This window comes from Aeromicrobium senzhongii (assembly GCF_014334735.1).
Taxonomy (GTDB): domain Bacteria; phylum Actinomycetota; class Actinomycetes; order Propionibacteriales; family Nocardioidaceae; genus Aeromicrobium; species Aeromicrobium senzhongii.
On the sequence record NZ_CP060587.1, the window covers coordinates 1182545 to 1240215 of the forward strand.

The window sequence follows — 57671 nt, forward strand, 5'->3', positions numbered from 1 at the left end:
TACCTGGCCAAGGACCTGCCGGCCTACGAGGCGCGCAAGGCGGTCCAGGCCGTGGCCGAGGCCGGGTACCCCGGCGTCTTCACGCAGACCAAGAGCCTGCGCAGCTACCCGGGCGGGTCGCTGGCGGCCAACGTCCTGGGCATCACCGAGGAGAACGGCAAGGGCATCGCCGGTCTCGAGGCGCAGTACGACGGCGAGCTGACCGGCACGGACGGGTCGTCGACCTACGAGGTCTCCTCGACCGGCCAGCGCATCCCGATGGCCGACTCGACGGTCAAGGAGATGATCCCGGGCAGCGACGTCAACACGACGCTCGACCGCGACCTGCAGTGGTACGCCGACCAGCGCCTGCGCGACGTCGTGAGCTCCGCGGGGGCCGACTACGGTCTCGCGGTCACGATGGACGTCCGCACGTGCCAGATCGTGCAGCTGTCGCAGGCGCCCACCTACAACCCGGACACGCGCGTCGGCGTCAACGACGCGACGCTGGTCAACCGCGCCGTCTCCAACGTCTTCGAGCCCGGCTCGGTCATGAAGACGATCACGATGGCGGCGTTGGCCGACCAGGGCAAGGTCGCGGCGGACACCAAGATCAAGGTCCCCTCGGGCATGGTCGTCGACGGCTTCCCGATCGGCGACTACTGGCAGCACGGCACCCTGCGGCTGACGGCGGCCGGCGTCATCGCCAAGTCGTCCAACCTGGGCACGATCGTGGCGGCCGAGCAGATGTCGGACTCGACCTTCTACTCCTACCTGCGCAAGTTCGGCTTCGGCTCCCGGAGCGGGATCGACCTGCCGGAGGAGTCGGTCGGCATCGTCTCGCCCGTGCGCGAGTGGACCAAGGCGAAGAAGGCGACGACCTCGTTCGGCCAGGGCGTCTCGGTCAACGCGATCCAGATGGTGCGCGCCGTGGGCGCGATCGCCAACGGCGGCGTCATGTGCACCCCGCGGGTGGTCGACTCGGTGACGAAGGCCGACGGCTCCGTCGAGAAGACCCCGGCCGGAGAGTCCCAGCGGGTCGTCTCGCGCGGGGCGGCCGCCGAGGTCACGCGGATGATGGAAGCGGTCACGGCCGACGACGGCACCGCCCCGGCGGCGCAGATCGAGGGCTACCGCGTGGCGGGCAAGACCGGCACGGCGTGGCGCGTCAACCCGACCACCGGCCGGTACGTGCGCGGACAGAACACGATCTCGTTCATGGGCTTCGCGCCCGCGGACAACCCGCGCTTCATCACCTACGTCGTGATCGACAAGCCGCCGGCCAACGCCGGTGGTGGCTCGATGGCCGGCCCGGTCTTCCAGGACATCATGTCCATGGCGCTGGAGCGTTTCGGCGTGGCGCCCACCGGCGCGAAGCCGCCGAAGATCAAGCAGGACTGGTAGCCCGCGTGGCGCCCGGTAGGTTGGGGCGAGTGGATGAGATGAGGGTCAGGCCGCTGAACGTCCCCGTGTGGACCCTCGCGAGGGTCGGCGATGCGCTCCCGGGATCGGCCGTCTCCGGGGACGCCACGGTCACCGGGATCAGCCTCTCGACTCGCGACGTGGTCGCGGGCGACCTGTTCGCCGCACTGCCCGGCGCCACGACCCACGGCGTTCGGTTCGCCGCCCAGGCCCTCGAGGCCGGCGCGGTGGCGGTGCTGACCGATCCGGAGGGTGCGGCGGCGCTGCCGGCCGATGTGCCCCGGGTCGTCGTGGACCGGCCACGAGCCCGCCTGGCCGCCTTCGCGGCGGACTTCTACGGTCACCCGAGCACGCGCTTCACGACGATCGGCGTCACGGGGACCCAGGGCAAGACGACCACCACCTACCTGGCCGAGGCGGTGCTGGGGGAGTCCGACGCGGCGGTGATCGGCACGATCGGCACCCGGATCGCAGGCCGTCCCGCCGCGAGCAGCCTCACCACGCCGGAGGCGCCCGCCCTCCAGGCGCTCTTCGCCGTCATGGCCGAGGAGCAGGTCGCGGCCTGCGCGATGGAGGTCTCGAGCCACGCGATCGTCCAGGGTCGCGTCGACGGCTTCGTGCTGGACGCGGCGGTCTTCCTGAACCTCGGGCGCGACCACCTGGACTTCCACCACGACGTGGAGTCGTACTTCCAGGCCAAGGCCGCACTCTTCACCCCCGAGCACGCCCGTCGCGCCGTCATCAACCTCGACGACGCCCACGGTCGCCGGCTGACCGAGCTCACGACCCTGCCCGTGACGACCTTCTCCACCGAGGGCGCGGCGGCCGACTGGCGCGCCGTCAACATCCGGGCGCACCGGCTGGGCAGCGACGTCACGCTGCTCGCTCCCGACGGCCGCGAGACGGAGCTGTCCGTCCCGCTGCCGGGCGCCTTCAACGTCTCGAACGCGGTCGCGGCGGTCGTGGCGCTCGCCGGGGAGGGGCACGACCTGCAGCGCCTCGCGGATGGCATCGCCACGGCGCGCGGCGTCCCGGGCCGGATGGAGCGGGTCGAGGAGGGCCAGTCCTTCACGGCGATCGTCGACTACGCCCACAAGCCGGAGGCGGTCGAGGCCGTGCTGCACGCACTGCGCCCCGTCACGGCCGGTCGGCTCATCCTCGTGCTCGGCGCCGGCGGCGACCGCGACCGCGGCAAGCGCCCCCTCATGGGCGAGGTGGCCGCCCGGCTGGCCGACGTGCTCGTCGTCACCGACGACAACCCCCGCAGCGAGAACCCCGCGAGCATCCGGGCCGAGGTCCTGGCCGGTGCCGAGTCGGGTGCCGCCCAGGTGCTGGAGATCGGCGACCGCCGCGAGGCGATCGCCGCGGCGGTCGATCTCGCGCGCACCGGCGACACCGTCGTCGTCGCGGGCAAGGGTCACGAGCGCGGCCAGCAGGTGGGCGACGTCGTCCACCCGTTCGACGACCGCGAGGTGCTCGCCGAGCTGATCGGGGACGTCCGGTGATCCGCACGACACTGGCCCAGATCGCCGAGGCGACGCGCGGACGCGTGGAGGGCGACGACACCCTCGCCGTCCACGGTCCCGCCGTCGTCGACTCCCGCCGGGTCGTGCCCGGATCGCTGTTCGTCGCGATCCCCGGTGAGCGGGTCGACGGAAACGACTTCGTCGGGACGGCCCTGGACGCCGGCGCCGTCGCGAGCCTGGCCACCCGCGAGGTGCCCGGACCGCACGTGCTGGTGGACGAGCCCGTCCACGCCCTCGGCCTGTTGGCGACCGATCGGCTGGCGGCGCTGCGCCGCGGGGCCGACGTCACCGTGGTGGCCGTGACGGGGTCGCAGGGCAAGACCAGCGTCAAGGACCTGATGGCGCACGTCCTCTCGACGCGCGGCGCCACCGTCGCGCCCGAGGGCTCCTTCAACAACGAGCTCGGCGTGCCGCTGACGGTGCTGCGTGCCGACGAGGGCACCCGGAACCTGGTCCTCGAGATGGGGGCGCGTGGCATCGGCCACATCGCCACGCTCTGCGCGATCGCCCCGCCCGACGTGGCGGTCGTCCTGAACGTCGGCAGCGCCCATGCGGGGGAGTTCGGCGGTCTCGACCGCACGGCGCAGGCCAAGGGCGAGCTGGTCGAGGCCCTCGGTCCCGACGGCATCGCGGTCCTCAACGCCGATGACCCGCGCGTGGCCGCGATGGCCTCGCGCACGCGCGGCCGCGTCGTGACCTTCGGCCGGGCCGGCGACGTCCGCCTCGTGGGGGACGTCACCCTCGACGAGGACGGGTACCCGCACTTCGTCCTCGAGGTCGACGGTGAGCGGTACGAGGCCACCGTGCCCCAGCTGGGCGACCACCAGGCCATGAACGCCGCCGCCGCGGTGGCCGCCACGACGGCGGCGGGCGTGCCCGTCGCGGACGCCGTGGCCGCTCTGGCCGGGGCCCACGCGGCGTCGCCCATGCGGATGGAGCGCCACCGGACCAGCACGGGTGCGGTGGTCATCAACGACGCCTACAACGCGAACCCCGAGTCCATGTCCGCGGCCCTGCGCACCCTGGCCGAGCTGGCCCCGGGACGCGGCGTCGCCGTCCTCGGTGAGATGCTGGAACTGGGCGAGGAATCGCCGGATCAGCACCGCCGCATCGGTCGGCTCGCAGCCGACCTCGGAATCGCGCGGGTCGTCGCCGTGGGCGCGGCCGCCGCGGACATCGCGGAGGGCGCCGGTCCGGTCGGGGAGTCGGTCCCGGACGTCGAGACGGCCGTGACCGTCGTCTCCGCGAGCCTGGACCCCGATGCTGTGGTGCTTGTGAAAGCATCGAGAGGCGCCCGCCTCGAGCGGGTCGCCGAAGCGCTGTTGCGCGACTGAATCACGTCACGGAAGGAACGAACGGAAGCGATGCTGGCCGTATTGATCGCGGGGGTCGTCGGGCTCGTGGGAACGCTCGTCGGTACCCGATTCGCGATCTCCGTGCTCGTGAAGAAGGGCTACGGGCAGCTCATCCGCGATGACGGCCCCACGTCGCACCACGTCAAGCGCGGCACCCCGACCATGGGTGGACTCGTCATCATCGTGTCCACCGTCCTGGGCTACGCCATCGCCAAGCTCATCACCGGGCACGAGACGAGCGCCTCGGCGCTGCTGTTGCTGTTCCTGTTCGTGGGGCTGGGCGCCATCGGCTTCCTCGACGACTGGATCAAGGTCAGCAAGCAGCGCAGCCTCGGCCTGCGCAGCAAGGCCAAGATGATCGGCCAGATCCTCGTCGGCCTGGTGTTCGCCGTGCTGGCGATCGGCTGGGAGGACGGCGACGGCCAGACCCCGATCACGCACGCGATCTCGTTCACCCGGGATCTGCCCTGGACCCTGCCCACCGTCCTGCTGGTCCTGTGGGTGCTGCTGATGATCGCCGGCGCCAGCAACGGCGTGAACCTCACCGACGGACTCGACGGCCTGGCCACGGGCGCCTCGGTGATGGTCTTCGGCGCGTACGTCCTGATCAACGTCTGGCAGTCCAACCAGAGCTGCTTCATGCCCGACGCCGGCCCCAAGTGCTACGAGGTGCGCGACCCGCTCGACCTGGCCGTCGTCGCCTCGGCCGTCACCGGTGCGTGCTTCGGCTTCCTGTGGTGGAACGCCTCGCCGGCCAAGATCTTCATGGGCGACACCGGCTCGCTCTCCCTGGGCGGCCTGATGGCCGGCTTCGCCCTGATGACCCGCACCGAGCTGTTGCTCGCGGTCATCGGCGGCCTGTTCGTCATCATCACGTTCTCGGTGATCCTGCAGGTGGGCTACTTCAAGCTCAGCGGCGGCAAACGGATCTTCCGCATGGCCCCGCTGCAACACCATTTCGAGCTCAAGGGCTGGGCCGAGATCACGATCGTGGTCCGGTTCTGGATCATCAGCGGCATCTGCGTCGTCTCCGGAATCGGCCTCTTCTACTGGGAGTGGGTCGCCGGTGCCTTCTGACCGCGACGTGTCGTCGCTCGGGCGCGAGGACGCCTGGGAGGGAGTGCGCGCCGTCGTCACCGGCTTCGGCGTCAGCGGCTTCGCGGCCGCCGACACGCTGAACCACCTGGGCGCCGACGTCATCGTCCTGGACGAGTCCGAGGGCGACGGGCACCGTGCCGAGCAGGCACAGCTGCTGGAGGTGCTGGGCGCGGACGTGCGGCTCGGCCCCGGCTCCACGGCCACGCTGCCGCAGGACGTCGACCTCGTCGTCACCTCGCCGGGGTGGCGCCCGACCGCTCCGCTGCTGGTCGAGGCCGCCGGGCGTGGGGTGCCCGTCTGGGGCGAGGTCGAGCTGGCCTGGCGCCTCCGCGGACCGGATCCAGCTCCGTGGCTGGCCGTCACCGGCACGAACGGCAAGACCACGACCGTGCAGATGCTGGAGTCGATCCTGCAGGCCGCCGGGCTGCGCGCCCAGGCGGTCGGCAACGTCGGCACCCCCGTCGTCGAGGCGGTCATGGACCCGGCAGGCCGTGACGTGCTGGCCGTCGAGCTCTCGAGCTTCCAGCTGCACTGGACCCGGTCGATGTCCGCCCAGGCGGCCGCCGTGCTCAACCTCGCGCCGGACCACTACGACTGGCACGGCGGGGCCGAGGCCTATGCCGCCGCCAAGGGCAAGGTCTACGAGCGGGCCCAGATCGCCTGCGTCTACAACGTCGCCGACGAGGCCACGATGCGACTGGTCGAGCAGGCCGACGTCGTCGAGGGCGCCCGCGCGATCGGCTTCACCCGGGCGATCCCCGAGGTCGGCATGGTCGGCATCGTCGACGACCTGCTGGTCGACCGGGCGTTCGTCGAGGAGCGCGTCACCAGCGCCGCCGAGCTCGCCTCGCTGGCCGACCTGGACGACGCCTCACCGCACAATGTCGAGAACGCCCTCGCGGCCGCGGCCCTGGCCCGCGCGCACGGAGTGCCGGCGGTCGCCGTCCGCGACGGCCTGCGTGCCTTCCGCCTCGGACCCCACCGGATCAGCACGGTCGCCGAGAGTGGCGGCGTGCGCTGGGTCGACGACTCCAAGGCCACCAACCCGCACGCCGCCCGGGCGTCCCTGCTCGCCTTCGACCACGTGGTCTGGGTGGCCGGGGGACTGGCCAAGGGCGCGACGTACGCCGATCTGGCGCGCGACGTCCGCGACCGGTTGCGGGGAGCGGTCCTGATCGGCGCCGACCGTGACCTGATCGCGGCCGCCCTGGCCGAGCACGCGCCGGACGTCCCGGTCGAGATCGTCGACGCCGCCGACGCCGAGGCGCTCATGGACGCCGTCGTGGCCGCCGCCGGGCGCCTGGCCCGGCCCGGCGACACGGTCCTCCTGGCCCCCGCCGCCGCGTCGATGGACCAGTTCCGCGACTACGCCCACCGCGGCGACGCGTTCGCGCAGGCCGTTCGCCGCGTCACCGGCTGAGCCGGGACGGGGACGCGACACGCGTCCCAGATGCGGGTCCGTCGACGCCCCACGGGCCACACTGATGAGAGTTTCTCTTCTTCTTCCCCGAAGGAACGCCATGAGTACCACCGCTTCTCGGCGGTCGTCGAGCAAGCTCGAGGCCGTGCGGACCCTGCTCGAGCGTCCGCTCGCGTCGTACCAGCTCGTGCTGGGCACGACCGGGCTGTTGCTCGGCCTGGGGCTGATCATGGTGCTCAGTGCCAGCTCGGTGCTCGCCCTGCGGGTCTACGGCAACTCCTTCGAGATCTTCCTGCGTCAGGCGATCTTCGCCGTCGTCGGCGTCACCGCGATGGTGATCGCGATGCGCATCCCGCTCGACCGCGTCCGCCAGCTCGCCCGACCGGCCCTGTTCGGCGTCGTGCTGCTGATCGGTCTGACCTTCACGCCGCTGGGCATGGAGATCAACGGCAACCGCAACTGGATCCCGCTGTTCGCCGGCTTCAACCTGCAGCCCTCGGAGTTCGCCAAGCTCGCGATCGTGCTGTGGATCGCCGACGTCTACACGCGCCGCCACAAGTACCTGGGCACGGCGCGCTACGTCATCACCCCGGTCGTCCCCATCGCGGGCGCGGTCTCGGCCCTGGTGGTGTTCCAGAAGGACCTGGGCACCGCCGTCATCTTGTTCGCGATCATCGCCGGACTGCTGTGGATCGCGGGCCTTCCGCTCAAGCCCATGCTGGCCTTCGGTGCCGGCCTCGTGGTCATCCTGCTGTTCTTCGTCGCCACCGCCCAGCACCGTGTCGACCGCTTCATGTCGTTCCTCAACCCGATGGCCGATCCGGAGAAGTCCGGCTACCAGGCCATCAAGGCGATGATGGGGTTCGCTCGCGGCGGGTTCTGGGGTCTGGGCCTGGGCAGCAGCCGCCAGAAGTGGGGCGCCCTGCCCGAGGCGCACACCGACTTCATCCTCGCCGTGATCGGCGAGGAGCTCGGCCTGGCGGGCAGCCTCGTCGTCCTGGCGCTGTTCGGTCTGCTGGCGTACACCGGCTTCCGGATCGCGCACCGCAGCCGCGACCGCTTCGCCCGCTACCTGGCGGCCGGCATCACCATCTGGATCACCACGCAGGCCGTCATCAACATCGGCATGGTGCTGGGTCTGCTGCCGGTCATCGGCGTGCCGTTGCCGCTCATCTCGTACGGTGGATCCAGCATGCTCGCCACTCTCGCCGCGCTCGGCCTGCTCGCCAACTGCGCCACCACCGAACCCGGGGCCGCCCGTGCCCTGTCGACCTCCCGTCGGGCCAAGGCCCGCAAGAAGCAGCGCAAGGTGGGTCGTTGACCATGCGGGTCCTGCTCGCCGGCGGAGGCACCGCCGGCCACACCTCTCCGTTGCTCGCGACCGCGGCCGTCCTGGCCGAGGCGGGCGACGACGTCCTGTGCCTGGGCACGCCGCGCGGTCTCGAGGTCACCCTCATCCCGCAGGCCGGCTACGCCCTCGAGCTCGTCCCGCCCGTGCCGCTGCCGCGCCGCCCCAACGGCGACCTGGTGCGACTGCCGCGCAACCTGCGCCGGTCGGTCTCGGCCACGCTGAAGGTGATCGACACGTTCCGCCCCGATGTCGTCGTCGGCTTCGGCGGGTACGTCTCGGTGCCGGCCTACCTGGCCGCTCGCAAGCGCAAGCTGCCCCTGGTCGTGCACGAGGGCAACGCGCTGCCCGGGATCGCGAACAAGCTCGGGGCGCGGCTGACCCGCCACGTCGCCACGAGCTTCCCCGACACGCCTCTGCGGCACGCCACCTACGTGGGGCTGCCCATCCGTCGCCAGATCGCCCACCTCGACCGCGAGGCGTCCCGGGCGCAGGGCCGGGAGCACTTCGGCCTCGACGCCGATCGCCCCACGATCCTGGTCACGGGCGGCTCCCAGGGGGCCCGCCGCATCAACACCACGATGGCGGCCGCCTCGCGCGACCTCGCCGACGCCGGCATCCAGGTGCTGCACGCGGCCGGGCGCCCCGAGGAGGTCGAGCTGTCGCGCCGTCCCGGCGACCCGCCCTACGTCGTCGAGCAGTACATCGACCGGATCGATCTGGCCTACGCCGCCGCCGACCTCGTCGTGTGCCGCTCCGGCGCCAACACGGTCACCGAGGTCTCCTCGGTCGGACTGCCCGCCGTCTTCGTCCCGCTGCCGATCGGCAACGGCGAGCAGGCCCTCAACGCCCACCCCGTGGTGGGTGCCGGGGGAGCGCTGCTGATCGACGACGCGGCGTTCACCCCCGCCTGGGTCGACAGTGCCGTGGTGCCGCTGGTGACCTCGCCCGAACGTCTCGCGAGCATGTCCCGGGCCGCGTCCGGCATCGTGCGCGGTGACGCCGCCGAGCAGTTGGCGGCCATGGTGCACCGAGCCGGCGAGGCCGGCCGGTGAGGATCGACCTGCCCGACGAGGTCCTGCCCGCCGACCGGCTCGGCCGCGTGCACCTGATCGGCATCGGCGGCGCCGGCCTGTCCGCGATCGCCCTGCTCATGCACGAGTCCGGGGTCGACGTGACGGGCAGCGACGCCCGCGACTCCGCCGTCTTGGAGCGGCTGCGGGCCGCGGGGATCGTCTGCCACGTCGGCCACGCCGCCGAGCACCTCGCCGATCGCGACACCGTCGTCGCCTCGACCGCCGTCCCGGAGGACAACCCCGAGGTCGTCGAGGCGCGCCGACGGGGGTTGCGGCTGTGGCCCCGCTCGGCCGGGCTCATGTCGACGATGCTGTCCGACCGCCGGATCGCGGTGGCCGGCACGCACGGCAAGACGACCACGACCGCCATGCTGACGTTCGCCCTGCGCGGCGCCGGAGCCGATCCGTCCTTCGCGATCGGTGCCGAGGTCGCGGGTCTGGGCACCAATGCGCGTCGCGGCGCCGGGCCCGAGTTCGTCGTCGAGGCCGACGAGAGCGACGGCGCGTTCCTGCACTACCGCCCGTACGCCGCGGTCGTCACCAACATCGACGCCGACCACCTCGACACGTGGGGCACCGTCGACGCCTACGAGCAGGCGTTCGCCGACTTCGCGTCGACGGTCGAGGAGGTCGTGGCGGTCTCGGCCGATGACCCCGGCTGCCGCCGGCTGGTCGAGGCGGGCACGTCCGCGCGACTCGTGACGGCCGGCTTCGCCGCGGACGCCGACGTCCGGGGCACCGACGTCGTGGTCGAGGGCTCGACCACGCGCTTCACGGTCTCCGGCGCCGGGCTCGGCCCGACCGAGGTCGTGCTCGCCGTCCCCGGTCGGCACTACGCCGCCGACGCGTTGCTCGCGCTGGCGATCGGGATCGAGCTGGGCCACGACGCGGCCGGCCTGATCGACGGCCTGGCCGCGTACACCGGGGCCGCGCGCCGGATGGAGCCCAAGGGCGAGGCCGGTGGCGTGCGCGTCGTCGACTCCTACGCCCACCACCCGACCGAGATCGCCGCGGATCTGGCCGCCGCCCGCGCCCTGGCCGGCGACGACCGTCTCGTGGTGGTGTTCCAGCCGCACCTGGTCAGCCGCACCCGGCTCTTCGGTGAGCGGATGGGCCAGGAGCTCGCCGCCGCCGACGTCGTCGTGGTCGCGGACCTCTACCTGGCCCGTGAGGCCGCCGACCCCGACGTGACGTCGGACCTGGTCGTGCGGGCCGCGGGTCCCGGTGCGCTCGCCGGGGGTTCGGTGCAGGACGTGCCTCGTATGCTGGCCTCGCTCGTGCGACCCGGGGACCTCGTGCTGACCCTGGGCGCCGGCGACGTGACGACGGTGGGGCCGGCGCTGCTGGACCTGCTGCGGGACTCCGCCGATGAGTGATCGCTTCACCGAGAAGCTGCGACAACGGCGCCGCCGGTCGCGATGGCGGATCGCCGGTGTCGTGGCTGCCGTGCTGGCCCTCGTCGCCGCCGGCTGGGCGGTGTGGTTCTCCAGCCTGCTCGAGGCCCGGACGGTCGAGGTCACGGGAGTGGAGCACCTTCCCGCCGAGTGGGTGGTCCGGTCGGCCCAGGTGCCGCTGGGCACCCCGGTGCCGCGCATCGACACCGACGCGGTCGCCGAGCGGGTCGCCACCTTGAAGCCCGTCGAGTCGGTCCGGATCGAGCGCGACCTGCCGCACACCATCCGGATCGTCGTCACCGAGCGCTCGGCCGTCGCCTGGGTCGATCGGTCGGGCACGCCCTGGGCCGTGGACGAGTCGGGGATCGCCTACCGTCCCCTGAACTCGCGACCGACGCACCTGCCGCGCCTCGACGTGGACGTCGACGACCGTGAGGTCGTGGCGGCCGTCGCCCGCGTCGCGGCCGACATCGCGGACGGCGACCGTGAGCTGCTCGGTGACACCGATGTCATCCGGGCCGAGACCACGGACTCGATCGAGCTGGCACTGACGAAGCGCCGCACGGTCGTGTGGGGGAGTGCCGAGCAGGCGCGCCCCAAGCTGGCCGTGCTGCGGCCCCTGCTGCAGATCAAGGCACGCAGCTACGACGTCAGTGCGCCTGAGCGCCCGACGACCCTCAAGTGACGCGTCTCTCCTCATCCGTCACAACAACACGCCCGTGACACGGCGTGTCACCACTGATCGACTCGCGCGCGCCCCTAGTGTCTAGACATCGACGAGGTTGACATAACTATAAGCCTCGACTTGAAGGTTAAGGTTGAAGGGGAACGACATGGCGGTCCAGAACTACCTTGCGGTGATCAAGGTCGTCGGCATCGGCGGCGGTGGTGTCAACGCCGTGAACCGCATGATCGAGGCCGGGCTCAAGGGTGTGGAGTTCATCGCGATCAACACCGATGCCCAGGCATTGCTCATGACCGATGCGGACGTGAAGCTCGACGTCGGTCGCGACTCGACGCGCGGCCTCGGTGCCGGCGCCGATCCCGAGATCGGCAAGAAGGCGTGCGAGGACCACGCGGAGGAGATCGAGGCGGCCCTCAAGGGCGCCGACATGGTCTTCGTCACCGCGGGTGAGGGCGGCGGCACGGGCACCGGCGGTGCCCCCGTCGTGGCGCGCCTCGCGCGTTCGCTCGGCGCGCTGACGATCGGCGTGGTGACGCGCCCGTTCAAGTTCGAGGGACGCAACCGCGCGGCGCAGGCCGACCTGGGCGTCCAGCGGCTGCGCGAGGAGGTCGACACCCTCATCGTCATCCCCAACGACCGACTCCTGTCGATCAGTGACCAGAGCATCAGCCTGCTCGACGCCTTCCGCCAGGCCGACCAGGTGCTCTACCAGGGCGTCTCGGGCATCTCCGAGCTCATCACCACGCCCGGTCTGATCAACGTCGACTTCGCCGACGTGAAGTCGATCATGAGCGACGCCGGCTCGGCCCTCATGGGCATCGGCTCGGCGCGCGGCGAGCACCGCGCCGCCACGGCCGCCGAGCTGGCCGTCTCCAGCCCGCTGCTCGAGGCGTCCATCGAGGGCGCCCGCGGCGTGCTGCTGTCGATCGCGGGCGGGTCCGACCTGGGCCTGTTCGAGATCAACGAGGCGGCCGAGCTGGTGCAGGAGGCCGTCCACGAGGACGCCAAGATCATCTTCGGTACGGTCATCGACGACTCGCTGGGCGACGAGGTGCGGATCACCGTCATCGCGGCCGGCTTCGACGGTGGCGAGCCCAAGCAGCGCGACACGGCCCAGCCGGCGCTGCGGGGCCGCGAGGCGCAGCAGTCCTCCAACGGCACCGCACAGGAGTCGGCCCCCGCCGCCCGGCCGCAGGCCGAGCGCGAGCGCCCGACGGAGCAGCGCGTCGTCACCGAGCCCGTGCCGGTGGGACGGCCCTCCGGCCAGGAGTTCGGCGACGGCCTGGACATCCCGGACTTCCTGCGCTGATCGTGACGCCCGCTCCCGCTCCGCTGTGGTTCCGGGCCGACGTGGGTCATGCGCGGCTCGGCTTCACCGACGCGCGGACCGACCTCGGTCGCGGACCCGCCGCTGACGGGTCGGCCGTCGCGGGGGTCCAGTCCCTCGGGGCGGCCCTGGGCGGACGCCCGGCGCTCATGCGTCAGGTCCACGGAGCCCAGGTGGCGGTCGCGGACCCGGACGCGCCGACGCCCCAGGCCGATGCGCTCATCGTCGACCGGCCCGGAATCGTCGCGATCGTGCGCGTGGCCGACTGCACCCCTGTCGTCGTGGTGGCGCCGGACCGGCCGCTCGCGGCCGTCGTGCACGCCGGCCGGGTCGGGATGGCCGCCGGCATCGTCACCGCCACGGTCGACCAGTTGCGTCGCCGCGGCGCCGAGCAGCTCGAGGCGTGGGTCGGCCCGCGGGCCTGTGGCCGGTGCTACGAGGTCCCCGCGCAGATGGCCGACGACGTTGCGGCGCTCGAGCCGGCCGCCCGCGCGACCACGCGCCGCGGCACGCCCGGCCTCGACATCGGTGCCGGTGTCATCGCCCAGTTGCAGCGCGCCGGCGTGACCGTCCACGACGTCGGTGGCTGCACGATCGAGGACGACACCTTCTGGTCCCACCGACGCCAGGGCGACGCGGCCGGCCGCTTCGGCGCCGGTGTCGTGCTGGGGGAGGGCGGTGACCATGCAGCGCCGTGACGAGCTGGAGCACAACCTCGCCGCCGTGCGCGAGCGCATCGCCCGCGCCTGCGAGCAGCACGGCCGTGCGGCCGACGAGGTCACCTTGATCGTCGTCACCAAGACCCATCCCGCCTCCGACGTGGCGATCCTGGCCGAGCTCGGCGTCACCGACGTCGGCGAGAACCGTCACCCCGAGGCCGGCGACAAGCACCGCGAGGTGGTCGAGGCCGGGATCGACCTGCGCTGGCACTTCGTCGGCGCGCTGCAGACCAACAAGGCCGGCGCCGTTGCGCGGTACGCCGACGTCGTCCAGAGCCTCGACCGGCCCAAGCTGGCGCGCGCGCTCGACCGCGGCGCGCAGGCGGCCGGGCGCACCCTGCGGTGCCTGATCCAGGTCGACTTCGACACGACCGATCCCGGCCGGGCCGGGGTGCCGCCACAGGACGTGGCCGCGCTGGCCGAGGTCGTCGTGACCGAGTGCCCGCACCTGGAGCTCGGCGGCGTGATGACCGTGGCACCCCTGGGGCAGGACCCCGCACCGAGCTTCGCGCACCTGCGCGAGATCAGCACCGAGCTCACCCGCACCGTACCGTCGGCGACGACGATCTCGGCCGGGATGAGTGAGGACTTCGAGACCGCCATCGCCCACGGGGCGACACACGTACGCGTGGGTCGCTCGGTGCTCGGGCAGCGGTCCTTACTGCAGTAGTCTCAACAACGTCAAGACCGAGGATCGGGAGTGAGCATGGCTGGCGCAATGCGGAGGATGGGCGAGTACCTGGGACTCGTCGAGCAGGCCGAGTACGACGACGCGCTCGAGTACGAGCCGGAGGCCTCGGCGCGCCCTGCTGCACCCGTGCGTCAGGCCGCCGCGCCCCAGCAGGTGGCGCCGCGCACCGTGACCGCGCTCGACGACCGACGTCAGCCCGGCATGTCCGTGGCCGACCTCGCCCGGATCGAGACCGTCACGCCGCGCACCTACAACGACGCCCGCACGATCGGCGAGTCCTTCCGCTCGGGCGTGCCCGTGATCATGAACCTGTCCGACATCGGCGACGACGACGCCAAGCGGCTCGTCGACTTCGCCGCGGGCCTGGTGTTCGCGGTCCACGGCACGATCAACCGGATCACCGCCAAGGTCTTCCTGCTGTCGCCCGAGGGGGTCCAGGTCTCCGACGAGGACCGGGCCACGCTGGCCGCCGGCGGCTTCTACAACCAGAGCTGAGGCTCCGTGTCGCTGATCGGCTCCATCCTCTACAACCTGATCTACCTGGCGATCATCTTCGTGATCGCCCGTTTCGTCGTGGACTGGGTGCAGCTGCTGGCGCGCCAGTGGCAGCCCCGCGGTGCGATCGCCGTGCTGTGCGAAGCGATCTTCACCGTGACCGACCCGCCGCTGCGAGCGTTGCGCAAGGTCATCCCGCCCATCCGGCTCGGCGGCATCATGCTCGACGTCTCCGCGATGGTGTTGTTGCTGTTGTTGTTCATCGCCCAATCGTTGGTGCTGGTCATCTTTTAGGTGACCGTTGAGACTTGAGCGCCATCCGACTGCTCGGTGCTTAAGATGAAGCGGTACCGTTGACGACGGCTCCGAAGCTTTCAGACCGAAACATACGACTCACACGCAGAGGTGACCAGATGGCGCTCACGCCCCAGGACATTCGCGACAAGCAGTTCACCGCCGTGCGCTTGCGCGACGGATACGACATGGGCGAGGTCGAGCAGTTCCTCGACGAGGTCGAGGTCGAGTTCGAGCGTCTCGTCAACGAGAACTCCGAGCTCAAGGCGAAGGTCGCCGAGCTCGAGGCCGCCCTCGAGGAGGCCTCGAAGGCCCAGCCCGCTCCCGCGGCTGCCAAGCCCGAGCCGGCCAAGGCCCCCGAGCCGGTCAAGGCTCCCGAGCCCACGCCCGCCCCGGCGCCCGCCGCTCCCCAGGAGCTGCGCGTCACCTCCACCTCGGAGGCCTCCACGGCCGCCGCGCGTCTGCTCGAGATCGCGTCGGCCAACGCCGACCAGCTCATGGACGCCGCGAAGGAAGAGGCCGACTCCATCATCGGTGAGGCCCGCGTCGAGGCCGAGCAGCTCTCGGCCGAGGCCCGTCGCAACGCCGACACGCTGCAGTACGAGTCGCGCAAGCGCGCCGAGCAGCTGGACGTCGAGACCGAGCAGCGTCGCAAGGAGGTCATCTCCAACCTCGAGCGCGAGCGTCAGGAGCTCCAGGGCGAGATCGACCACCTGCGTGCCTACGAGCGCGAGTACCGCGCCCGTCTGAAGGCGTACTTCCAGGATCAGCTCGCCCAGCTCGAGGGCAGCGCTCCGGTGGCGCCGAAGCAGGGCACCGCGCTCGACGGCGGGTCCGAGTGACCTTCGCCCGAGCCGCGTACTGAGTCGTATGACAACGGCGCCCGACCCCCTGAGGGGTCGGGCGCCGTTGGCGTTCCCGGCGGTCAGGCCCGCTGCAGGCTGACCGACAGGCCGAGGTCCTCGTCGCGCACCTCGTCGGCCGCTCCGGCCTCAAACGACACCGCGAGCACCTCCTCGGCGATGCTGGCACCGTGCTGGCGCAGGGCCTCGGCGGTCTCGCCCTCGGCGGCCCACGTCAGGGTGATCCGGTCGGTGATCTCCAGGCCGGCGGACTTGCGGGCCTCCTGGATCACGCGGACCGCCTCGCGGGCCAGCCCGGCCAGGCGCAGCTCGTCGTCGATCGCCAGGTCCAGGGCGACGGTCTCGCCCTGCTCGTTGACGACGGACCAGCCCTCACGCGGACGCTCGGTGATGATGACGTCGTCGGCCTCGACCTGCCACGACGCGCCGTCGGCGCCCGTGACGGTGGCGGAGCCGGACTCCAGCGCGGCGGCCAGCTCGCCCGCGTCCGCCGCGGCGATCGCCTGGGCCACCACGGGGGTCTGCTTGCCGTGACGCTTGCCGAGCTGGCGGAAGTTCGCCTTGGCCGAGAACTCGACCAGATCGGCGCCGGCGTCGGCCAGGGAGCCGAGCTCGAGGATGTTCAGCTCCTCGCAGACCTGCTCGCGCAGCTCCGGGCCGAGGTGCTCGAAGTGCGCCGAGCCGATGAGGGCGCGGCGCAGCGGCTGCCGGGTGCGCACCTTCGCCTCGGCCCGCGCGGCGCGACCGAGCTCGGTGACGCGACGGGCCAGGGAGACGCGCCCGGCCAGGCCGTCGACGACGAGCGACTCGTCGACCTGCGGCCAGGAGGCGAGGTGGACCGACGGTGCGGCGCCGGGGGTGACCGGGACGATGACGTCCTGCCACACCCGCTCGGTGACGAACGGCACCAGCGGAGCCATCAGGCGGGTCAGGACGTCCAGCACCTCGTGCAGGGTCGCCAGGGCGGCTGCGTCGCCGCGCCAGAAGCGCTTGCGCGAGCGGCGCACGTACCAGTTGGACATCTCGTCGACGAAGGTCGCCAGCAGGGCGCCGGCTCGCTGGGTGTCGAAGTCCTCGAGCGACGCGGTGACGTCGCGGACGAGGTCCTGCGTCTGCGACAGCAGCCAGCGGTCCAGCACACCGCGCTCGGCGACCGGGGGAGCGGCGCCGTCGGCCGGGCTCCATCCCTCGGCCCGGGCGTACAGGACGTGGAACGCCACGGTGTTCCAGTAGGTCAGGAGCACCTTGCGGACGATCTCGGTCAGGGCGTTGTGCCCGATCCGGCGGGCCGACCACGGCGAGCCGGAGGCAGCCATGAACCAGCGCAGTGCGTCGGCGCCGTGCTCGTCCATGAGCGGCATGGGCAGCAGGATGTTGCCCAGGTGCTTGCTCATCTTGCGGCCGTCCTCGGCCAGGATGTGACCCAGGCACACGACGTTCTCGTAGCTGGAGCGGTCGAACACCAGAGTGCCGACGGCCATGAGGGAGTAGAACCAGCCGCGGGTCTGGTCGATGGCCTCACAGATGTACTGCGCGGGGTAGGCCTGCTCGAACTTCTCCTTCGAGCCCTCGACGTGGGGGTAGCCCCACTGGGCGAACGGCATGGAGCCGGAGTCGAACCACGCGTCGATGACCTCGGGGACGCGGCGGTAGGTGCCGGGCTCGCCGTCGATCGTGAAGGTGACGTCGTCGATGTACGGGCGGTGCGGGTCCAGGTTCGACTGGTCCGTGCCGGTCAGCTCGGACAGGTGCGCCAGCGACTCGACGCACACGACCTTGCTCGGGTCGGCGTCGTTGCGCCAGATCGGCAGGGGAGTGCCCCAGAACCGGTTGCGCGACAGCGACCAGTCGATGTTGTTCTCGAGCCAGTCGCCGTAGCGGCCGTGCTTGATGGTCTCGGGGTACCAGTTCGTCTGCTCGTTCTGGGCGAGCAGCTCGTCCTTGCGCGCCGTGGTGCGGATGTACCAGGCCGGCAGGGCGAAGTACATCAGCGGCGTGTGGCAGCGCCAGCAGTGCGGGTAGCTGTGCTCGTAGTCGAGCTTGCGGAACAGCAGCCCGCGCGCGTCGAGGTCGGCGACCAGCGTCGGGTCGGCCTCCTTGAAGAACGCTCCGCCGACCAGGTCGACATCGGCCTCGAAGTGGCCGTCGGGCGTGATCGGGTTGACGACGGGCAGGCCGTAGGCCTTGCAGACCGCCATGTCATCGGCGCCGAAGGCGGGGGACTGGTGCACCAGGCCCGTGCCGTCGTCGGTCGTGACGTAGTCGCCCAGCACGACGAAGTGCGCGTCGGGGATCTCGACCAGGTCGAACGGTCGGCGGTAGGTCCAGCGCTCCATGTCGCGGCCGGTGATCGTCTCGGTGACGTCCCAGCCCTCGCCCAGGGCGCTGCCGACCAGCGGCTCGGCGACGACGACGCGGTCGGAGCCGTCGGTCGCGACGACGTACGTGACGTCGGGGTGGACGGCGACCGCGGTGTTCGAGACCAGCGTCCACGGCGTGGTGGTCCACACCAGCAGGTCGGTGCCCGCCCAGGGGCCGGACGTCAGCGGGAAGCGGACGTAGACCGACGGATCCACGACGGTCTCGTAGCCCTGGGCCAGCTCGTGGTCCGAGAGGGTCGTGCCACAGCGCGGGCAGTACGGGGCGACCCGGTAGTCCTCGACCAGCAGGCCCTTGCCGTGGATCTGCGACAGCGCCCACCAGACGCTCTCGACGTAGGAGGCGTCCATCGTGCGATAGGGGTGGGCCATGTCGGTCCAGTAGCCCATGCGCGCGGTCATGTCCTCGAAGACGTCGACGTTGCGCAGCACCGACTCGCGGCACTTGGCGTTGAACTCGGCGATGCCGTAGGCCTCGATGTCGGGCTTGCCGTTGAAGCCCAGCTCCTTCTCGACCGCGATCTCGACGGGCAGGCCGTGGCAGTCCCAGCCGGCCTTGCGGTCGACGTGGTAGCCCTGCATCGTCTTGAAGCGCGGGAAGACGTCCTTGAAGACCCGCGCTTCGACATGGTGGGTGCCGGGGACGCCGTTGGCGGTGGGCGGTCCCTCGTAGAAGGTCCAGCGCGGAGCGTCGGCGGGGGTGTCGAGGCTGGCCGCGAACGTGCCCTGCTCGGCCCAGAGATCGAGGATCTCGCGCTCCATCGCCGGAAGGTCGACATGGGCGGGTACCGGGCGGTAGCGCAGCGGTTCTCCGGCGGTGCCGGAGAGGGCGGTCGCAGGCTGCGCTGCGGGGGCGTTCGGGGTGTCCTGACTCACCCGGTCGATTCTACGGTGAGCCGACTTGCACCGGCTTCGTGGTCGGTTTAGTGTCCCGGGCATGCCCAAGACCACGCTGGCCGTCCGCTCGGACGAGACGCCCTGGACCACCGCCGAGGCCACGGCCGTGCGCGAGGAACTCACCGAGGATCTCGCTCGTTTGAAGTCCGAACTCGTCGATTCCGCCCGGGATCTGCAGGACATCCTGGCCGGTGGCGTCGACGGCGCGGGCAACGATCAGGCCGACGTCGGATCGAACAGCCTCGAGCGTGACGCCGAGCTCTCGCTCGCCGCGAACCAGCGCGAGCTGCTGCTCCAGACGGAGAAGGCCCTCTCGCGTCTCGACGACGGCACGTACGGCGTGTGCGAGCTGTGCGGCGAGCCCATCGGCAAGCTGCGTCTCATGGCCTTCCCCCGCGCGACGTTGTGCATGGACTGCAAGCGCCGCGAGGAGCGTCGCTGAGCACCGTGGCCTCCTCTGCGGACCCGGCGGCCGCGCCCGTCGGCCGGAGCCGGGTCGCCCTGTTCTCGATCGTCGCCGTCGTCGTCGTCGCGCTGGACCAGCTCACCAAGTGGTGGGCGGTCGAGCGGCTCGACGGCCATGACCCGATCCCCGTGGTCGGCGACCTGCTGACCTTCCGATTCGTGCTCAATCCCGGCGCCGCGCTCGGCACCGGCGCGGGCTACACGATCGTGCTGAGCGCGATCGCCATCGCGGTGACGATCACCCTCATCGTCATCGCCCCCCGGCTGCGCGACACCTGGTGGGCGGTGGGGCTGGGGCTGTTCCTGGGTGGAGCGGTCGGTAACCTGATGGATCGGCTGTTCCGTGAGCCCGCGTTCCTGCGTGGTCACGTGGTGGACTTCATCGACTACGCGGGATTCTTCGTGGGGAACGTGGCCGACATCGCCCTGACCGTGGCGGCGATCGTCATCATCTGGCGCTCGTGGCGTGGTCACCGCTTCGACGGAACGAGAGAGCCTACGTGACCCACGACGACCCGACCGAGCAGCGCAGCGTGTACATCCCCGAGGGGCTGGCGGGCGAGCGGGTCGACGTCGCCCTGGCTCGGCTGTTCGGGGTGTCCCGCACGCGGGCCGGCGACCTGGTCGCCGACGGACTGGTGCTGCTCGACGGCGCCCAGCCGATCAAGTCCGAGCGCGTCGAGGCCGGCGCTCTGCTCGAGGCCACGATCCCCGCGCCGCGCCGCGCCGTCGTCGTGCCGAGCGCGGTCGACGGGATGAGCATCGTCCACGAGGACGACGACATCGTCGTGGTCGACAAGCCCGTGGGCGTCGCCGCCCACCCCGGCATCGGCTGGGACGGGCCCACCGTCTCGGGCCACCTCGCCGGTGTCGGCGTGCGGATCTCGACCAGTGGCGCCCCCGAGCGCCAGGGCATCGTGCAGCGACTCGACGTCGGCACGAGCGGCCTGATGGTCATCGCCAAGTCCGAGCGCGCGTACACGATCCTCAAGCAGGCGTTCCGCGACCGCACGGTCGACAAGACCTACCACGCGCTGGTCCAGGGTCATCCCGATCCCCACACCGGCACGATCGACGCGCCGATCGCGCGCCACCCCAAGCACGACTTCAAGTTCACGGTGCGCGCCGACGGCCGCCCGAGCATCACCCACTACGACACGCTCGAGGCGCACCGGTACGCGTCGCTGCTCGACATCAAGCTCGAGACCGGCCGCACCCACCAGATCCGCGTGCACATGGCCGCGATCAAGCACCCGTGCGTCGGCGACCCGCTCTACGGCGCCGACCCGGTGCTGGCCAAGCGCGTCGGCCTCGAGCGCCAGTGGCTGCACGCCGTCCGGCTGGGCTTCATCCACCCGGGCACCGGCGAGCCGGTCGAGTACGAGAGCCCGTACCCGGCCGACCTGCAGCACGCGCTCGACCTCATCCGCGACCTGGACTGAGCCGAGCCGCTCCGCGACACCCGGTGCGGAGCCGAGGCGCCGGACGCGTCCGGCACAATGGGCCCATGAGCCATGTCGTGCGCCAGTCGGAGAAGTTGAGGGATGTCCTGTACGACATCCGCGGCCCCGTCAGCGCGCGAGCTGCCCAGCTGGAGGCCGAGGGTCACCGGATCCTCAAGCTGAACATCGGCAACCCCCAGCCGTTCGGCTTCGATGCGCCCGCCGAGATCCTGCAGGACGTGATCGCCGGGCTGCCGACGTCGCAGGGGTACTCCGACTCCCGCGGCATCCAGTCCGCGCGCCGCGCCGTGGTGCACCACTACCAGCTGCAGGAGGGCTTCCCCGCCCTCGACATCGACGACGTGTGGCTCGGCAACGGCGTCAGCGAGCTGATCCAGGTCGCGTTGCAGGCCCTGCTGGACAACGGCGACGAGGTGCTGATCCCCGCGCCGGACTACCCGCTGTGGACCGCGGTCACGAACCTCGCCGGCGGCCGTCCCGTGCACTACCTGTGCGACGAGGCCAACGACTGGAACCCCGACCTGGCGGACCTCGAGTCCAAGATCACCGACCGGACCAAGGTCATCGTGGTCATCAACCCGAACAACCCCACGGGCGCGGTCTACAGCCGCGAGACGCTGACGGCGATCGCGGACCTGGCCCGCAAGCACGACCTGGTCCTGATGTCGGACGAGATCTACGACAAGATCCTCTACGACGACGCGGTCCACATCCCGATGGCCAGCGTGGCCCCGGACGTCCTGACCCTGACCTTCAACGGCCTGTCCAAGGCCTACCGGGTCTGCGGCTATCGCGCCGGCTGGGTCGTCGTGACCGGTCCGCTGGAGCGGGCCCAGGACTACCTCGAGGGCATCACCTTGCTGGCCTCGATGCGGCTGTGCCCCAACGTGCCGGCCCAGAACGCCATCCAGGTGGCGCTCGGCGGCTACCAGTCGATCAAGGAGCTGATCCTGCCCGGCGGGCGCCTGCTCGAGCAGCGCGACACGGCGGTCAATGAACTGCGCAAGATCCCCGGCGTCAGCGTCGTCGCGCCGCGGGGCGCCCTGTACGCGTTCCCGCGCCTGGATCCCGAGGTCTACCCGATCAAGGACGACCAGCAGCTCGTGCTGGACCTGCTGATGAGCGAGAAGATCCTGCTGACGCAGGGCACGGGCTTCAACTGGCCCGATCCCGACCACCTGCGCATCGTCACCCTGCCGTGGTCGCGCGACCTGGCCGAGGCGATCCAGCGGATGGGCAACTTCCTCAGCAGCTACCGCCAGGCCTGAGGTCGGTCAGCGTCCCCGCATCCGGTCGAGCCAGCCGCGGCGGGGCGCGTCCGGGGCGGGCGCGTCCGGGACCTCGACGGCGACCGGTGGCGGTGCGGCCTGGTCGGCGAAGTCCCGCTTGCGCCAGGTGTGTTTGAACGCCGGGTCGGGCGTGCTCCAGCCCGGGCCGTAGATCGTCTCCAGGTAGGTGACCGGATCGGCGGGCAGGGGACACGAGATCCCCAGCAACTCGCCCCGGCTGATCGGGAACATGCTCGATCGGGCCAGGGCGCCGCGGGTCCCGGGGTACCAGGAGACGCGATCGCCCTCGAACAGGCCGGAGAAGACGTCGATGTGCTTGCCGCCGGGCCGCGCGACGTGCCGGTGGCCGAAGAAGTCGCCCTTGACGACGAAGCCGCGGGCCCGGAGGAACTCCTCGACGCGGGCGTGTGCCTCGGGCAGGGTGGCGGCCTCGTCAGGCTCGAAGGCGATGATCAGGTCGAGGTCGTCGTCGTGGGGGATCAGGTCGCCGTCGCGGACCACCGCCAGAGCGGCCCCGTACCCGAAGCAGACGTTCGGCGTCAGGTCACGCAGGGCGTCGGCGACCGACACGGCGAACTCGATGTAGTCCAGCTTCTCGGACTCGGACCAGAACCGGAACGAGCGCAGCGGACCATGGGCCGTCCACTCCAGCGAGCGCTCGCGCAGCAGTTCGTCGTTCACCGCGGCCACGTACGCGCGACGGCCGTCGTCGGACAGTGTCCGCTTGAGCTCCTTCACGGCCGCACGCGCCTCGCCGTAACGGCCGGTCAGCGTCTGGGTCAGGGGACCTGCCAGCCGGGCGTACTCGTCGCGGGCCTCGGCGGGCACGGCGGCGACCGACTCGTCCACGAACGCCCCGACCTGCGCGGCGCGCTGGTCGGCCTCGTGAACGGTCACGAGAGGCTCGCCGGGTGACCCGATCTGGACGCGGATGGCGCGGTTGAGCACGACGGCTCGTCCGGGGAGTCCACGCAGTCGCACTCCGGTGATCTCGACCGGGGGCTCGAAGGTCAGCTCGACCCACGGCTGTTGCTCGGCCTGGGTGTGGACGGCGATGCCGCTGGGATGCTCGGCGTCGAGCAGCCGGACCGGTTCGAACGCGGCGCGCGTGTCACCGTGCCAGCTGCTGGCCGTGACGGTGCTGCGGGCCACGAGCTGCTCGGTCGAGAGTCCCTCGGTCGTCGTGACTCCCACGGACTGCAGCTGCAGGGCCACGTGGGCGCCGACGTCGACCCGGACGCGGTCGACGGTCGTGGGGGCGACGTCCACCCGCAGCTCGCCACCGGGGGACAGGAAGTCCAGATCGGGGAACCGCTCACGCGCCTGACGGATCGTGCCGCGCAGTGCCTGCTCGAGCCCCGACACGCTCAGCGCCTCACGAACAGCGCCCGGGCCACGTAGGCGTCATCCTGCTTGTACTTCGCGAAGCCGAAGCCCTCGACCGCGTAGGTCACCTCGAAGCCGTGCAGCACGGCCTTGGCGTTGAAGGACGAGGGGTTGACGAAGCGCCGGTAGTGGGCGCCGGTCACCTTCGCGCCACTGGAGTCGCGCACCGTCCGGTACTCGACGGCGAGTCGGTCGCCCGGGGACGTCAGCCGAGCCGCGAGGTCGAGGAAGGCGGTCTCCTCCTCGTCGGTGATCGCGTGCACGAAGAACCGGGCGTACACGAGCGTGTTGCCCGCCTCGACCCGCAGTTGGGACGCGAGGTCGGGCTGGTCGATCGTGGCGGCGACGAAGGTCGCCCCCTCGCCCAGCGTCGCGGCCAGGGCCGAGCACGCGTCCACGGCCGCCTTGGATCCGTCGACGCCGGTGACGTCGTGTCCGTGGGACGAGAAGAACAGCGAGTCCCGCCCGGCGCCACTGCCGAACTCGAGGATGCGGGTCGGTCCCTCGAGCTCGCCGGCCACGAAGGTCGCGAACTGCGACGGCAGCGGGCGCCGCGCCGTGCGGGTGCTGGCGTAGTAGGCGTTCCAGTACGACTCGCGCTCGGCATCGGACTCGTGCGAGACGGTGGGGTCGGTCATGTGCTCTCCGAGGGTACGGGCCGCGGGCCGGCCGGTGGATGGTCGACAGAATACGCGCCCGGCCGGCCGATGCGGTGGCGGCGCCCGGGGTCAATCTGCGGCGCGGAACGTCCGGCGGATCTCGCGGGCGCCGCGCTCGTCGAGCTCGCGCAACTGGGTCGCGATCTCGGAGCTGGTCCGGTGCGCGTGGGCGAGGTCCTCGCGGATCTGCTCGAAGTGGTTCTTCCACGTGCGCTGGAAGCCGTTCATGCTGCCCACGCGCTCGTCCTCGGGTGTCATGCGGCCCTCGCGGATCGACAGCCGGATGCCGGGCAGTCGCTCGCTCAGCTGCGCGATGGCGCGCGCGCACTCCTGGATCTGCTCGCCCACCGAGGCGATGTCGTCCGGCCGTGACAGCCGCATCGGATCGGGGGCCTGCTCGCCTCCCGAGACGATCGCCGCGGCGATGGCCTTCTCGTGGCGGGGGAGCTGCTCGATCACCTGCTGGTCGAGCCGGTGGACGGGGCGCAGCGCCTCGACGAGCTCCTCGAAGGCGGCGTGGACGCTCTGGCGGTAACGCTCGGCGGCCTGCTCGGCCTTGCCGTTCATGATGGCCACGGCGCCGTGCCGGTCGGTGAACTCCAGTCCGGTCAGGCGACGCAGGGGCCCTTCGAACTGGTCCAGGACCTGCTGGTCCATCGCGCGGATGAGCTGGCGGGCCTCGGTGGGGGGATCGATCTCGCGGTCGTCGTGGTGACCGCCCGCGCGGAACTCACGATCGAGGTGGGCGGGGCCCCGCTCCATCTGCTCGCCCTTCGCGGCGCGCTCGCGCTCGGCCTGCTCGGCCCGTTCGCGTTCGGCGCGACGCTCGGCCCGTTCGCGCTCGGCCCGCTCGGCGGCCTGGTTGAGCGAGTCGATCTCGGTGCGCAGCTCCTGGCGCGCCAGCCGCCAGCGCCGGCGGGTGTCCTCCAGTGCCACCTGCGCATCGGTGAGCAGGTCACCTTGTCGGCGGACCAGCTCGGACAGCTCGGTCAGCTGGTCGGCATCGGCCTCGAGCACCCGGCCCAGCTGGCCGGCGACCCGCGACATGGCACGAACCGTCGGTCCGCGGGTCTCCTTCGGCGCGTCCGCCTGGCGCAGTCGTTGGGCCAGGTCCTTGACCTCGGCGACGAGGTCCTGGAGGCGCTCGGCGCCCTGGTGCAGCCGGTCGGGATCACCCGGCAACGCGATCGCGTCGGGATGGAATCTGGTCACCATCTGCAGCTCCGCGGTCATGCTTCTCCCCCCGAGATCTGGATTTTGCTGGCACATTCCTACCACCGATCGCGACGTTTCGACCTTCGTAGGGGTGATTTCTGTCGGCGGTGTGTCCCATGATCGAAGGATGAGCGACATGATCCGCGCGACCGGACTGGTCAAGCGCTACGGCGACGTCGAGGCCCTGGGGGGACTCGACCTGGCGGTGCCCGAGGGCACCGTCCTGGGTCTGCTCGGGCCGAACGGTGCGGGCAAGACCACTGCGGTCCGCATCCTGACCACCTTGTTGACCCCCGACGAGGGGCAGGCCACGGTGGCCGGCGTCGACGTGGCGGCCGACCCCGACGGGGTGCGACGGCAGATCGGTCTGTCGGGTCAGTACGCGGCCGTCGACGAGTACCTGACCGGCTACGAGAACCTCGAGATGGTCGGGCGACTCTATGGGATGAAGGCGAAGGCCGCCGGGGCCCGCGCCCGCGACCTGCTCCGGCGCTTCGACCTGGCCGACGCGGCCGACCGTCCCTCCAAGACCTATTCCGGGGGCATGCGACGGCGGCTGGATCTCGCCGGCGCCCTCGTGGCCGAGCCGCCGGTGATCGTGCTGGACGAGCCCACCACGGGCCTCGACCCGCACGGTCGTCAGCAGATGTGGGAGGTCATCTCCGACCTCGTCGACTCCGGCGCGACGGTCCTGCTGACGACGCAGTACCTCGAGGAGGCCGACTTGCTGGCGGACAACATCATCGTGATCGACCGTGGCCGCGCGATCGCCGAGGGCACGGCCGACCAGCTCAAGTCACAGGTCGGCGGTGACCGCATCGAGGTGGTCCTGCAGGATCCGGCCCACGCGCCTCGGGTCCGCGAGTTCCTGGCCGAGGTCGCCAAGGGCGAGGTCTCGGTCCGCGATCGCGCCCTCTCGGTCGCGGTCAGCGGATCGGGCGCCGACGACCTCATGCAGGTGCTCGGCAACATCCGGGCCGGCGGGATCGACGTGCTCGACATCGGGCTGCGCCGCCCGACCCTCGACGACGTGTTCCTGTCCCTGACCGGCCACGAGGCCGAGGACGGAACGACCGAACAGGAGCAGGTCCGATGAGCACGATCACGCAGCAACGCCGACCGTTCCGCGCGCTCACCGACGGGTGGGTCTGCGCGCGGCGGAACCTCATCAAGATCAAGCGCGTCCCCGAGATCATGGTCTTCGTCCTGATCTCGCCGATCATGTTCGTCCTGCTGTTCGCGTACGTCTTCGGCGGCGCGATCGACGCAGGTCCCGGACTGGACTACAAGGAGTTCCTGATCGGCGGGATCTTCGCCCAGACCGTCGTGTTCGGCGCCACCTTCTCGGGAGCGGCGATGGCCGAGGACATGCAGAAGGGCTTCATCGACCGGTTCCGGTCGTTGCCGATGGCGCGCTCGGCGGTGCTGGTCGGGCGTACGGGCGCCGACGTCGTCTACAACGTGCTCTCGCTCATCATCATGGCGCTCACGGGCCTGCTGGTGGGCTGGCGGGCGCACCACGGGATCCTCAAGCTGCTGGGCGCCTTCGCGCTGCTGCTCGTCTTCGCCTACGCCGTCAGCTGGATCATGGCCTGGGTCGGCCTCATCGTGCCGAGCGTCGACGTCATCAACAACGCGTCGTTCATCGTCATCATGCCGTTGACCTTCGTCTCGAACGCGTTCGTGCCGACCGAGTCCTTCCCGAAGTTCCTGCAGCCGTTCGTCGAGTGGAACCCCGTCTCGGCGGTGACCCAGGCGGTGCGCGAGCTGTTCGGCAACGTGCCCGACGGTGTGCCGGTTCCCGACGTGTGGAGCCTGCAGCACCCGGTGATCTACACGCTGATGTGGGTCGTCGCCATCGTGGCGGTCTTCGTGCCGCTGTCGGTGCGGGCCTACGAGAGGGCGACCACCAAGTAGCACCCGAGGGAGGGGCTCCGGCTCGGGCGTGCCCCCGCGATCGTCGCGGGTCGCTCACGTAGTCTGGAGTCCTTCCCCGATCCCTCGGCCGTCCGGCAGCTCTGGCGGCCCGACCACCTGTCCCCGGACCGGGATTGACGATGTAGCGGAGGCCGACGGCGACCATGGCGAGTGATTCGAGCTTCGTGCACCTGCACGTCCACACGGAGTACTCGATGCTCGATGGACACTCGTTGCTCGGAGGGCTCTTCGAGCGCACCGCCGAGCAGCAGATGCCGGCCATCGCGATGACCGACCACGGCAACGTGCACGGCGCGTACGACTTCTGGAAGACGGCCAAGAAGCACGGGGTCAAGCCGATCATCGGCCTCGAGGCCTACCTGACGCCCGGCACCCACCGCACCGAGAAGAAGCGCGTGCGCTGGGGCCGCGGCAACGCCGCCGAGGAGGGCGGCGACGACGTCGCGGGCGGTGGCGCGTACACCCACATGACGATGTGGGCGTCGTCCACCGAGGGGATGCACAACCTCTTCCGGCTGTCGTCGCTGTCGAGCCTCGAGGGCTATTACTACAAGCCGCGCGCCGACCGCGAGCTGCTCGAGAAGTACTCGACCGGGCTCATCGCCACCACCGGCTGCCCGTCCGGTGCCGTCCAGACCCGGCTGCGGCTGGGCCAGTACGAGGAGGCCCGTCGTGAGGCCGCCGAGCTGCAGGAGATCTTCGGCAAGGAGAACCTGTTCCTCGAGCTCATGGACCACGACATCTCGGTCGAGCGCCGGGTCCGCGAGGACCTGCTGCGCCTGGGCCGCGAGCTGGGCATCCCGCCGGTGGCCACGAACGACTCCCACTACACGCACCCGCAGGACGCCGCGGCGCACGACGCGCTGATCTGTGTCGCCTCGGGCAAGCGCATCAGCGACGAGAAGCGGCTGCGCTTCGACGGCGGCGGCTACTACATCAAGTCCGCGGCCGAGATGCGCTCGCTGTGGGAGGACAAGCACGGGATGAAGGAGGCGTGCGACAACACGCTGCTCATCGCCGAGCGCTGCGAGGTCGAGTTCACCGAGTCCACGGGCGGCTACATGGCCCGGGCCGACATCCCCGCGGGCGAGACCGAGGAGTCCTGGTTCCGCCAGGAGGTCTGGCGCGGCATCGAGTCGCGCTACGGCGCCGACTTCGGCGACGACGTGCGCGCCCGCACCGAGATGGAGCTCGACATCATCGCCCAGAAGGGCTACTGCGGGTACTACCTCGTGGTCGCCGACTTCATCGGCTGGTCCAAGGGCAACGGCATCCGGGTCGGCCCGGGCCGTGGCTCGGGCGCCGGCTCGATCGCCGCGTACGCGCTGCGGATCACCGACCTGTGCCCGCTGAAGAACGGCCTGATCTTCGAGCGCTTCCTCAACCCCGAGCGCCCCTCGATGCCCGACTTCGACATCGACTTCGACGAGCGTCGCCGCGGCGAGGTCATCCAGTACGTCAGCCAGAAGTACGGCACCGACAAGGTCGCCCAGATCGCCACGTTCGGCCGGCTCAAGTCCAAGGCCGCGATCAAGGACGCCAGCCGCATCCTGGACTACCCGTTCGCGATGGGCGACAAGATCACCAAGGCGATGCCCGCCGACGTCATGGGCAAGGGCGTCAAGCTGGCCGAGATCTTCGACGAGTCGCACCCGCGCTACAACGACGGCAAGGACTTCCGCGACCTGCACTCGCAGGACCCCGACGTGCGCAAGGTCTACGACATCGCGCTGGGCCTCGAGGGCCAGATCCGCAACTGGGGCGTCCACGCCGCCGGCGTGATCATGAGCAGCGACCCGCTGCTGGACATCGTGCCGATCATGAAGCGCGAGGCCGACGGCTCGGTCATCACCCAGTTCGACTACCCCATGTGCGAGTCGCTGGGCCTGGTCAAGATGGACTTCCTGGGCCTGCGCAACCTCACGGTCCTCAACGACGCGATCGAGAACATCAAGGCCAACCGCGGCATCGACCTGGTGCTGGAGGACCTGGCGTTCGACGACCCCGAGGCGTACGCGCTGCTGTGCCGTGGCGACACGTTGGGCGTCTTCCAGCTCGACTCGCCGCCGATCCGCCAGCTGCTCAAGCAGATGCAGCCCGACAACTTCGAGGACATCAGCGCCGTCATCGCGCTCTACCGTCCCGGACCGATGGGCGCCGACAGCCACACGAACTACGCCAAGCGCAAGAACGGTCGCCAGGAGATCGACTACATCCATCCTGAGTTGACCGAGGCGCTCAAGCCGATCCTGGGCACGACCTACGGGCTGATCGTGTACCAGGAGCAGGTCATGGAGATCGCCCAGGTGCTGGCCGGCTACTCGCTCGGACAGGCCGACAACCTGCGTCGCGCGATGGGCAAGAAGAAGCGCGAGGTCCTGCAGCAGGAGTTCGTCGGCTTCGAGGCCGGCATGATCGAGCGCGGCTTCTCCAAGGACGCGGTCAAGACGCTGTGGGAGATCCTCGTCCCGTTCGCCGACTACGCCTTCAACAAGGCGCACTCGGCGTCGTACGGCGTCATCAGCTACTGGACCGCCTACCTCAAGGCGCGCTACCCGGCCGAGTACATGGCGGCGCTGCTCACCAGCGTCAAGGACGACAAGGACAAGTCCGCGCTGTACCTGGCCGAGTGCCGCCGCCTGGGCATCAAGGTGCTGCCCCCCGACGTCAACGACTCGGTCGCGAACTTCGCCTCGGTCGGTCCCGACATCCGCTTCGGGCTCACGGCCGTGCGCAACGTCGGCGCCAACGTCGTGGCCGGCATCGTCGAGGCACGCGAGACCAAGAGCGCCTTCACCGACTTCGCCGACTTCCTCGACAAGGTCCCGACCCAGGTGTGCAACAAGCGCGTCCTGGACTCGCTGATCAAGGCCGGTGCGTTCGACTCGCTCGGCCACGGCCGGCGCGCGCTCGCGTCGATCGCCGAGGAGGCGGTCGACCAGTACATCGACATCAAGCGCAATGCCGCGATCGGTCAGGACTCGCTCTTCGGTGCGTTCGAGGAGGAGTTCGACGGCCTGGGCATCACGGTCCCGGACATCGCCGACTGGGAGAAGACCCAGAAGCTCGCCTTCGAGCGCGACATGCTGGGCCTGTACGTGTCCGACCACCCGCTGGGCGGCCTCGAGCACGTCCTGGCCGCCAACTCCGACACCTCGATCGGCACGCTGCTCGACGGCGACCGGCCCGACGGCGACGTCCTGAAGCTCTGCGGCCTCGTCACCAACGTCCAGCGCCGGATGAGCAAGAAGGGCGACACCTGGGCCACGATCACGCTCGAGGACCTCGAGGGATCGGTCGACATCGCCGTCTTCCCGGCCGCCTACAACCTGGCCGCCTCGGTCCTGACGCAGGACTCGCTCGTGGTGGCGAAGGTGCGGGTCCGGCGCAACGACGAGGGCATGGACCTGTCGGCCAACGAGGTCACCCGTCCCGCGATCGGCGAAGGGCGCACCGACCAGCCGCTGGTCGTCAGTCTGGCCACCTCGCGTTGCACGCTCGACACGATCAACGCCTTCAAGCAGGTGCTCGCCGCCCATCCCGGCGTCACCGAGGTCCACCTGCGGCTCTCGGGCAACGGCAAGACCACCACGATGCGGCTCGACCAGGGCCTGCGGGTCTCGACCACGTCGTCCCTGTTCGCCGACCTGAAGGAACTGCTCGGTCCGGGGTGTCTCACGTGAACCGCGTCTCGTGGTCGCTGCTGGGCGTCATGGCGTCCGGGGTCCCGGCCGCCTTCGTGTGGTGGGGCCTGGGCCGTCCGTCGCAGTGGCTGGCCACCGAGCGCGGCCTGGTGCTGACCGAGGAGAACGCCACCGGGCGATTCCAGGTGGTCGCCGTCTTCACCCTCGTGGGGGTCGTGCTGGGGCTGGTGGCCGGTGTCCTGGTCCAGCGGATCACGCGGTCGGCTCAGTGGCAGACCGTCGTGGGTCTGGCGGGGGCCGCGTCGGCGGCCTCGCTGGTGTGCTGGCGCCTCGGCGTCTGGCTCGGTCCTCAGCCGGTCCGTGACGCCACGGGGCTCGAGGTGGGCGATGTCGTCCGCGACCAGTTCGCCGTCGACACGATCGTGCCGTTCCTGCTGTGGCCGCTCGCCGCGGTGTTGGGCTACACGATCACGCTGTACCTGAGCTCGGACGGCGTCGACGAGGACGACGAGCAGTCCGCCGAGGTCAGCGAGCGATCCGCGCCGTGACCGCCTGAGTGTGGGCGATCAGGTCGGCCGGAGCGACCTCGAGGTCCAGGCCCCGCCGCCCACCCGAGACGAAGACCGTCGGATGGGCCAGGGCGCTGGTGTCGACGATGGTGCGGTGCTGCTTCTTCTGGCCGAACGGGCTGATGCCGCCGAGCACGTAGCCGGTCGCCCGCTGGGCGGCGGCCGCATCGGCCAACTGGGCGCGTTTGCCGTCCAGTGCCGCGGCGGCACGCTTGAGATCCAGGCTCCCCGAGACCGGGACCACGGCCACCGCCAGCGTGCCGTCGATGTCGATCATGAGGGTCTTGAAGACGCGCGCGGGATCCAGTTTGAGCGCGTCGGCGGCCTCGAGTCCGTACGAGCGGATTCTCGGGTCGTGCTCGTAGGCATGAACCGTCACCGGCACGCCGGCGCGGTGCAGCGCCACGAGGGCCGGGGTCGCTTCACCGGAGTTCTTCTTCGCCACGAGCGCGAGGCTACCTGTCTTCGGGGTCGTCGCGCTCCAGTACGACACGAACGAGAAGTCCCAGCAGCAGGGCCCAGAACGCTGATCCCACCGACAGCAGCGTCACGCCCGAGGCCGCGAACAGGAAGGTGACGCCCGCGCTGGTGCGGTGGCGCGCCGGCGTCAGCGCGCCCTGAAGAGCCGCCACGAGCGCGCCGATGAGGGCCAGGCCGGCGACGGCCTCGATGATCCCGGCCGGTGCCGCCGCGGCCAGGGCGACCACGACCCCGGCTGCGCCCGCGATGACCAGGTACCCCACGCCTGCCGAGACCGCCGCGAGCCACCGTCGCTCGCGCGGGCCGGCCTCGTCGCCGGCGGCCAGGGCGGCGGACAGGGCCGCGAGATTCATGGCGTGCCCACCGAACGGGGCGACGATCGCGGTGCCCACCCCGGTCGCGACGACCGAGGATCGCCACGGCACCGCGAAGCCGAAGCTGCGCAGGACCGCCGCACCCGGCAGGTTCTGCGAGGCCATCGTGACGATCGTGAGCGGGACGGTGATCCCCACGACCGCCGACCAGGTCCACGTCGGCGTGGTCCACTCCAGCGTGGGTACGAGGGCGCCCGTGTCGAACTCCCGGCCGGACCGCTGCACCGACACCGTGATCGCCGCCACCGCGACCAGCAGCGCCGCGGGCACCGCCCAGCGTGGCCGGACCCGGCTGACGACCAGCCACGCCGCGATGACCGGGGCCACGTATCCGGGCGAGTCGGCCAACGAGACGAACGGTGCCAGGCACAACGGCAGCAGGATCCCGGCCAGCATCGCCTGGGCGATCTCCGCCGGGATCCGGGCGACGAGAGCGCCCAGGAACGGGACGGCACCGATCAGGGCGATCAGCACGCCGGTGACGACGAAGGCGCCGACCGCGGCCGACCACCCTCCGTCGACACCTCCGGTGGAGGCCAGCAGGGCCGCTCCCGGGGTGGACCACGCCAGGGTGACGGGGACCCGGTGCGTCAGCGCCAGGACGATGATCAGCAGCGCGAACCCGACGGTCAGCGCGAACAACCCGCTGGCGGCCTGGGACTCCGACGCGCCGACGGCGCGCAACCCCGCCAACACGACGGCGAACGAGGACGTGAAGCCCACCAGCGCGGTGACGACTCCGGCGGTGATCGGCTGCAGCCGGTCGTGCGCCGCGGGGGAGGGGGACACGCTGTGAGGCTAGGCCATCGCGCGACCTAGACTTGCGGGGTGCTCAGACGACTCGACCTGCGTGACCAGACCGACGGATACCGCGACGCGGTGCCCCGCGCGGAGGTCGACGTCGAGCATGCGCTCGCGGCCGTCGTGCCGATCTGCGACGACGTGCGCGCACGGGGTGCCGAGGCGGTGCTGGACGCGGGCGAGAAGTTCGACGGCGTGCGCCCTCAGCGCCTCCGCGTGCCCACCGAGGCGCTGGAGCAGGCACTCGCCGACGTCGACCCCGCCGTGCTGGCCGCGATCGACGAGTCGATCGCCCGCTTACGGCTCACCTGCGAGGCCGAGCTGGAGTGCTCGGTGTCCGTCGACGTCGCGCCCGGCGCGACGGTCGAGCGCCGGATCGTCCCGATGCAGCGGGTCGGCCTCTACGTTCCCGGTGGCCTCGCGCCGCTGGTCAGCACCGTCATCATGAACGCCGTCCCGGCGCAGGTGGCCGGGGTGCCGGGCATCGCGCTCGCCAGCCCGCCGCAGGCGGAGTTCGGCGGTCTGCCGCACCCGACGATCCTGGCCGCGTGCGCGCGGCTGGGCATCGACGAGGTCTACGCCGCCGGCGGCGCCCAGGCCCTGGCGATGCTCGCCTACGGCACCCAGGAGAACGAGGCGGTCAACCTCGTGACCGGCCCGGGCAACATCTTCGTGGCGGCCGCGAAGCGCCACCTGCAAGGTGTCGTGGCCATCGACGCCGAGGCCGGTCCCACCGAGATCGCGATCGTCGCGGACTCCACGGCCGATCCCGAGTTCGTCGCCGCCGACCTCATCAGCCAGGCCGAGCACGATCCGCTGGCTGCCGCCGTGCTGATCACCGACTCGCTCGAGCTGGCGGACGCCGTCGACGCCGAGCTCGAGCGCCAGGTGCCCACGGCGCGTCACCAGGAGCGGATCCGCACCGCTCTGGCCGGCCAGCAGTCCGCGACCGTGCTGGTGCGCGACGTCGACCAGGGCGTCGACGTGGCGAACGCCTACGCGGCCGAGCACCTCGAGATCCAGACCGCCGACGCGCCTGCCGTCGCCGACCGGATCGTCAACGCCGGCGCCGTCTTCGTCGGCTCCTTCGCGCCGGTCTCGCTGGGCGACTACGCCGCCGGCTCGAACCACGTGCTGCCCACCGCCGGGTGCGCCTGCCACTCCTCGGGTCTGTCCGTGCGCGCGTTCCTCAAGAACATGCACGTCGTGACCTACTCCGAGGACGCCTTGCGCGACGTCGGCGACCGGGTGGTCACGCTGGCCGAGGCCGAGGACCTGCCGTCGCACGGTGCCGCCGTCACGGTCCGGCTGGAGCGCGAGAAGTGAGTGTTCCGGCGTGGGTGCCGATCCGTGAGGAATTGCGCGGCGAGGAGCCCTACGGTGCCCCGCAGATCGACGTGCCCGTCCGGCTCAACACGAACGAGAACCCGTACGGCCCCAGCGCCGAGGCGGCGGCCGACATCGCCGCGGCCGTGCAGGCGGCGGCGCTCGAGCTGAACCGGTACCCCGACCGCGAGGCGTGGGCGCTGCGCGAGGCGTTGGCCGGCTACCTCGGCCACGGACTCACCGCGGCGCACGTCTGGGCCGCGAACGGCTCGAACGAGGTCATGCAGCAGATCCTGCAGGCCTTCGGCGGTCCAGGGCGCACGGTCCTGTCCTTCGCGCCGACCTACTCGATGTACCCCGAGTACGCCCGCAACACCCACACCCGCTGGGTGGCGGGACGCCGCCGCGAGGACTTCGCGATCGACGTCCCGGCGGCCGTCGCGCTGATCGCGGCAGAGCGACCCGACGTCGTCTTCCTCACCTCGCCCAACAACCCCACGGGCACGGCGCTGGGGGTCGAGGAGCTGCACGCGGTCCTGGCCGCGGCGCCCGGCGTGGTCGTGGTCGACGAGGCGTACGCGGAGTTCCGCCGCGCCGGCACCCCGACGGCCCTGGAGCTGCTCGCCGAGCACCCGCGCCTGATCGTCACGCGCACGATGAGCAAGGCCTTCGCGCTGGCCGGCGGCCGGCTGGGCTACCTGGCCGCGGATCCGGCGATCGTCGACGCGCTGCGGATCGTGCGGCTGCCGTACCACCTGTCGGCGGTCACGCAGGCGACGGCGCTGGGCGCCCTGCGGCACACCGACGAACTGCTGGCACGGGTCGACGAGCTGCGCAGCACCCGCGACGAGACCTCGGCCTGGCTGGCCGATCGCGGGTACGACGTCGCCGCGTCCGACGCGAACTTCGTGCTGTTCGGGCATTTCGCCGATCGTCACGCGGTGTGGGAAGGTTTGGTCGATCGAGGGGTCCTGATCCGCGAGGTCGGACCCGACGGTTGGCTCCGGGTGTCGATCGGCACCCCGGACGAGATGCGGGCGTTTCGCACCGCACTGATGGAGGTGGATCCCCGATGAGCAGGACCGCACGGATCGAGCGGAAGACCTCCGAGTCGCACGTCGTCGTCGAGCTCGACCTGGACGGCACCGGGCGTCACGAGATCAGCACCGGCGTCGGCTTCTACGACCACATGCTCACCGCCTTCAGCCGCCACTCGCTGATCGACCTCACGGTCCGGTCCGAGGGCGACCTGCACATCGACGCCCACCACACCGTCGAGGACACCGCGATCTGCATCGGCGAGGCCCTGCGCGAGGCGCTCGGCGACAAGTCCGGCATCCGCCGCTACGGCAACGCCCTGGTCCCGCTGGACGAGGCCATCGCCCAGTGCGTCGTGGACGTCTCCGGACGTCCGTACTTCGTGCACACCGGCGAGCCCGAGCGCCAGATCACCGCGATCATCGGCGGCTCGTACATCGGGTCGCTGACCTCGCACGTCTTCGAGTCGATCGCGCACCACGCCGGCATCACGATGCACATGAACCTGCTGGCCGGCCGCGACCCGCACCACATCGCCGAGTGCCAGTTCAAGGCGCTCGCCCGGGCGATGCGCGCCGCCGTCGAGCTCGATCCCCGCGAGACGGGAATCCCCTCGACCAAGGGCGCGTTGTGACCCGTGTGAACGGAGCCCGCGCATGACCACCGTCGCCGTCCTCGACTACGGATCGGGCAACCTGCGCTCCGCCGTGCGCGCCGTCGAGCGCGCGGGCGAGGCGCGGGGCGTCGACGTCCAGCTGACCTCCGACACCCGGGTCGCCGAGCACGCCGACGGCCTGCTCGTGCCCGGCGTCGGGGCCTTCGAGGCCTGCATGCGCGGCCTGCGCGAGGTCGACGGTGAGCGGATCATCGAGCGCCGGCTGATCGCCGGCCGCCCGGTCCTGGGCATCTGCGTGGGCATGCAGATCCTGTTCGCCGAGGGCATCGAGCACGGGGTCCGCAGCACCGGCTGCGGCGAGTGGCCCGGGACCGTCGAGAAGCTCCAGGCGCCGATCGTGCCGCACATGGGCTGGGACACCGTCGAGCCGCCGGCCGACTCGGCGATGTTCGCCGGGATCGAGGACGAGCGCTTCTACTTCGTGCACTCCTACGGTGTGCGCGAGTGGCACCTCGACGCCGAGGGCACGGCGTTCAAGGCACCGGGTGTCACGTGGACGCAGTACGGCGGCGACCGGTTCGTCTCGGCCGTCGAGCACGGTCCGCTCTGGGCGACCCAGTTCCACCCCGAGAAGTCCGGCGACGCGGGTCGCCGGTTGCTCGAGAACTGGATCGCGACCCTCTGAGGCGCGGCCCCCGGGCTGATCAGGCGCGGTAGCGCTCCGGGCGGTGGTTGAACGCCAGGATGAGGTTGAGGACGACCGCGCCCGCGGCGGACAGCAGCACGTTGTCCCACGGCACGACCAGCAGCGCGGCGACCACGACGAGCACGTCGAGCGCCATCTGCACGTACCCGGCGCGCAGGCCGGCCTGCTCCTGGGCGATCAACGCCAGGACGCTGAAGCCGCCCAGGCTCGACCCGTGGCGGAACAGGATGAGGATGCCCACCCCGGCCAGGATGTTGCCGGTGAGGACGCCGTAGACGGGTGCGAGGTCGGGGGAGGGGATCAGCTGCCCGTGCACCGAGGTGAACGCCGACAGCAGCCCCACCGCGACGATCGACCGGAACGTGAAGCGCCAGCCCTTCTTCCACGCCGCGAGCGCGAAGAACGGCAGGTTGACCACGATCAGCATGAGCGGCAGCGCCACCGGGAACGCGTAGGTCAGCAGCAGCGAGAGACCGGCCGTGCCGCCCGTGACCGCGTGCGCCTCGTGCAGCAGGTGCAGACCCAGCGAGGCCAGCCACGTCCCGGTGAGGACGCCGAGGATGTCCTCGGCGGGCGTGTGGGGGATGGTGACCGCGGTGGGCTCGGTGGTGTCGAAGGACTCGGGGGAGGTGGGTTCGTGCTGGCTGTCAGTCATGGCCCACCAACTCTACGGAGGGCGGTCGATACGATCGCGGGGTGACTCTCGAACTGCTCCCCGCCGTCGACGTCGCCGAGGGCCGGGCCGTGCGCCTGGTCCAGGGCGAGCTCGGCAGCGAGACCTCCTACGGATCCCCGCTCGACGCCGCCCTGCAGTGGCAGTCCGACGGAGCCGAGTGGGTCCATCTGGTCGACCTGGACGCCGCGTTCGGGAAGGGCTCCAACCGTGAGCTGCTGGCCGACGTGATCGGCCGCCTCGACATCGACGTCGAGCTCTCCGGCGGGATCCGCGACGACGCGTCGCTCGACGCCGCCATGGCCACGGGCTGCCGCCGGGTCAATCTGGGCACCGCCGCGATCGAGGACCCGGACTGGTGCCGGTCGGCCATCGCCCGCTACGGCGACCGGATCGCCGTGGGCCTCGACGTGCGCGGACGCACCCTGGCGGCGCGCGGCTGGGTCAAGGAGGGCGGCGACCTGTTCGAGACCCTCGCCCGGCTCGACGCGGACGGCTGTGCCCGCTACGTCGTCACCGACGTCACCAAGGACGGCACGCTCTCGGGACCCAACCTCGACCTGCTCCGCCAGGTCTGCGAGCAGACCGACAAGCCGGTCGTCGCCTCGGGCGGCGTCTCGAGCCTGGACGACCTGCGCGCGATCGCCTCGCTCGCGGACATCGGCGTCGAGGGTGCGATCGTCGGCAAGGCCCTGTACGCCGGGGCCTTCACCCTGCCCGACGCCCTCGCCGCGGTCGCGGAGTAGTCGTGGCCGGCCTCGTGCGGTGGGACGGCTTCAGCGCCGATCCACGCCGTACGGAGGTGGCCGGCGTCCGTGCCTCCGACGGCGACCGTGAGACGGCCGTCGAGGCGCTGCGCGAGGCGTACGCCGACGGGCGGCTCGACCGCACGGAGTTCGACCGCCGTTCGCAGGCCGCGCTCTCGGCGACGTTGCTGGGCGAGTTCGCGCCGCTGCTGCAGGACCTCGAGGCTCCCGCTCCGGCGGCGCTGTCCGTGCGCGACGAGGCGGTGCGGCGCTACCGTCGCGAGACGCGCGACGCTCGCAACGCGGTGTTGACCGTCGGCACCATGACGACCGGGATCTGGGGCGCGACCAGCGTCTTCAACGGTGACGTGTACTTCTTCTGGCCGATCTTCCCCATCCTGGGCGTGGGCGTCGGCTGGCTCATGCAGGTGGTGAACCGCGGCCAGCGCATCGAGCACCATGAGCGCAGGATCGCGCGGCGCCTGGGCCGGCGCAGGGACGCAGATCGCGAGGACGACGGCGACGCGTGAGGCTCAGCAGCCGTCGCGCATGAGGTCGGGCTTGGTGCCCTGCGTGACCTCGACGAGGACGACCTCGTCGTTCGGTCCGACCGACTCGGGGTCCGCGTCGAACAGGTAGCCCAGCCAGCGGTCGCCGTCGGTCACGAGCACGCCCGTCTGGCCGTAGCCGGCCTCGGTGAGCTCGGCGGTCTCGTGCACGCCCGAGACCTGGCGCAGGGTGCTGCCGACACCGAGGCCGTCCGCCGTGCGCGGCTGCTCGCCGCGGACCCCGAGGGAGACGATCGTGCCGTCCTCCTGGGCCAGCACGTCCAGCGACGAGGCGTAGTCGGGCTTCCAGGCCAGCGGCGCGACCCGGCCGCAGTCCTCACCCCGGACCGGTGCGTCGGCCTCGAACAGGCCGGTGGCGAGGGCTTCGTCGCGCGTCATGCCCGCCGCGGCGGGGCCGACGCGTCCGGGGGACACCACGAGCTCGGCGAGGGGCGGCAGCGCCTCGGGCGCCGGCGTGGTCGGCGACTCGGTGGTCGGCGTCGCGGTGGGCGACGAGGTCGCGGTGGCCGAGGGGCTGCTGGGGCTCGGCGCGGGCTCCTCGTCCGGGGAGTCCGAGCAGGCGGCGAGGGTCAGCGCTGTCGCCACCGCGACCACCCACAGGCGGCTCGACCGGACGTGGGACCCACGGACTACGCTCATGCGCGTGAGCCTAGCTGTCCGTGTGATCCCCTGTTTGGACGTGGACGGCGGCCGAGTCGTCAAGGGTGTGAACTTCGTCGACCTGCGTGATGCGGGCGACCCCGTCGAGATGGCCCGCGTCTACGACGCCGAGGGCGCCGACGAGCTGACCTTCCTCGACATCACCGCCTCCAGCAGCGACCGTTCCACGACGTTCGACATCGTGGGCCGCACCGCCGAGCAGGTCTTCATCCCCCTGACCGTGGGTGGCGGCGTCCGCACGGTCGACGACGTCGATCGGTTGCTGCGGGCGGGCGCGGACAAGGTCGGCATCAACACCGCGGCCATCGCCCGACCCGAGGTGATCGCCGAGATCGCGCACCGCTTCGGGAATCAGGTCCTCGTGCTGAGCGTTGACGCTCGACGTGCAGGCGATCAACCCAGCGGGTTCGAGGTGACCACCCACGGCGGCCGCCGCTCGGCCGGCATCGACGCGATCGAGTGGGTGCGCCGGGCCAGCGAGCTCGGCGTGGGTGAGGTCCTGCTCAACTCGATGGACGCCGACGGCACGCAGGCCGGGTTCGACCTCGAGATGATCCGCGCGGTGCGCGGCGTCACGGACGTCCCGCTCATCGCCAGCGGCGGCGCCGGCCGCCTCGAGCACTTCCCGCCGGCCGTCGAGGCCGGCGCCGACGCGGTGCTGGCCGCCAGCGTCTTCCACTTCGGCTCGCTGACGATCCCCGCGGTGAAGGAGACGCTGCGAGCCGCGGGACACGTGGTTCGGTGACCACCCCGATCCTGGACTCCCTCGGGGGCGGTGGCACCGAGAACCTGACCCGACGCGGCTTCGCCGTCGTGGGTCGCGGCATCATGCGCCAGCGCGTCATGTTCACGTGGGCCGCGCTGGCCTCCCTGCTCTTCGGCGTCATGACCGTCGCCGACGCCTGGGTCCTGGGCTGGGCCACCGACCACGTCATCACCCCGTCGGTCGAGGACGCGGCGATCACCTGGTCGACCCTGTGGGCGGGCATCGGCCTGTTCCTGCTGGCCGCCCTGCTGCGCACCGTCGGCGTCGTCGGTCGCCGCCTGCTCGGCGGAGTGGTGTTCTACCGCCTCGTGCGCGACGACCGGCTGCGCGTCACCCGGCGGTACCTGCAACTGCCGTTGCGCTGGCACCACCGCCACCCCGCCGGCCAGCTGCTCAGCAACGCCAACGCCGACGTCGAGGCCACCTGGTCGGTGTTCATGCCGCTGCCGATGGCGCTGGGCACGATCGCGATGCTCGTCGCGGCGATCGCGACGATGGTGGTGGCCGACCCCGTGCTCACACTCGTGGGGCTGGTCGTGATCCCGCTGCTCTTCGTGGCGAACGCGGTCTACCAGCGGGCCCAGGGGCCGCGGATCGCGCTGGCCCAGAGCCTGCGCGGCGACGTCTCGACCGTCGCGCACGAGTCGTTCGACGGTGCCCTCGTGGTCAAGTCGCTGGGCCGCGAGGCCGACGAGACCGCCCGCTTCCGCGCCGCCAGCGAGCGTCTGCGGGACGCGGCGATCGGGATCGGCCGCATCCGTGCCGTCTTCGACCCGGTGATCGAGATGCTGCCCAACCTGGCGGTGCTCGCCGTCGTGCTGATCGGCGCGTTGCGGGTGCAGTCGGGCGCGGCGGACGCCGGCGACGTCGTCCAGGTCGCCTACCTCTTCACCGTCATCGGCATGCAGATCCGCTCGTTCGGCTGGGTGCTGGGCGAGCTGCCCCGTGCCGTCGTCGGCTGGGACCGTGTCTCGCGCGTCATCGACGAGGACGAGGCGATGGACTACGGCACGGCCCGGGTCCCGGGGACCGGACCGGTCGACCTGCACGTCGAGGACCTCGACTACAGCCATCCCGACGAGCCCGACACCGCGGTGCTGCGCGACATCTCGTTCACGGTCCCGGCCGGCACGGTCACGGCGATCGTCGGCGGCACCGGCAGCGGGAAGAGCACGCTGGCGTCGCTCGTGACCCGCCTCGTCGACCCCGACTCCGGTGCCGTCCTCGTCGGCGGCACCGACGCCCGCGACCTGTCCCAGCACGAGCTGACGCGGGCGGTCGCGCTCGTCCCGCAGTCGACGTTCCTGTTCGACGACACGGTGCGCGCCAACGTCGTGCTCGACCTCGACGTCCCCGACGAGCGGGTGTGGGAGGTCCTGCGCATCGTGCAGGCCGACCGCTTCGTCGCCGCACTGCCCGCCGGCCTCGACACCGAGCTGGGGGAGCGGGGCACCTCGCTCTCCGGTGGCCAGCGGCAGCGACTGGCCCTGGCGCGCGCCCTCGTCCGCGACCCGCGCGTGCTGGTCATGGACGACGCCACGAGCGCGCTCGACCCCGAGGTCGAGCAGCGGATCCTGCGGGCGCTGGCCGACCGGGACGGATCGCCGACGACCGTCGTCGTCGCCTACCGCAAGGCCACCATCGCCCTGGCCGACGAGGTCGTCTTCCTCGACGGCGGCCGGGTCGCCGATCACGGCACCGACGCGCAGCTGCGCGAGCGATCGGTGGCCTACCGCAATCTCGTCGACGCCTACGACCAGGCCCGTGAGGAGGTCGACCATGAGTGAGACACCCGCGCGGGAGCATGAGCGTGAGGGCGGTGTCGCCGTCCTCGTGCGGGGGATGCGTCACAACCCGGAGATGACCGAGGGCATCTGGCTGACCCTCGTGCTGGCCCTGATCAGCACGGCCGGCGGATCGCTGGTGCCGATCGTCGTCCGGTCGGCGCTCGACGAGGGCTTCGCCTCCGGCGACGTGCAGACCTCCACGATCACGCGGTACGTGGTCATCGCCGCCGTGCTGATGGTCGCGATCGCCGCCACGGGCTACTGGTCCAAGGTGCGGATCTTCACCGCCAGCGAGCGCGGGCTGGCCAACCTGCGCGTCGCGGCGTTCCGGCACGTGCACGACCTGTCGATGCTGACCCAGAACACCCAGCGTCGCGGCTCGCTCGTCTCGCGCGTGACGTCCGATGTCGACCAGATCAGCCAGTTCCTGCAGTTCACCGGCATCATGATGATCGTCAGCATCGGTCAGATGCTGGTGGCGACGATCGTCATGGCGTTCCTGTCCTGGCAGCTGACCCTGGTCGTCCTGATCAGCTTCGTGCCGCTCGCGCTGAGCCTGCGCTGGCTCGCCGGCGCGATGTCGCGTGCCTACGACCGCGTGCGCGCCAGCGTCGGCGAGATGCTCGCCGTCATCGCCGAGCCCGTCGTGGGAGCGGCCGTCGTGCGCTCCTACGGCATCGAGGCCCGGACGCAGGAGCGTGTCGACGTCGCCGTGCGCGCGAACTACCGCAACAACATCCGCGCCCAGACGATCACGGCGGGCGCGTTCTCCGCGGCCATCGTGGTCGCCGGCATCGCCAACGCGGCCGTCCTGGGCATCGGGGTGTGGCTGGGAGTCGTCGGCGAGCTCTCCGTCGGCACGATCGTCGCGTTCGTGTTCCTCGTCGGACTGTTCACCGGTCCCGCGCAGATGGCCACCCAGGTGATCTCCGAGGCCCAGAACGCCATCTCGTCGTGGCGCCGGGTCCTGGACCTGCTGGACACCCCGGCCGACGTCGTGGATCCCGGTCCGGGCGGTGAGCGGCTCCCCGAGGGCGATCTGGACGCCCGGTTCGAGCACGTGTCCTTCGCGTACCCCGACGGCCCCACGGTGCTGGCCGACGTCGACGTGACGATCGCGCCGCGTCAGCGGGTCGCCGTGGTCGGCGAGACCGGCTCGGGCAAGACGACGTTCGCCAAGCTGCTGACCCGGCTGATGGACCCCGCCGAGGGACGGGTCCTGCTCGGCGGTGTCGACATCTCCCGGGTGCCCTTCGACGACCTGCGCCGGCACGTGCTGATGGTGCCCCAGGAGGGGTTCTTGTTCGACGCGACGCTGGCCGAGAACCTGCGGTACGGATCGCGGACGGCCACCGACGAGGACCTCGTGCACGCGGTCGAGCAGCTGGGCCTGGCCGACTGGTTCGCCGCTCTGCCGCACGGCCTCGGCACCCGGGTCGGCCAGCGCGGCGAGTCGCTGTCGGCCGGGGAGCGCCAGCTGGTCGCCCTCGTGCGCTCGGCGCTGGCGGACCCCGCCTTCCTCGTCCTGGACGAGGCGACCAGCGCCGTCGACCCGCAGACCGAGCTGCGCGCCACGCGCGCGCTCGACCGTCTGCTGCAGGGCCGCACCAGCGTCACGATCGCCCACCGCCTGTCCACCGCCGAGAATGCCGACCGCGTGCTCGTGTTCGACCAGGGTCGGCTCGTCGAGGACGGCCGCCACGCCGACCTCGTGGCAGCCGGCGGCGTGTACTCGCGGCTGCACGCGTCCTGGGTGGCGCAGGCCTCGCTGGCGTGACGGTTTACCACGGTCCCGTGGTAAACCCGCGCCTCCCCAGGGAAACTTCGTCGGGGAGGCGCCAGAACACCACGGTCCCGTGGTAAACCGACCACCGCCGCCCTGAGACACTGGGAGACGTGACTTCCTTGGATCCCGCGATCGCGACCCGGTTGAAGCGCGACCCGGCCGGACTGGTGCCGGCCGTCGTGCAGGACGCGACCTCCCTGGCCGTGTTGATGGTCGGCTGGATGGACGACGAGGCGCTGCACCGCACGCTGACCACGGGACGCTCCACGTTCTGGAGCCGCAGCCGCGGCGAGTACTGGGTCAAGGGCGAGACGTCCGGGCACACCCAGAGCGTGCGCGAGGTCCGGCTCGACTGCGACGGCGACACGTTGCTGCTCGTCGTCGACCAGACCGGCCCCGCGTGCCACACCGGCGCCACGACCTGCTTCGACGAGGGTCTGCTCACGTGAGACGCAATCTGCTGGCCCCGGCCGTCCTGCTGCTCCTGGCAGTCGGTGGCGGCACGCTGGCCGCCGTCCGCGCCACCTGGGCCCGCGCGACGGTGTCCGCGGCCGGTCTGCCGGAGGTGGACCTCGCGGTGTCCGGCGCCGACGTCGTCCCCGGAGCCACCGGCCTCGCCGTGCTCGCGATGGCCGCGGGCGCCGGAGTGCTGGCGGCCGGTCCGCGGCTGCGCCGGGTCATCGGAGCGGTGGTCGCCCTGGCCGGCGCGGTCGGCGTCGTGATGTCGGTCGGGACCGACGACGCGATGCGCACCGCCCGCGCCCGCGCCATCGACGAGGCGGCCGTCTCCGGCGTCGCCGTCGACTGGAGCACCACCGCCGCGCAGGCGCTCTCCGTCGTGGGCTTCGTGCTCATCGTGATCACCGGAATCCTGGTCGCCTGGCTCGGCCCGCGCTGGGCGACGATGGGCCGCAAGTACGAGACGCCGGCCGCCCGGGAGCCCGAATCGAGCGACCTGTGGAAGGCGATGGACGACGGCGTGGATCCGACGGCCTGACCACCCAGTAGGCTGTCGTCCGAACCACCCCGAGCATCCCTAGGAGCACACCCCATGTCGCACGGATCGTCGCCGGCCGCCTGGACCGCCGTCCTCGTCAGCCTCGCCGGCTTCCTCGTCGGCGGGATCGGCCTGATCCCCGAGCCGAACTGGGTCGTCTTCACGATCGGTGTCGTCCTCGCGGTGGGCGCCCTGCCCCTGGGCAAGGTCATGAGCCTCGCCGGCTTCGGCTCCGACCGGGTGAAGGGTCACTGACCCTCCCGGTCACTCCACCGGCCGCCTCGCGCGGGCGGCTGGTCCGCGCCCCGCTCATCGCCGCTGCGGCGGGAGTGGGCGCGCTCGCCCTGCTGCACCTGCGCGACCCGCACGTCGAGGGTGCGTACGGCTTCTGTCCGTTCCTCGTCCTGACGGGTCAGCCCTGTCCGGGATGTGGCGGTCTGCGCGCGATGAACCTGTTGACGCGCGGCGACGTGGCCGGAGCCGTCTCCAGCAACCTGTTCGCGGTGAGCCTGGTCCTCGTGGCCTCGGTGGCGTGGCTGGTCTGGTTCCTGCGGCGAGCCCGCGCGATCCCCGCGCCCTACCTGACCTGGTCCGCGCGGACCGTCACGTTCGCCGCGTTGGCGGTCGTCGCCTTCGGGATCGTGCGCCTGACGCCGTGGGGCGCCTGGCTCGCTCCCTGAGTCCCGGTGGCCGACCTGTCGGTCAGGACCAGCCGTTCAGCCACACGTCCAGGCCGATGCTGACGGCCGCGGCCAGCCCCGAGATCACGCCGACGGCGATGGACCCGACGCCCACCCAGAAGGCGGCGGTGGCCATCGTCGTGTCGGCCTGCGGGCCGGCGAGCTCCTGTGCCCGGGTCCGGGCGCCGCGGGCCAGCACGATGGCGGCGATCCCGCCGCCGATCGAGAACAGGCCGCAGCAGCAGCTGGCGAACAGACTGATGAGCGCGGTGGCGAGTGCCCACACGGCCTGGTTGTCCTGCGGTTGGGCCTGTCCGTAGCCCCACGGGGACGGGCCGCCGGGCGGCGGGGGATAGCTGCTCACGCGATGAGCATAGGGCGGCGCGGCCGGGCCGTCGGACCGGCCGCGCCACGGCCGCTCAGAGAACGGGCTGGTTCTGGAACTTCTTGTAGGCGTACGCCGTGGCGATGGCCGTGACGGGGTAGGCCACGAACAGTCCCACGAAGCACAGGCAGATGCCCACGATCAGGATCAGGATCGACAGCAGCGCCAGCAGCAGCGACGACCCGACGTTCGCCGAGATCAGCGAGATGCTCGACTTGATCGCCTGGATCGGGGACTCGTTCCGGTCGACCACGAACAGCAGCGCGAAGTAGCTCAGGAACGCGAACACGATGCCGGGCACCACGCACAGCAGCAGGCCGATCGTGACGCCGATGGAGACCAGCAGCGACGTGAGGATGGCGTTGCCGACCGGCACGCGCTCGAAGATGCCCGAGATGGTGAAGCGCCGGCCCTCGGTCTCGTCCAAGGCGCCCCGGTAGACGTAGGCCGTGATGAGGTACCCGACCAGGGTCGAGAGCAGGTTGACCACCGCACCGCCGAGGTTGAGCGCGGCGAACGGGTTGCTGTCGCTCAGGTCGTCGGGCTGCACGATCCAGCTCAGGACGCTGAAGGCCATCGACACGAGGACGATCGCCAGGCCGGCGAGGAGCCACTGGCCGGCGTTGGACCCGAACTTGGTGAATCCGTAGCCGATCGCGTCGGTGGCGCTGAACGGCTGCACGTAACCCGGGCCGCTCGGGGGCGGGGGCGGATACCCGCCGGACCCGTAGCCGCCGCCCGCGCCGGGTGGAGGCGGGTAGCCCCCGGAGCCGGCACCGGGACCGTCGCCCGGAGGCGGGGGATACGTGCTGCCGTACGAGGGCGGGGGCGGCGGGACCGGCTGGTCCGGGTCCTGGGGCTCGGGTCCGGTGGGCGGCTCGTGGGTCGACATGCGCCGAGCCTAGGGATGATCTCCCGCGACGTACACCGCGCCGCCGTCGACTCGTCCTGAAACGGAGGGTGCGTGCCGCTTTGTGTGCCACCGGCTATACGCTGGTGGTCGGTTCGGAGCCGAGACCGAACAGGGGAAGGGACAGTGCGATGTCCGTACTCGACGACATCCTCGCCGGCGCGGCCGAGGACCTGGCCGAGCGTCAGGCTCGGGTCGGCCTGGATGAGCTCAAGCAACAGGCGGCCAAGCAGCCGCCGGCGCTCGACCCGATGCCGGCCTTCCGCGCCGACGGCGTGTCGGTGATCGCCGAGGTCAAGCGGGCGAGTCCGAGCAAGGGCGCCCTGGCCGACATCAAGGACCCGGCCGAGCTGGCCGGCGACTACGCCTCCGGTGGCGCCGCCGCCATCAGCGTGCTCACCGAGCAGCGTCGCTTCAACGGCACCCTCGCCGATCTGCGCGCCGTCCGGGCGCGCGTCGACGTCCCGGTGCTGCGCAAGGACTTCATCACGACGTCGTACCAGCTCTGGGAGGCCCGCGCCGCCGGTGCCGACATGGCCCTGCTGATCGTGGCCGCCCTCGACCAGAACGCGCTCGCCTCGCTGATCGACCGGGCCCGCTCGATGGGGCTGACGCCGTTGGTCGAGGTCCACGACGAGGCCGAGGTCGAGCGAGCCGTGGAGGCCGACGCCGACCTCATCGGCGTGAACGCGCGCAATCTCAAGACCCTCGAGGTCGACCGTGGCACCTTCGAGCGGCTCGCCCCGCAGATCCCCGACTCGGTCGTCAAGGTCGCCGAGTCCGGTGTGCGCGGTCCGCACGACGTGATCGAGTACGCTCGCTCCGGCGCCAACGTGGTGCTCGTCGGCGAGACCCTGGTCAAGGGCGACGACCCCCGCGCCACCGTCGCGGACCTCGTCGCGGCCGGTCAGCACCCGGCCTTGCAGCACCGATGGCAGCCGAGCTGAAACCGCGCCGGCACACCATCTCTCACCCAGGACGACCATGACTGACACTCCCGACCGATCGCGGTCGCGATCGGCTCTTCCCGACGGCCCCGGCCACTTCGGCCGCTTCGGCGGCCGGTTCATGCCCGAGGCGCTCATCGCCCCCCTCGACGAGATCACCCGCGAGTGGGAGGCCGCCCAGGCCGACCCCACCTTCCGGGGCGAGCTCGACCGGATGCTGCGCGAGTACGCCAACGTCCCCAGCCCGCTCTACGAGGCGCACCGCTTCTCGCGGGCCGTGGGCGCGCGCATCCTGCTCAAGCGCGAGGACCTGAACCACACCGGCGCCCACAAGATCCGCAACGTCATCGGTCAGGCGCTCCTGGCCAAGCGGATCGGCAAGCCGCGCTGCATCGCCGAGACCGGTGCCGGTCAGCACGGTGTCGCCTCGGCCACCGCCTGCGCCTACCTCGACCTGGACTGCACGGTCTACATGGGCAAGGTCGACACCGAGCGCCAGGCGCTCAACGTCGCCCGCATGCAGATGCTGGGCGCCGAGGTCATCCCGGTCACCACCGGCAGCGCGACCCTCAAGGACGCGATCAACGAGGCCCTGCGCGACTGGGTCACCACGGTCGACACGACGCACTACCTCTTCGGAACCGCGGCCGGCCCGCACCCGTTCCCCACGATGGTGCGCGAGCTGACCCGCGGCATCGGCGACGAGGCCCGGGCCCAGTGCCTGGAGCTGCTGGGCACGCTGCCCGACGCCGCGGTCGCGTGCGTCGGCGGCGGCTCGAACGCGATCGGGCTGTTCACCGCGTTCGTGCCCGACGAGAACGTCCGGCTCATCGGCATCGAGGCCGGCGGTGACGGCTTCGAGACGGGGCGTCACGCCGCCACGATCACCGCGGGCGAGGTCGGCGTCCTGCACGGCGCCCGCTCGTTCCTGCTGCAGGACGAGGACGGGCAGACGATCGAGTCGCACTCGATCAGCGCCGGCCTGGACTACCCGGGCGTCGGCCCCGAGCACGCCCACCTGGCCGACATCGGCCGGGCCCAGTACCGGCCCGCGACCGATGCGCAGGCGATGGCCGCGTTCGACCTGCTGTGCAAGACCGAGGGCATCATCCCCGCGATCGAGTCCTCGCACGCGCTGGCGGGCGCCATCATGCTCGCCGAGGAGATGGGCCCGGACGCCACGATCCTGGTGAACCTCTCGGGCCGCGGCGACAAGGACGTGCACACCGCCGCGAAGTACTTCGGGCTGTTGGACGAGAACGACCGGGCGGAGACCGACCGATGACCGTGATCGACGACCTCTTCGAGCGCACCCGGTCCGAGAACCGCGCCGCCCTGGTCGGCTACCTGCCCGCCGGCTTCCCGACGGTCGACGTCTCGATCGCCGCGATCCAGGCGTTGGTCGAGGGCGGCGTCGACCTGGTCGAGGTCGGCCTGCCGTACAGCGATCCGGTGATGGACGGACCCACGATCCAGGCGGCCGCCGAGGCCGCCCTGGTCAACGGCACCCGCGTCGACGACGTGTTCCGTGTCGTCGAGGCGTCTGCCGCCACCGGTGCGCCGACGGTCGTCATGACCTACTGGAACCCGGTCGAGCGTCGCGGCGTCGACCGGTTCGCCGCCGATCTGGCGGCCGCCGGGGGAGCGGGCCTCATCACGCCCGACCTGATCCCCGACGAGGGCATCGAGTGGGAGCGCGCCTCGCGGGCCCACGACCTCGACCGCGTGTACCTCGTGTCGCCGTCGTCCACCGACGAGCGCCTCGCGATGACGGCGGACGCGGCCAGCGGCTTCATCTACGCCACGGCGGTCATGGGCGTCACCGGCCAGCGCGCGCAGACCAGCAGCCTCGCGCCCGAGCTGGTCGCGCGACTGCGCAAGGTCACCGACAAGCCCGTCGGCGTGGGACTCGGCGTCAGCAACGGTGCCCAGGCCCACGAGATCGCCGAGTTCGCCGACGCGGTCATCGTCGGATCGGCTCTCGTGCGGTGCCTGCTCGACCAGCCGGACGAGGCGTCCGCCCTGGCCTCCCTGCGCGAGCTCGCGGCCGAGCTGCGGGCCGGCGTCGAGCGGGACTGACATGACCATCGCGTCGTACATCCCGTCCCCGGACCAGGCGGTCTGGCACCTCGGCCCGTTCCCGCTGCGCGCGTACGCGCTGTGCATCATTGTCGGAGCCGTCGCGGCGATCTTCATCGCCGAGCGCCGGTTCGTCGCGCGCGGAGGCCGGGCGGGCGCCATCGGCGACATCGCCATCTGGGCCATCCCGTTCGGGATCATCGGCGGCCGGATCTACCACGTCCTGACCGACGCCGAGCTCTACTTCGGCGCGGGCCGCGACCCGTTGGACGCCCTCAAGATCTGGGAGGGCGGCCTCGGGATCTGGGGCGCCGTCGCGTTCGGCGGCGTGGGCGCGTGGATCGCCTGCCGCCGGTACGACATCGACTTCCTGAAGATGGCCGACGCCCTGGCGCCCGGGCTCCTCGTGGCCCAGGCCATCGGCCGCTTCGGCAACTACTTCAACCAGGAGCTCTTCGGGAAGCCGACGACGCAGCCCTGGGGCCTGGAGATCGACCGGCAGTTCCGCCCCGACGGGTACGAGCAGTTCGCCACGTTCCACCCCACGTTCCTCTACGAGGCGCTGTGGAACCTCGCCGCGGCCGCGCTGCTGGTGTGGCTGGAGCGTCGCCTGAAGCTCGCGCACGGCCAGGTCTTCGCGCTCTACGTGATGCTCTACACGCTGGGCCGCGGCTGGATCGAGATGCTGCGCATCGACACGGTGAACCACCTGGGTCCGTTCCGCCTGAACGTGTGGACCTCGATCATCGTGTTCTGCGGGGGACTGGCGTACTTCCTGTGGGCGCGACGGCGGTACCGGGACGAGCCGGTCGACGCCAGCGCCTGACCAGGGCTGGAAGACTGGACCCATGAGCCGTCCCGTGGTCGCGATCGTCGGCCCGACGGCGTCGGGCAAGACCGGGCTCTCGGTCGCCCTGGCGCAGGAGCTGGACGGCGAGGTCGTCAACGCCGACTCGGTGCAGCTGTACCGCGGGATGGACATCGGCAGCGCCAAGGCCACCCCGGCGGAGCGGGGCGGGGTGCCCCACCACCTGCTCGACGTCCTCGAGGTCACCGACGAGGCGAACGTCTCGCAGTTCCAGCAGTGGGCCCGTGCCGCGATCGACGACATCCGGGACCGTGGCCGGCTGCCGATCCTGGTGGGCGGCTCGTCGCTCTACGTGCGGGCGGTGCTCGACCCCCTGGACTTCCCCGGCACGGACCCCCAGGTGCGGGAGCGCTGGGCGGCCCGACTGGACGAGATCGGCCCCGAGGCGCTGCACGCCGAGCTGGCGCGCCGCGACCCGCCGGCGGCCGCGGCGATCCTGCCCACCAACGGCCGGCGGATCGTCCGGGCGCTCGAGGTCGGCGAGCTGACCGGCCAGCCGTTCATGGCGACCATGCCCCCGGCCGTCTCGATCTACCCCCACGTCGCGATGATCGGCCTGGACGTCCCTCGCGACGTCCTGGACGCGCGCATCGACGCCCGCGTCGACCAGATGTGGGCCGACGGACTCGTCGAGGAGGTCCGCTCCCTGCCCGGGCTGGCCGGATCGCCGACCGCCTCGCGGGCCCTGGGCTACCAGCAGGTGCTGGCCTTCCTGGCCGGCGAGATCTCCGAGGACGAGGCCCGGGCCGAGACGAAGGCCGGCACGCGGCGCTTCGCCCGGCGCCAGGATCGGATGATGCGCAAGGACCCGCGGATCCACTGGTTGCCCTTCGACGCCCCCGACCTGCTCGCGCGGGCGGTGTCCCTCGTCGGCTCCCCGTAGGCTGGGCCCATGGAATTCGCGTGGTTCAAGGGTCATGGCACCGAGAACGACTTCGTGTTGCTGCCCGACCACGACGGCACGGTGCACGGCGACCTCGATCCGGCCTTCGTGGCGGCCCTGTGCGACCGGCGCCGGGGCATCGGCGCCGACGGCGTCATGCGCGTCATCCGGTGCACCGCGCTGGGGCACAACTCGCCCGCCGAGTGGTTCATGGACTACCGCAACGCCGACGGCTCCCTGAGTCAGATGTGCGGCAACGGGATCCGTGTCTTCGCCCGCCATCTGCTCGAGCAGGGCCTCGTCGAGGGTCCCGAGTTCCCGATCGACACCCGTGACGGACTCAAGTTCCTGTCGGTCGTCGGCGACGAGCTCTCGGTCGACATGGGCGCCTGGACCACCGGCGGCCACACCAAGGTCAGCGCGGACGACCGCACGTGGGAGGCCCTCGAGGTCCACACCGGCAACCCGCACGCGGTGGCCTTCGTCGACTCCTTGGCCGACGCCGGCGCGCTGACCGAGCCGCCCCGTCACGACGAGGCGGTGTTCCCCGAGGGCGTGAACGTCGAGTTCGTCCAGCGCCTGGCCCCGCAGCACGTGGCGATGCGCGTGCACGAACGAGGCTCGGGCGAGACCCGGTCGTGCGGCACCGGCGCCTGCGCGACGGCGATCGCCACCGCCAAGGCCGACCGCCAGAGCGGACCGGCGACCTACCGCGTCGACGTCCCCGGCGGTACGTTGCACGTGACCGTCTCACCCGACCGCACGGTGCTGACCGGCCCGGCCGTGATCGTCGCCGGCGGCACGATGGAGTGGAGCGCATGACCGACCAGAACCGACCCGACGAGGTCCCCGAGCACGAGCTCGACCGCGGTGAGATGGACCTGCAGGACCGGTCGTCGCTGCGCCGCGTCGCGGGCCTGTCGACCGAGCTGGAGGACATCAGCGAGGTCGAGTACCGCCAGCTGCGACTCGAGCGGGTCGTGCTGGTGGGGGTCTGGAACGAGGGCACCGTCGAGGACGCCGAGAACTCGCTGACCGAGCTCAAGGCGCTCGCCGAGACCGCGGGCTCGGAGGTGCTGGACGCCCTGATCCAGCGTCGCCAGAAGCCCGACCCGGCCACCTACATCGGCAGCGGCAAGGTCGAGGAGCTCCGCGAGGCCGTCCGCGCCACGGGGGCCGACACCGTGATCTGCGACGGCGAGCTCGCGCCGAGCCAGCTGCGCAACCTCGAGGACCGGGTCAAGGTCAAGGTCGTCGACCGCGTGGCGCTGATCCTGGACATCTTCGCCCAGCACGCCAAGAGCGCCGAGGGCAAGGCCCAGGTCGAGCTGGCCCAGCTGCAGTACCAGACCCAGCGCCTGCGCGGCTGGGGCGGCAACCTGTCGCGTCAGGCCGGCGGCCAGGCCGCCGGGGGCGAGGGCATCGGTGGCCGTGGCCCCGGTGAGACCAAGCTCGAGACCGACCGCCGACGCATCCAGGCCCGTATCGCCAAGCTGCGCCGCGAGCTCAAGGAGCTGCGCGGCACGCGCGAGACCAAGAAGGCCGAGCGCCGGCGCAACAAGATCCCCTCGGTGGCCATCGCGGGGTACACGAATGCGGGCAAGTCGAGCCTGCTCAACCGGCTGACCGGAGCCGGCGTGCTGGTCGAGGACGCGCTGTTCGCGACCCTGGATCCCACCACGCGCCGGGCCGAGACGTCGGACGGGCGCGTGTACACGCTCTCGGACACGGTCGGCTTCGTCCGGCACCTGCCGCACCAGCTGGTCGAGGCGTTCCGCTCGACGCTGGAGGAGGTGGCCGAATCCGATCTGATCCTGCACGTCGTCGATGGCTCGCACCCCGATCCCGAGGGTCAGATCAGCGCGGTGCGCGAGGTCTTCTCCGAGGTCGGCGCGCTCGGCGTGCCCGAGATCATCGTGATCAACAAGGCCGACGCGGCGGACCCGCTCGTGCTCAAGGGACTGCTGGCGCGTGAGCCGCACGCGGTCGTCGTCAGCGCACGCACGGGCGAGGGGATGGACGAGCTGCTCAGCGCCATCGAGGCCGACCTGCCCGTTCCCGAGGTGCTCGTGGACGCGGTCGTGCCCTACTCGCGCGGCGACCTGGTCAACCAGCTGCACCTGCACGCCGAGATCGAGGTCCTCGAGCACGTGGCCGACGGCACCCACGTCGTCGCGCGGGCCCACCCGGAGCTGGCCGCCGAGCTGGCCCCGTTCGCCTCGGCCGACCACTGAGAGCACACCGGCGCGGCGGCGCCGCACTGTGGATCGGTGCTCCCGCGCCTGTCGTGGCCGGGTAGCGTTCGCTCATGCCCTCCCGCCCCGCCGTGACCGATGTCCTGGCCGCCGCGGTCGCCTCCGTGGGCGGCTCCGAGCGGCCCGGCCAGGTCGCCATGGCCGAGGCCGTGGCGCAGGCGCTGCGCGACGAGCGCCACCTCCTGGTCCAGGCCGGCACCGGCACCGGCAAGTCGCTGGGCTACCTCGTGCCCGCGCTGCTGCACGACAAGCGCGTCGTCGTCGCGACCGCCACCCTGAACCTGCAGCACCAGCTGGTCGAGCGCGACATCCCGGCCCTCAAGGAGGCCGCCCGGGACACGATGGACACGGTGCCCCACCACGCTGTCCTCAAGGGCCGTGCCAACTACGCCTGCCTGCACCGGGTCCGCATGGGCGCGCCGGACGAGCAGGGGATCCTCGTCGAGGTGCCCGAGGGCTCCCTGGGCGCCGAGGTCGTGAAGCTGCGCGAGTGGGCCGAGGAGCAGGCCGAGGGCGGACACCAGGGTGACCGCGACGGCGCCCCGACCCACGGCGACCGCGCCTGGCGCCAGGTGAGCGTCACGTCACGCGAGTGCCTGGGCGCGTCCCGCTGCGAGTACGCCACCGAGTGCTTCGCCGAGCGGGCCCGCGAGGACGCCTCGAAGGCCCACGTCGTGGTCACCAACCACGCGATGCTCGCGATCGACGCGATCGAGGGCGTGCCGATGCTGCCGGAGTTCGATGCCGTGGTGGTCGACGAGGCGCACGAGCTGGCGGCTCGGGTCACGCAGGCATCCACCGACGAGCTCGACCCGGGTCTCATCGAGCGGGCCGCGCGGCGGGCCCGGCCGTATCTCGACGACGCCGGAACGGCCGACGACCTCAGCGACGCCGCCGATGCGCTGGCCGACGCGCTCACCCATGTCCAGCCCGGCCGCATCGACGCGATCGAGCCCGCGCTGGCCGGAGCGCTCGCGCTGGTGCGCGACAGCGCCCGCGCGTGCTTCTCGAACTTCACCAAGGAGAAGGGCGAGGACGCCGACCCGGGACGCCAGCAGGCACGCAGCACGATCGAGGACGTCCGCCTGGTCGCCGAGCGGATGGCCGCCGGTCGCGAGACCGAGGTCCTGTGGCTCGGGGAGGGTCGCAGCGGCCTGCACCTGAAGATCGCGCCCATCGACGTCTCCGGCGCGCTGCGCGAGAAGCTCTTCGGCGAGAAGACGGTCGTGCTGACCAGTGCGACCTTGACCCTCGGTGGGTCCTTCGGGCCGGTCGCGGCCTCCCTGGGGCTGGACCTGCAGGGGTCGGACTGGACCGGGCTCGACGTCGGCTCGCCGTTCGACTACACGCGCCAGGGGATCCTCTACGTCGCCAAGCACCTGCCGCCGCCGGGTCGCGACGGTGCCGACGCCGAGCAGCTCGGCGAGATCACGGCGCTGATCAAGGCCGCCGGCGGGCGGACGCTCGGCCTGTTCTCGTCCCGCCGCGGGGCCGAGAAGGCCGCCGAGTACGTGCGCGCGTCGTTGCCCGACCTCGACGTGTGGTGCCAGGGCGACGCGCAGCTGCCCGAGCTGGCCCGCCGCTTCGCCGAGGATCCCAGCGCCTGCCTGTTCGGGACGCTGAGCCTGTGGCAGGGCGTCGACCTCCCCGGCGACACCTGCACCCTGGTCATCATCGACCGCATCCCGTTCCCTCGGCCGGACGATCCGCTGAGCAGCGCCCGGCAGCGACTGGTCGAGCGTCGCGGCGGCAACGGCTTCATGCAGGTCGCGGCCCAGCACGCGGCGCTGCTGTTGGCGCAGGGCGTCGGCCGACTGATCCGACGCTCGACCGACCGGGGGGTCGTCGCGGTCCTGGACCCGCGCCTCGTGACCGCGCGGTACGGCGGCTTCCTGGCGTCGTCCCTGCCGCCCCTGTGGCGCACGACGGACCGGGCCGTGGTCACTGCGGCACTGCGGCGACTCGACGCTGCGGCGAAGGACGGGAATTCCGCCGCAGTTTGATACCGTGGCCCGGACTCATCGTTCAACACCTCGGGGATCCCATGCCGTTCCGCCTTCCTTCGCTCGCCGCTGCCTTCGTGGCGCTCGTCGGATCTCTCATCGTCAGCATCGCGCCCGCCCAGGCGGCGGGTTTGTCGACCAAGACCTCCGTCGTCGCCATGAGCGAGGCCGGCTACGGCTCGGTCTGGGCCCGCTGCACCAAGAAGAAGGCGTGCTCGGGCACGGTCTACGTCGAGGGAGCCGCGGCCCAGAAGCGCAGCTTCAAGGTCAAGGCCCGGTCCGCGCGATGGGTCACCTTCCGCAACACCGGGTGGAAGGCCCGTCCCTCCGCCGTGCTGCGGATGACCGGCGCCTCCCCGAAGCGCATCCATCAGGAGGCGAAGGTCGCGTACGGCACCATCTCGGGCACGGTCTCCCGCGCCAGCGGCGCCGGCGCCAGTGGTGTGAAGGTCGAGCTGTGGCGCATCGGGTCGCGCAACCGCAACGTCCTGGTCTCCACCGTCAATGACGTCGAGCGCAACGGCGGCCGGTTCTCCTTCCGCGTGGCGATGGGCGCCAACAACGGCGCGTCGGCCACGTACAAGCTGCACGTCGTCGGCACCTCCGGCGGCGAGCGCCGCTCGTGGTGGTGGCGCGGCAACGGCATCGGCGGCTTCGCCGGTGGAGCGCGCGACATGGGCGCGGGCACCGCGATCAAGGTCACCCGCGGACAGAAGTTCCGCTACGTCGCCAACGCCCGCTACGCCTCGATCAAGGGCCAGGTGCGCAACGGCGCCAAGCCCGTCGCCGGCACCGAGGTCACGATCGTCGGCCGTCCGCCGTACTGGTCCTCCTCCTCGCGCGTGCTGCGTGACCTGGACTTCATGTCCTGCGCGAACGTCTACGGACGCACCACGACCAACGGCAACGGCAACTACGAGGTCGGCTTCCTGCCGACGTCCACGGCGCGGATCTACGCCGTCAAGCCGGCGGGTGGGCTGTGGTTCGGCTCGGGCGACCGCTCGTGGGGAACGTGCCATGCCGTGGTGAACAACCGCGCCGACACGGCCTCCACCGGCCGCATGCTGCCGCTGCCCGCGGCCGGCCTGGCGAACCGCGTCCACAACGTCGGACGCGGCCGGACCACGGTCAGCGTCGCCGTCGGCGGCTACCAGGGACCGTCCAGCTCGGCCAAGGTCGACCGGTACCTCACGGTGCGCGAGTACGCCAAGGGTCGCAAGATCCTGTCCTCGGACGTCGTGCGTGCCGGCTCGGGCCGCAAGGTCAGCCTGGGCGAGGGCCACTACTGGTTCGAGATCGGCCGCCGCACGGGCTGCTCGGCCTGGTACAAGAGCCGCTACAAGAACAACGACGGCTACTTCAACGGTCTCGACCGCGGGTTCGAGAAGTGGAAGGCCAAGAACCACAAGATGTACCGCCAGCACTGCCGCGCCTACACCGCCGGCACGTACAAGCTGGTCTACGTCAAGGGCTCGTCGATGCGGGTCGTGCTGAAGAACGCCAAGGGCGGATCCGTCAGTGGCCGCGTCACCGCGAAGAAGATCAAGCCGCGCACCGAGCTGATGGTCCGGTTGACCTCCACCGACGGCAAGAAGGTCTACCGCACGGCGATGACCGACGGCGCCGGCAGGTTCAAGGTCACCGGCCTGGCGTCGGGCAGGTACCGCATCGTCGTGAACGCCGATTCGTGGCGCGGCATCTCGCGTGCGTTCTCCGGTCCCAAGACGGTGACGGTCAAGCG

General features: G+C 71.5%; 55 protein-coding genes (2 of these 55 running past the window's edge). 45 read left to right on the forward strand and 10 right to left on the reverse strand.

From position 1 onward, the window contains the following. The 15 genes from H9L21_RS05985 to H9L21_RS06055 form a co-directional block, all read left to right on the forward strand. Positions 1-1383 carry the 3' portion of a peptidoglycan D,D-transpeptidase FtsI family protein gene (locus H9L21_RS05985; protein WP_154595278.1) on the forward strand. The gene continues 360 nt to the left of window position 1, outside the view, so only the last 1383 of its 1743 coding nucleotides appear in the window; its start codon lies beyond the left edge, outside the window; it ends in the stop codon at positions 1381-1383. Positions 1384-1421: 38 nt separating this feature from the next. Beyond that, positions 1422-2906 (forward strand): UDP-N-acetylmuramoyl-L-alanyl-D-glutamate--2,6-diaminopimelate ligase, encoded by a 1485-nt coding sequence (locus H9L21_RS05990; RefSeq protein WP_154596234.1) that lies wholly within the window; start codon positions 1422-1424, stop codon positions 2904-2906. Beyond that, positions 2903-4261 carry a UDP-N-acetylmuramoyl-tripeptide--D-alanyl-D-alanine ligase gene (locus H9L21_RS05995; RefSeq protein WP_187411852.1) on the forward strand — a complete coding sequence of 453 codons (1359 nt, stop codon included), beginning with the start codon at positions 2903-2905 and terminating at the stop codon, positions 4259-4261. Before H9L21_RS05990 ends, H9L21_RS05995 begins: the two co-directional genes overlap by 4 nt. 30 nt (positions 4262-4291) lie before the next feature. Further along, positions 4292-5359: a phospho-N-acetylmuramoyl-pentapeptide-transferase gene (gene mraY, locus H9L21_RS06000; protein ID WP_154595277.1), complete on the forward strand. Its 1068-nt coding sequence runs from the start codon at positions 4292-4294 to the stop codon at positions 5357-5359. After that, positions 5349-6800, forward strand: a complete 1452-nt coding sequence (gene murD, locus H9L21_RS06005) for a UDP-N-acetylmuramoyl-L-alanine--D-glutamate ligase (protein WP_255467367.1) — start codon at positions 5349-5351, stop codon at positions 6798-6800. Before mraY ends, murD begins: the two co-directional genes overlap by 11 nt. 100 nt (positions 6801-6900) lie before the next feature. After that, positions 6901-8121, forward strand: coding sequence for a putative lipid II flippase FtsW (gene ftsW, locus H9L21_RS06010; protein ID WP_154595276.1), 1221 nt, complete (start codon positions 6901-6903; stop codon positions 8119-8121). A gap of 2 nt (positions 8122-8123) precedes the next feature. Then, positions 8124-9203, forward strand: coding sequence for an undecaprenyldiphospho-muramoylpentapeptide beta-N-acetylglucosaminyltransferase (murG, locus tag H9L21_RS06015; protein ID WP_154596231.1), 1080 nt, complete (start codon positions 8124-8126; stop codon positions 9201-9203). After that, positions 9200-10600: a UDP-N-acetylmuramate--L-alanine ligase gene (murC, locus tag H9L21_RS06020; RefSeq protein ID WP_187411853.1), complete on the forward strand. Its 1401-nt coding sequence runs from the start codon at positions 9200-9202 to the stop codon at positions 10598-10600. Before murG ends, murC begins: the two co-directional genes overlap by 4 nt. Continuing rightward, positions 10593-11303, forward strand: a complete 711-nt coding sequence (locus H9L21_RS06025) for a cell division protein FtsQ/DivIB (protein WP_154595275.1) — start codon at positions 10593-10595, stop codon at positions 11301-11303. Before murC ends, H9L21_RS06025 begins: the two co-directional genes overlap by 8 nt. 148 nt (positions 11304-11451) lie before the next feature. Continuing rightward, positions 11452-12612, forward strand: coding sequence for a cell division protein FtsZ (ftsZ, locus tag H9L21_RS06030; RefSeq protein ID WP_154595274.1), 1161 nt, complete (start codon positions 11452-11454; stop codon positions 12610-12612). 2 nt (positions 12613-12614) lie between these two features. Continuing rightward, positions 12615-13328, forward strand: a complete 714-nt coding sequence (locus H9L21_RS06035; RefSeq protein ID WP_187411854.1) for a purine nucleoside phosphorylase YfiH/LACC1 family protein — start codon at positions 12615-12617, stop codon at positions 13326-13328. Further along, positions 13315-14019: a YggS family pyridoxal phosphate-dependent enzyme gene (locus tag H9L21_RS06040; protein ID WP_154596229.1), complete on the forward strand. Its 705-nt coding sequence runs from the start codon at positions 13315-13317 to the stop codon at positions 14017-14019. The genes H9L21_RS06035 and H9L21_RS06040 overlap by 14 nt, the downstream gene beginning before the upstream one ends. A 36-nt stretch (positions 14020-14055) precedes the next feature. Then, positions 14056-14535: a cell division protein SepF gene (locus H9L21_RS06045; RefSeq protein WP_154595273.1), complete on the forward strand. Its 480-nt coding sequence runs from the start codon at positions 14056-14058 to the stop codon at positions 14533-14535. A gap of 6 nt (positions 14536-14541) precedes the next feature. After that, positions 14542-14829 (forward strand): YggT family protein, encoded by a 288-nt coding sequence (locus tag H9L21_RS06050; RefSeq protein ID WP_187411855.1) that lies wholly within the window; start codon positions 14542-14544, stop codon positions 14827-14829. Positions 14830-14948: 119 nt separating this feature from the next. After that, the gene (locus H9L21_RS06055; protein ID WP_154595272.1) at positions 14949-15671 is read left to right on the forward strand and encodes a DivIVA domain-containing protein; all 723 of its coding nucleotides are present in this window, start codon (positions 14949-14951) and stop codon (positions 15669-15671) included. Between the two features lie 83 nt (positions 15672-15754). Here H9L21_RS06055 and ileS read toward each other — a convergent pair whose 3' ends face one another. Continuing rightward, positions 15755-18874: an isoleucine--tRNA ligase gene (gene ileS / locus H9L21_RS06060; protein WP_255467503.1), complete on the reverse strand. Its 3120-nt coding sequence runs from the start codon at positions 18872-18874 to the stop codon at positions 15755-15757. 133 nt (positions 18875-19007) lie between these two features. Between ileS and H9L21_RS06065 the strand changes: the two genes are divergently transcribed. From H9L21_RS06065 to H9L21_RS06080, 4 genes are all read left to right on the forward strand, one after another. Continuing rightward, on the forward strand, positions 19008-19409 hold the full coding sequence (locus H9L21_RS06065; protein ID WP_154595270.1) for a TraR/DksA family transcriptional regulator: 402 nt from the start codon (positions 19008-19010) through the stop codon (positions 19407-19409). Positions 19410-19414: 5 nt separating this feature from the next. Then, positions 19415-19936: a signal peptidase II gene (gene lspA / locus H9L21_RS06070; RefSeq protein ID WP_255467370.1), complete on the forward strand. Its 522-nt coding sequence runs from the start codon at positions 19415-19417 to the stop codon at positions 19934-19936. After that, positions 19933-20874, forward strand: coding sequence for an RluA family pseudouridine synthase (locus H9L21_RS06075; protein WP_187411856.1), 942 nt, complete (start codon positions 19933-19935; stop codon positions 20872-20874). Before lspA ends, H9L21_RS06075 begins: the two co-directional genes overlap by 4 nt. A gap of 65 nt (positions 20875-20939) precedes the next feature. After that, complete coding sequence (locus tag H9L21_RS06080) at positions 20940-22163, forward strand: pyridoxal phosphate-dependent aminotransferase (protein ID WP_154595268.1); 1224 nt, start codon at positions 20940-20942, stop codon at positions 22161-22163. Between the two features lie 6 nt (positions 22164-22169). Here the strand turns inward: H9L21_RS06080 and H9L21_RS06085 are convergent, their stop codons facing one another. From H9L21_RS06085 to H9L21_RS06095, 3 genes are all read right to left on the reverse strand, one after another. Next, complete coding sequence (locus tag H9L21_RS06085; RefSeq protein WP_154595267.1) at positions 22170-23549, reverse strand: LicD family protein; 1380 nt, start codon at positions 23547-23549, stop codon at positions 22170-22172. A gap of 2 nt (positions 23550-23551) precedes the next feature. Then, the gene (locus H9L21_RS06090; RefSeq protein WP_154595266.1) at positions 23552-24208 is read right to left on the reverse strand and encodes a class I SAM-dependent methyltransferase; all 657 of its coding nucleotides are present in this window, start codon (positions 24206-24208) and stop codon (positions 23552-23554) included. 90 nt (positions 24209-24298) lie between these two features. Next, the gene (locus H9L21_RS06095; RefSeq protein WP_154595265.1) at positions 24299-25462 is read right to left on the reverse strand and encodes a hypothetical protein; all 1164 of its coding nucleotides are present in this window, start codon (positions 25460-25462) and stop codon (positions 24299-24301) included. A 109-nt stretch (positions 25463-25571) separates the two neighbouring features. Between H9L21_RS06095 and H9L21_RS06100 the strand changes: the two genes are divergently transcribed. The 4 genes from H9L21_RS06100 (at position 25572) to H9L21_RS06115 (ending at position 31574) form a co-directional block, all read left to right on the forward strand. Further along, on the forward strand, positions 25572-26540 hold the full coding sequence (locus H9L21_RS06100; RefSeq protein WP_154595264.1) for an ATP-binding cassette domain-containing protein: 969 nt from the start codon (positions 25572-25574) through the stop codon (positions 26538-26540). Beyond that, positions 26537-27361 (forward strand): ABC transporter permease, encoded by an 825-nt coding sequence (locus tag H9L21_RS06105; protein WP_154595263.1) that lies wholly within the window; start codon positions 26537-26539, stop codon positions 27359-27361. The genes H9L21_RS06100 and H9L21_RS06105 overlap by 4 nt, the downstream gene beginning before the upstream one ends. Positions 27362-27525: 164 nt before the next feature. After that, entirely contained in the window at positions 27526-31065 is a 3540-nt protein-coding gene (gene dnaE, locus H9L21_RS06110) for a DNA polymerase III subunit alpha (protein WP_154595262.1), read from the forward strand. Then, positions 31062-31574: a hypothetical protein gene (locus tag H9L21_RS06115; protein ID WP_154595261.1), complete on the forward strand. Its 513-nt coding sequence runs from the start codon at positions 31062-31064 to the stop codon at positions 31572-31574. The genes dnaE and H9L21_RS06115 overlap by 4 nt, the downstream gene beginning before the upstream one ends. Here the strand turns inward: H9L21_RS06115 and ybaK are convergent. Beyond that, the gene (ybaK, locus tag H9L21_RS06120) at positions 31552-32040 is read right to left on the reverse strand and encodes a Cys-tRNA(Pro) deacylase (RefSeq protein WP_187411857.1); all 489 of its coding nucleotides are present in this window, start codon (positions 32038-32040) and stop codon (positions 31552-31554) included. The two genes, H9L21_RS06115 and ybaK, sit on opposite strands and share 23 nt — an antisense overlap. Positions 32041-32050: 10 nt before the next feature. After that, the gene (locus H9L21_RS06125) at positions 32051-33238 is read right to left on the reverse strand and encodes a benzoate/H(+) symporter BenE family transporter (protein WP_222865862.1); all 1188 of its coding nucleotides are present in this window, start codon (positions 33236-33238) and stop codon (positions 32051-32053) included. 39 nt (positions 33239-33277) lie between these two features. On the opposite strand from H9L21_RS06125, the gene hisD reads away from it, so the two are divergent. Genes hisD through hisH form a run of 4 tightly spaced genes read left to right on the forward strand, consistent with a single transcriptional unit; the run spans position 33278 to position 36915 of the window. Further along, complete coding sequence (gene hisD / locus H9L21_RS06130) at positions 33278-34576, forward strand: histidinol dehydrogenase (protein WP_187411858.1); 1299 nt, start codon at positions 33278-33280, stop codon at positions 34574-34576. Beyond that, positions 34573-35652, forward strand: a complete 1080-nt coding sequence (locus tag H9L21_RS06135; RefSeq protein ID WP_255467373.1) for a histidinol-phosphate transaminase — start codon at positions 34573-34575, stop codon at positions 35650-35652. Before hisD ends, H9L21_RS06135 begins: the two co-directional genes overlap by 4 nt. After that, complete coding sequence (gene hisB, locus H9L21_RS06140; RefSeq protein ID WP_154595260.1) at positions 35649-36248, forward strand: imidazoleglycerol-phosphate dehydratase HisB; 600 nt, start codon at positions 35649-35651, stop codon at positions 36246-36248. Before H9L21_RS06135 ends, hisB begins: the two co-directional genes overlap by 4 nt. Positions 36249-36270: 22 nt before the next feature. Further along, positions 36271-36915 carry an imidazole glycerol phosphate synthase subunit HisH gene (gene hisH, locus H9L21_RS06145; RefSeq protein WP_154595259.1) on the forward strand — a complete coding sequence of 215 codons (645 nt, stop codon included), beginning with the start codon at positions 36271-36273 and terminating at the stop codon, positions 36913-36915. A 19-nt stretch (positions 36916-36934) separates the two neighbouring features. Here the strand turns inward: hisH and H9L21_RS06150 are convergent, their stop codons facing one another. After that, entirely contained in the window at positions 36935-37591 is a 657-nt protein-coding gene (locus tag H9L21_RS06150) for a YitT family protein (protein ID WP_154595258.1), read from the reverse strand. 41 nt (positions 37592-37632) lie between these two features. Between H9L21_RS06150 and priA the strand changes: the two genes are divergently transcribed. Then, positions 37633-38355 (forward strand): bifunctional 1-(5-phosphoribosyl)-5-((5-phosphoribosylamino)methylideneamino)imidazole-4-carboxamide isomerase/phosphoribosylanthranilate isomerase PriA, encoded by a 723-nt coding sequence (gene priA, locus H9L21_RS06155; protein WP_187411859.1) that lies wholly within the window; start codon positions 37633-37635, stop codon positions 38353-38355. A 2-nt stretch (positions 38356-38357) separates the two neighbouring features. After that, on the forward strand, positions 38358-38885 hold the full coding sequence (locus tag H9L21_RS06160; RefSeq protein ID WP_154595257.1) for a DUF1707 SHOCT-like domain-containing protein: 528 nt from the start codon (positions 38358-38360) through the stop codon (positions 38883-38885). Between the two features lie 3 nt (positions 38886-38888). On the opposite strand, the gene H9L21_RS06165 is transcribed toward H9L21_RS06160, so the two are convergent. Further along, complete coding sequence (locus H9L21_RS06165; protein WP_154595256.1) at positions 38889-39563, reverse strand: hypothetical protein; 675 nt, start codon at positions 39561-39563, stop codon at positions 38889-38891. Positions 39564-39567: 4 nt separating this feature from the next. Between H9L21_RS06165 and hisF the strand changes: the two genes are divergently transcribed. The 7 genes from hisF to H9L21_RS06200 all read left to right on the forward strand — a co-directional run bounded on the left by hisF (position 39568) and on the right by H9L21_RS06200 (position 45600). Then, positions 39568-40329, forward strand: a complete 762-nt coding sequence (gene hisF, locus H9L21_RS06170) for an imidazole glycerol phosphate synthase subunit HisF (RefSeq protein WP_304518649.1) — start codon at positions 39568-39570, stop codon at positions 40327-40329. Continuing rightward, positions 40326-42137 (forward strand): ABC transporter ATP-binding protein, encoded by a 1812-nt coding sequence (locus H9L21_RS06175; RefSeq protein ID WP_308209233.1) that lies wholly within the window; start codon positions 40326-40328, stop codon positions 42135-42137. Before hisF ends, H9L21_RS06175 begins: the two co-directional genes overlap by 4 nt. Continuing rightward, entirely contained in the window at positions 42130-43914 is a 1785-nt protein-coding gene (locus H9L21_RS06180) for an ABC transporter ATP-binding protein (protein ID WP_154595254.1), read from the forward strand. Before H9L21_RS06175 ends, H9L21_RS06180 begins: the two co-directional genes overlap by 8 nt. A gap of 119 nt (positions 43915-44033) precedes the next feature. Further along, positions 44034-44372, forward strand: coding sequence for a phosphoribosyl-AMP cyclohydrolase (gene hisI, locus H9L21_RS06185; RefSeq protein WP_187411860.1), 339 nt, complete (start codon positions 44034-44036; stop codon positions 44370-44372). Further along, positions 44369-44920: a Trp biosynthesis-associated membrane protein gene (locus H9L21_RS06190; protein ID WP_187411861.1), complete on the forward strand. Its 552-nt coding sequence runs from the start codon at positions 44369-44371 to the stop codon at positions 44918-44920. The genes hisI and H9L21_RS06190 overlap by 4 nt, the downstream gene beginning before the upstream one ends. Positions 44921-44974: 54 nt before the next feature. Continuing rightward, positions 44975-45175, forward strand: a complete 201-nt coding sequence (locus H9L21_RS06195) for an HGxxPAAW family protein (RefSeq protein ID WP_154595251.1) — start codon at positions 44975-44977, stop codon at positions 45173-45175. 74 nt (positions 45176-45249) lie between these two features. Continuing rightward, positions 45250-45600 (forward strand): DUF2752 domain-containing protein, encoded by a 351-nt coding sequence (locus tag H9L21_RS06200; RefSeq protein WP_222865863.1) that lies wholly within the window; start codon positions 45250-45252, stop codon positions 45598-45600. 22 nt (positions 45601-45622) lie between these two features. Here H9L21_RS06200 and H9L21_RS06205 read toward each other — a convergent pair whose 3' ends face one another. Together H9L21_RS06205 and H9L21_RS06210 are read right to left on the reverse strand one after the other, a co-directional pair. Continuing rightward, the gene (locus H9L21_RS06205) at positions 45623-45964 is read right to left on the reverse strand and encodes a hypothetical protein (protein ID WP_154595249.1); all 342 of its coding nucleotides are present in this window, start codon (positions 45962-45964) and stop codon (positions 45623-45625) included. 55 nt (positions 45965-46019) lie between these two features. Beyond that, positions 46020-46877: a hypothetical protein gene (locus tag H9L21_RS06210; protein ID WP_154595248.1), complete on the reverse strand. Its 858-nt coding sequence runs from the start codon at positions 46875-46877 to the stop codon at positions 46020-46022. A 149-nt stretch (positions 46878-47026) separates the two neighbouring features. Here H9L21_RS06210 and trpC point away from each other — a divergent pair, with 149 nt between their 5' ends. The 9 genes from trpC to H9L21_RS06255 all read left to right on the forward strand — a co-directional run. Continuing rightward, positions 47027-47842, forward strand: coding sequence for an indole-3-glycerol phosphate synthase TrpC (gene trpC / locus H9L21_RS06215; protein WP_154595247.1), 816 nt, complete (start codon positions 47027-47029; stop codon positions 47840-47842). Positions 47843-47879: 37 nt separating this feature from the next. Next, a complete protein-coding gene (gene trpB / locus H9L21_RS06220; protein WP_154595246.1) occupies positions 47880-49127 on the forward strand; it encodes a tryptophan synthase subunit beta in 1248 nt (415 codons plus the stop codon). Continuing rightward, positions 49124-49921, forward strand: coding sequence for a tryptophan synthase subunit alpha (gene trpA / locus H9L21_RS06225; protein ID WP_154595245.1), 798 nt, complete (start codon positions 49124-49126; stop codon positions 49919-49921). The genes trpB and trpA overlap by 4 nt, the downstream gene beginning before the upstream one ends. 1 nt (position 49922) lies before the next feature. Next, positions 49923-50747, forward strand: a complete 825-nt coding sequence (gene lgt / locus H9L21_RS06230) for a prolipoprotein diacylglyceryl transferase (RefSeq protein ID WP_154595244.1) — start codon at positions 49923-49925, stop codon at positions 50745-50747. Positions 50748-50769: 22 nt separating this feature from the next. Next, entirely contained in the window at positions 50770-51672 is a 903-nt protein-coding gene (miaA, locus tag H9L21_RS06235) for a tRNA (adenosine(37)-N6)-dimethylallyltransferase MiaA (RefSeq protein ID WP_154595243.1), read from the forward strand. 9 nt (positions 51673-51681) lie between these two features. Continuing rightward, entirely contained in the window at positions 51682-52494 is an 813-nt protein-coding gene (dapF, locus tag H9L21_RS06240; protein ID WP_154595242.1) for a diaminopimelate epimerase, read from the forward strand. Next, positions 52491-53906: a GTPase HflX gene (gene hflX, locus H9L21_RS06245; protein WP_154595241.1), complete on the forward strand. Its 1416-nt coding sequence runs from the start codon at positions 52491-52493 to the stop codon at positions 53904-53906. The genes dapF and hflX overlap by 4 nt, the downstream gene beginning before the upstream one ends. 74 nt (positions 53907-53980) lie before the next feature. Beyond that, positions 53981-55930, forward strand: a complete 1950-nt coding sequence (locus H9L21_RS06250) for an ATP-dependent DNA helicase (RefSeq protein WP_154595240.1) — start codon at positions 53981-53983, stop codon at positions 55928-55930. A gap of 41 nt (positions 55931-55971) precedes the next feature. After that, positions 55972-57671: the 5' portion of an MSCRAMM family protein gene (locus H9L21_RS06255; RefSeq protein WP_154595239.1), read on the forward strand. 43 nt of this gene lie beyond the right edge of the window; the window shows 1700 of its 1743 coding nt (coding positions 1-1700); its start codon is at positions 55972-55974; the stop codon falls past the right edge of the window.

Coding starts and splice junctions, on each gene's coding strand:
- H9L21_RS05990 (WP_154596234.1), top strand. CDS start 1,422: ATGAGGGTCAGGCCGCTGAACGTCCCCGTGTGGACCCTCGCGAGGGTC.
- mraY (WP_154595277.1), top strand. CDS start 4,292: ATGCTGGCCGTATTGATCGCGGGGGTCGTCGGGCTCGTGGGAACGCTC.
- ftsW (WP_154595276.1), top strand. CDS start 6,901: ATGAGTACCACCGCTTCTCGGCGGTCGTCGAGCAAGCTCGAGGCCGTG.
- murG (WP_154596231.1), top strand. CDS start 8,124: ATGCGGGTCCTGCTCGCCGGCGGAGGCACCGCCGGCCACACCTCTCCG.
- H9L21_RS06025 (WP_154595275.1), top strand. CDS start 10,593: ATGAGTGATCGCTTCACCGAGAAGCTGCGACAACGGCGCCGCCGGTCG.
- ftsZ (WP_154595274.1), top strand. CDS start 11,452: ATGGCGGTCCAGAACTACCTTGCGGTGATCAAGGTCGTCGGCATCGGC.
- H9L21_RS06040 (WP_154596229.1), top strand. CDS start 13,315: ATGCAGCGCCGTGACGAGCTGGAGCACAACCTCGCCGCCGTGCGCGAG.
- H9L21_RS06045 (WP_154595273.1), top strand. CDS start 14,056: ATGGCTGGCGCAATGCGGAGGATGGGCGAGTACCTGGGACTCGTCGAG.
- H9L21_RS06055 (WP_154595272.1), top strand. CDS start 14,949: ATGGCGCTCACGCCCCAGGACATTCGCGACAAGCAGTTCACCGCCGTG.
- H9L21_RS06065 (WP_154595270.1), top strand. CDS start 19,008: ATGCCCAAGACCACGCTGGCCGTCCGCTCGGACGAGACGCCCTGGACC.
- H9L21_RS06080 (WP_154595268.1), top strand. CDS start 20,940: ATGAGCCATGTCGTGCGCCAGTCGGAGAAGTTGAGGGATGTCCTGTAC.
- H9L21_RS06090 (WP_154595266.1), bottom strand. CDS start 24,208: ATGACCGACCCCACCGTCTCGCACGAGTCCGATGCCGAGCGCGAGTCG.
- H9L21_RS06095 (WP_154595265.1), bottom strand. CDS start 25,462: ATGACCGCGGAGCTGCAGATGGTGACCAGATTCCATCCCGACGCGATC.
- H9L21_RS06100 (WP_154595264.1), top strand. CDS start 25,572: ATGAGCGACATGATCCGCGCGACCGGACTGGTCAAGCGCTACGGCGAC.
- H9L21_RS06105 (WP_154595263.1), top strand. CDS start 26,537: ATGAGCACGATCACGCAGCAACGCCGACCGTTCCGCGCGCTCACCGAC.
- dnaE (WP_154595262.1), top strand. CDS start 27,526: ATGGCGAGTGATTCGAGCTTCGTGCACCTGCACGTCCACACGGAGTAC.
- hisB (WP_154595260.1), top strand. CDS start 35,649: ATGAGCAGGACCGCACGGATCGAGCGGAAGACCTCCGAGTCGCACGTC.
- hisH (WP_154595259.1), top strand. CDS start 36,271: ATGACCACCGTCGCCGTCCTCGACTACGGATCGGGCAACCTGCGCTCC.
- H9L21_RS06150 (WP_154595258.1), bottom strand. CDS start 37,591: ATGACTGACAGCCAGCACGAACCCACCTCCCCCGAGTCCTTCGACACC.
- H9L21_RS06165 (WP_154595256.1), bottom strand. CDS start 39,563: ATGAGCGTAGTCCGTGGGTCCCACGTCCGGTCGAGCCGCCTGTGGGTG.
- H9L21_RS06180 (WP_154595254.1), top strand. CDS start 42,130: ATGAGTGAGACACCCGCGCGGGAGCATGAGCGTGAGGGCGGTGTCGCC.
- H9L21_RS06195 (WP_154595251.1), top strand. CDS start 44,975: ATGTCGCACGGATCGTCGCCGGCCGCCTGGACCGCCGTCCTCGTCAGC.
- H9L21_RS06210 (WP_154595248.1), bottom strand. CDS start 46,877: ATGTCGACCCACGAGCCGCCCACCGGACCCGAGCCCCAGGACCCGGAC.
- trpC (WP_154595247.1), top strand. CDS start 47,027: ATGTCCGTACTCGACGACATCCTCGCCGGCGCGGCCGAGGACCTGGCC.
- trpB (WP_154595246.1), top strand. CDS start 47,880: ATGACTGACACTCCCGACCGATCGCGGTCGCGATCGGCTCTTCCCGAC.
- trpA (WP_154595245.1), top strand. CDS start 49,124: ATGACCGTGATCGACGACCTCTTCGAGCGCACCCGGTCCGAGAACCGC.
- lgt (WP_154595244.1), top strand. CDS start 49,923: ATGACCATCGCGTCGTACATCCCGTCCCCGGACCAGGCGGTCTGGCAC.
- miaA (WP_154595243.1), top strand. CDS start 50,770: ATGAGCCGTCCCGTGGTCGCGATCGTCGGCCCGACGGCGTCGGGCAAG.
- dapF (WP_154595242.1), top strand. CDS start 51,682: ATGGAATTCGCGTGGTTCAAGGGTCATGGCACCGAGAACGACTTCGTG.
- hflX (WP_154595241.1), top strand. CDS start 52,491: ATGACCGACCAGAACCGACCCGACGAGGTCCCCGAGCACGAGCTCGAC.
- H9L21_RS06250 (WP_154595240.1), top strand. CDS start 53,981: ATGCCCTCCCGCCCCGCCGTGACCGATGTCCTGGCCGCCGCGGTCGCC.